Source organism: Azorhizobium oxalatiphilum (assembly GCF_014635325.1).
GTDB lineage: Bacteria > Pseudomonadota > Alphaproteobacteria > Rhizobiales > Xanthobacteraceae > Azorhizobium > Azorhizobium oxalatiphilum.
On record NZ_BMCT01000007.1, the window covers coordinates 114,378 to 170,307 of the forward strand.

The following is a 55,930-nucleotide window of genomic DNA, read 5'->3' on the forward strand; positions in this document are numbered from 1 at the left end:
ATGTGCTTGTAGTGCCCGTCCTCCAGCTGGCCGGAGATGTCGTAGGGAAACACCTGCGTCTCGATGAGGATGTGCTTGCGCGCCATCTGGCTGGCGAGGCGGATGGTGTGGACGGGATCTTCCAGGTGGTAGATCAGGCCGTAGAGCAGCACGAAGTCCGCCGTCTGCGCCGGGTCGAAGGCCATGGTCTGCAGGTCGGCGTGCACATATTCGATGTTGGTGGCGCCCACCACCTCGGTGATGAGCTTCGCGGCGTCGCGGCTCTCGTCACGGATTTCGTAGCCGCGCACGGACTTGAAGTGCTTCGCCAGCTCCAGCGAGTAATAGCCCTCGTGCGAGGCAAGGTCGTAGGCGGTCTCGTTCGCCGCGTTGGGCACGCGGTCGCGGATGATCTGGATCAGCTTGTCCCGCCGCGAGGTATGGATCGGCAGGATGTCGGCCGGAATGTCGGTCCGGGTCTGCGTGCCGTCGGGCAGGTCGAACTCGTAGAACCACGCCCGGTCCTTCACCTGCTGCAGCTTCTGCTTATCCACGTCCGACATCTCGCGCCCCCGACCTCTCGGTGTCCGGGGGCGCTCTTAGCATCCTGCAACCGTTCCGGCCACTGCCGGTACATGCCCTCAGGCGCGGATGGCCGGCGTGCGGCCCGCCTGCTCCCACAGCCGGCGGGAGACGGCCTGCGCGCTGCGGATGACCTCGTCGCCGTCGAACAGGGTCGGCCGGCCGCCTTCCAGCAGCACGCGCCCGTCCACCACCACCGTGTCCACATTGCCGCCATTGGCGCTGTGGACCACGAGGCCGGGGCCGTCCAGCAGCGGGGCGAGGTTGGGGGCGTTGGTGTCGAGAAGCACGATGTCCGCCTTCGCGCCTTCCTTCAGCACGCCCACCTCGCCGGCAAGGCCGAGAGAGGCGGCACCATCGTGGGTGGCCCAGCGCAGCACGTCGTGGGAGGAGACGGTAAAGCCGCAGCCCCGGATGCGGGTGCCGGCGATGGCCATGCGCATGGCCTCGAACATGTCACCGGACTTGGTGTCGGTGGCGATGGTGATGCGCGCGCCCGCCTGCTCCAGCGCGCGGGTGTGGGCCACGGAGCCGTGCGCCGCATTGCCCACCGGCACATGGGCCACCACGCCCTTGCGCGCGCCGAACAGGGCCATGTCGGCCTCGCTCATGTGGATGCAGTGGCCGGCGATGAGGCGGGGGCCGAGCAGCCCCACCTCGTCCATCAGCTCCACCGGGCGCTTGCCGTCACGCGCGGCGACGATCTCCACCTCCATGGGCGACTGGTGGAGATGGGTGTGCAGGATGATGCCGTCCTTGTCCGCGATCTCCGCCACCTGCCGCAGCAGGCCCGGCGAGCAGGTGTCCGGCGCGTGCGGGCCGAGCACGGGGGTGATGAGGCCGGGGCGGCCGGCATAGGTGGTGACGACCTCCATGGCCTCGGCCAGCGTGCGTTCGCCGGCGGCGGGATTGGCCTTCCATTCGCGGCGGGCGAGGGCCGCCGTGTCCGCATCCATGATGCGGCCGCCGACGAAGCTGCGCAGGCCGATCTCTTCCGCCGCCCGCGCGAGGGCTTTCGGGTGGCGATAGAAATCCACCACCGTCGTTGAGCCGAAGCGCAGCATCTCATAGAGGCCGAGGCGGGCGAGCAGATAGGTCTCCTCCTCGCCGATCATGTCGCCCTGCGGCACGCCGGGCGTGTAGGCCGGGGCGAAGCCCACGTCCTCGATCATGCCGCGCACCACCATGATGGGGGTGTGGTTGTGGGTGTTCACCAGCCCCGGCATCGCCAGATGGTGCGATGAGCCCACCGTGCGCGCGGGTGCATGGGCGGCCTCGACTTCCGCCGCCGGGCCGATGCGGACGATGCGCCCGTCCGTCACCGCGATGGCGATGTCGGAGAGCACGGTGCCTTCCACATCCAGCACGAGGGCGGCGCGGGCACGCACCAGAAGGTCGCAGGGGATGGGGGCAGTCATTCGGCGGTCTCCGACAGGTTCCCGAGCACGGCGATGCCGGTGACGCGGGTATGTTCGGCCAGGGCGGCGGCGAAGCCCTCGGCATCGCGGGCGCGCAGGCGGGTCATGAAGGCTTCATGCTCGGCCAGCGAGGCGTCCCAGCGGGCATGGTCGTAATTGGCCTGCGCGCGGGCGCGGTAGATCTTGGCGTTCACCGCCGTCCAGGAGGCCAGCAGCACCGGATTGCGCGCGAGGCGGGTGATCTCGGCATGGATCTCCTGATTCTGCCGGAAATAATCATTCCGCTGCTCAGCATGATGGAAGCGCACCAGATCCGCATGCATGGCCTCCAGCTTCGCCAGTTCGTCGGCGGTGGCATGGCGGCAGGCGAGGCGGCCGGCGAGGCCGTCCAGCGCCTCCATCAGCTCGAACACGTGGCCGATCTCCTGCCGGTCCACCGGCGTCACCACGGGGGTGCGGTGGGGGCGCAGTGCGATCAGCCCCTCGGTGGCCAGCACCTTGAAGGCCTCGCGCAAGGGGGTGCGGGAGACGCCGAAGGTCTCGCACAGCATGCGCTCGGGCAGCGGGCTGCCCGGGCGCAGCTCGCCGTCCAGCACCATCTCGCGCAGGCGGGCGAGCAACTGGCCGTGCAGTGAGGCAGTTTGCAGCGGGCGGCTCGCCTCCTGCGTGGAGAGCTTGAGCCGGGCCGGCTTGAAACGCATGCGGGCCTTGGTCCGGACGGGCTTGGCGGCAGGCTCTTCAAATGTGCCCGAAAGCTCGGCGATCCCGGACTCTGACTGTTTTTTGGTCATGTTGCTCACAAAAGCAGCTTTCCAAGAAAAATTTGTCTGAATATATCATTGAAAAAACAGGTGAAAACAAAAATCGCATACCGAATGCAACTTCCGCTGACCCGCGCTGTGCGGCCGGCGAAGCGGTCCATCCAGGGGATCTCCATGAAGCGTTTGCTGTCCCGTCTCGCCGTTGCCCTGGCCGTTGTGGCCGGCACGGCCTCCTTCGCGCAGACCGGCGCGCAGGCCCAGGAGCCGACCATCAAGCTCGGCTACGCCAAGTGCGCCCACTGCACCCCGCTCGCGCTGGTGCCGGAATATGCCAAGGGCGCGAAGGTGGAAGCCATCGGCTTCAACACCGGCAATGACGTGCTCACCGCGCTGCTCTCCAAGAGCATCGACGTGGCGCAGGTCACGTATCTCCATTACGCCACGGCGCTCGACAAGGGCTTCGACGTGGTGGCCATCTCCGGCCAGGTGGAAGGCGGCTCGCAGATCGTCGTGCAGAACGACCTGCCGCTGAAGGAGAATGACTGGGACGGCCTCAAGGCCCTGATCGCCAAGTACAAGGCCGACGGCAAGCCCTTCCGCGTCGCCGCCTCCCGCGGTAATGCGCAGGACATCCACATGCGCGGCGCCCTCGCCAAGCATGGCATCGACGTCAACAAGGACGTCCAGTTCATCAATATCCCGAACCCGTCCGATCACATCCAGGCGCTGCGTCGTGGCGAGGTGGAGCTGATCTGCACCGTGGAGCCCTTCGCCACCCAGATCGTGCAGGCCAATGCCGCCAAGCTGTTCGCCTATCCCTATGATCAGGCCGCCGGCAACCTCACCAACCTGATGCTGACCCGCTCCGACGTGGTGGCCGCCAACCCCAAGGGCCTGGAAGCGACCGTCAAGGCGATCGTCGACATCAACGGCAAGATCTCCTCCGACAAGGAGATGTGGGTGGGCGTGATCACCAAGGTGACGGGCCTCGACAAGGCCATCGCCGAGGGCGCGATCAAGAACCTGTACCCGGACTACTTCATGCGCCGGAAGGAAGCCATCGCCATCGCCTCGATGATGAAGGACCTGAAGTACATCAACAACGACGTCTCCGCCCAGGTGGAGAAGAACATGAACTACCAGTTCCTTGAGGCTGCCACCGGCAAGCCCAAGACCGAACTGGGCTACTGAGAGCACGAGAGGGAGCCATGGCATCGCTGATGCGGTACGGCAGGCCGGAGCGGTTTATTGTTCCGGTCCTTATTCTGGCCGGGTGGGAGATGTTCTCCCGCTCCGGCGCCCTGCCGCCGGCGCTGCTGCCGGCTCCCTCGGCCGTGGCCTGGGCCTGGGCCGACTGGATTTTCAACATCGACGGCAACACCCAGTCCTATGCCGGGCACTGGATCTTCGACGTGATGGCGAGCACCTGGCGCGTGGCGGCAGGCTTCGCCATCGCCACCATCCTGGGTGTCGCGCTCGGCATCGCCATCGGCTGGTCGCGGCTCATTGAAGTCACCATCGAGCCGACCCTGCAGATGCTGCGCCCGATCCCGCCGGTGTCGTGGATTCCGCTGGCCATCATCTGGTTCGGCATCGCCGACAAGCCGGCCATCTTCCTGGTCTTCCTCGGCGCCTTCTTCCCGATCCTGATCAACACCATCCACGGCGTGAAGACGGTGGATCGCAACCTGATCCGCGCCGGCGCCATGGTGGGCGGCGGCCAGCATCAGCTGCTGCGCTTCATCGTGCTGCCCGCCGCCATGCCCTCCATCTTCGCCGGCCTGCGCATCTCCATCGGCTCGGCCTGGATGCTCACCGTGACCGCCGAAATGGTGGCGGTGAAGAGCGGCGTCGGCTACGTGCTGTGGGACAGCTACTACTTCCTGCGCTACGACATCGTGATCGCCGCCATGGCCTCCATCGGCCTGCTGGGCTATCTGAGCGACCTGCTCATCCGCATGATTTCCGCCCGCGTCCTGCGCTGGCAGCAGGGCACGACCCTCAGCGGTTCGGAGGGCTGAGCCATGGCGACCATCGAGATTTCCGGCGTCTCCAAGATCTTCAAGGACGCCAAGCGCAAGAGCGACGTCACGGCTTTGTCCAATGTGGACGTCACCGTGAAGAAGAACGAGTTCCTGTGCCTGCTCGGCCCCTCCGGCTGCGGCAAGTCCACGTTGCTCAACATGATCGCCGGCTTCGACAAGCCGACGGCCGGCACCGTGAAGGTAGACGGGCAGGTGGTCGAGGCGCCCGGTTCCGATCGCGGCGTGGTCTTCCAGCAGGCCAACCTCATGCCGTGGCTGCCGGTGTGGGAGAACGTGGCCTTCCACCTGAAGATGCGCGGCGCCATGAAGGCCGAGCGCCGGGAGAAGGCGCAGCTCTATATCAACATGGTGGGCCTCACCGGCTTCGAGAACCATTTCCCCTCGGAGCTGTCCGGCGGCATGAACCAGCGCGTCGGCATCGCCCGAGCGCTGCTCATGAACCCCGGCGTCATCCTCATGGACGAGCCGTTCGGCGCGCTCGATGAGCAGACGCGCATGGACATGCAGAACGAGCTGGTGCGCATCTGGGAAGAGCACAAGGGCACCATCGTCTTCGTGACCCACGGCATCGACGAGGCGCTGACGCTGGGCACCCACGTGGCGGTCATGTCGGCCCGCCCCGGCCGCATCGCCGAGCTGATCCATCTGGATCTGCCGCGCCCGCGCGACATCACCTCCCCGCGCTTCAACGATGTGAAGCGCCACATCCTCGACCTGCTGCGCCCCAGCGGCGCCGCCCACGGCTGATCGCGCCCGCCGTCTTCAGGACGGCGGACGCTCATCTCGCTTCCCGTTTCATCGCCCTCCCAAGGGGCGCAGCGCTGCTGCGCGCCCTTGCGAGACGGCGCAGGACATCAGGCTCATCATGACCAAGCGCGTTCTTCTCGGCATGCTCACCCCGTCCTCCAACACCGTGCTGGAGCCGGTGACGCAGGCCATGGTCGCCGGCCTGCCCGAGGTCTCCGCCCATTTCGGCCGCTTCAAGGTGACGGAGATCGCCCTCTCCGACACCGCCCTCAAGCAGTTCGACGACACCGAAATCCTGCGCGCGGCGGAACTCCTCGCCCACGCCAAGGTGGACGTCATCTCCTGGAACGGCACCTCCTCCGGCTGGCTGGGCTTTGAGTCCGACGAGCGCCTGTGCGAGCGCATCACCGCCGCCACCGGCATCAAGGCCAACACCTCCATGCTGGCGCTGAACGAGGTTCTGGCCGCCAAGAAGGTGAAGAGCCTCGGCCACGTCTCGCCCTATCTCGACGACGTGCAGGCCCGCGTGGTGGCCAATTACGAGAAGCTGGGCCATGCCTGCTGCGGCGACCGGCACCTCGGCCTGCAGGACAATTTCTCCTTCTCCGAAGTGACGTCTGAGCAGCTGATCAGCATGACCCGTGAAGTTGCGACCTCGAAGCCGGAAGCCATCGCGGTCATCTGCACCAATCTGCGCGCGGCGCCGCTGGTGGAAAAGCTGGAGGCCGAGACCGGCATTCCGATCTATGACACCATTGCCACCTCGGTGTGGAAGAGCCTGAAGATGGCCGGCGTGGACACCACCCGCGTCACCGGCTGGGGCTCGCTGTTCCGCGAGCTGTGAGCGACAAGGGGGCAGGCTGAGATGACCGTCCTTCTCACCGGCGCATCCGGCTTCATGGGGCTCGCCATCAGCGAGGCCCTGCTGGCGCGGGGCGAGCATGTGGTGGGCTTCGATCTCGCCTGTCCGCCGGATGCCGCGCGGCGTGCCTTCGCGGGCCTGCCGGGCCGCTTCGAGACCATCGCCGGCGACATGCGCGATGCGGATGCGGTCCATCGGGCGGTGGCGGAGAGCGGGGCGGGGCGCATCATCCACCTCGCCGCCGTCACGGCGGATGCCAATCGCGAGCGGCGCGACCCGGGCTCGGTGTTCGCGGTCAATCTGTGCGGCACGCTCAATATCATCGCGGCTGCGCGCGCGGCTGGCGTGGGCCGTATCGTCCACATGAGCTCCGGCTCGGTCTATGGCGCCTCGGGCCGTCTGCGTACGCTGCTGCGCGAGGACGACACGCTGCTCCGGCCGGAGGGGCTTTACGGCATCTCCAAGCAGGCGTCGGAGGCATCCGCCCTGCGGCTCGCGGCGCTGCATGATCTCGATCTGGTGGTGGGGCGGCTGGGCACCTGCTTCGGGCCGTGGGAATATGCGACCGCCGCCCGCGATACGCCAAGTGCGCCCTTGCAGGTGCTGCTCGGCGCCATGCGCGGCGAGGAGGTGGCGCTGGCCCGCCCCCACTGGCGCGATTTCCTCTATTCCCGCGACGGCGCGGCGGCGACCCTGGCGCTGCTCGATGCGCAATTCCTGCGGCACAAGGTCTATAACCTCGCCGCCGGCTTCGTCTGGTCGCTGGAGGGCTTCTGTGCCGCGCTGGCCGAGCGCCGCAAGGGGTTCGCCTTCCGCATGGCGGCGCCGGGCAACATCGCCTTCTATGCCGATTACGACCGTGCCGCCATGGACGCGGCCCGCCTCAAGGCCGACACCGGCTTCGCCCCCCGCTTCGATCTCGATGCGGCGCTGGACGATTATTTGCCGTGGTTCGAGACCAATGCCGATCTCTTCCTCTCAGCGAAGGCCTGACTGATGCTCTCTCCCGACGCGCGGCGCCTCGACAAGCGCGTGGCCATTGTCACCGGCGGCGCCTCCGGCATCGGCCGGGCCATCTGCCGCCTGTTCGCCGCCCATGGCGCTCTTGTGGTGGTGGCCGATGTCACTGAGCAGGCGATCGAGGGCGGCGAGTCCACGGTGCCGCTCATCACCGCCGAGGGCGGCACGGCCATCTTCCAGCACTGCGATATCTCGGACAGTGCGCAGGTGGATGCCCTGATCGCCCGCACGGTGGCCGAGTTCGGCGCGCTGGACGTGATCGTCAACAATGCCTGCATCCGCCATCCCCGCCCGCTCATGGAGCTGGCGGAGGCGGACTGGAAGCGGGTGCTGGATGTGAATCTGACCGGCGTGTTCCTGTGCTGTCAGGCGGCGGTTCGCCAAATGCTCACGCAGGAACCGCGCGACGAGGTGCGCGGGCGCATCGTGAACCTGTCGTCCCAGCACGGCATGATCGCGGCGCCGGGCGATCTCGCCTATGGCACCACCAAGGCGGCCATCGCCTACATGACCCGCCAGATTGCCTCCGATTATGCGAAGGACGGCATCGTCTGCAATGCGGTCGCGCCGGGCAAGATCGTCACCGGGCAGGGCGGTCGCCTGCTGGACGAGGACGTGCTGGACCGCGCCCGCCGCCGCACGCCGTGGCCGCGGTTCGGCAAGCCGGACGACGTGGCGCGGGGCGCGCTGTATCTCGCCAGCGACGACGCCAGCTTCGTCACCGGCGTCAATCTGATGGTGGATGGCGGCTGGATGGCCGCCTGAACGTTCAGGGTTGATCCGCCGCTCAGCGCGAGGGCGGGTCCACCTTCACGCCATTGGGGCCGACCTGGATCTGCAGGGAGTTCTTCTTCTCCTCCTGCGCCTGATAGGTCTGATAGGCAAAGAAGCCGCCGCCCACCACGAGAACGGCGATGATGGCGTAGAGCGCATTGCGGCTCATGGAACTTACCTCCGTTGATCCTGCACCATCAACGCAAGCTCGGCCTTGAGGTTCCCGCGCGGGCGGCGCTGTTTTTACCGTGCCCGGCGCAAGGTTAACGGCCCCGGTTGCCCCCGTGCGTCCGCCTGCGGCATAAGGCGGGGGAAACGGAGGCGGGAAGCGTGACGCGTGTTTATCTGGCCGGACCAGAGGTGTTTCGTCCCGATGCGGTGGCCGAGGGTGAACGCCTGCGCGCCTTGTGCGAAGCGCGCGGCCTTGCCGCCATCTATCCGCTGGACGGCGGCCTGCCTGCCGACACCGCCCACGACATCCGTGGCCGCTGCATCGACGGCATCACCAAAGCGGACGTGGTGGTGGCAAACATCTCGCCCTTCCGGGGCGCCCATATGGATCCCGGCACGGCGTTCGAGATCGGCTATGCGGAGGCCAAGGGCGTGCCGGTCTTCCTGTGGTCGGCCGATCCCCGCCCCATGAGCGTGCGCATCCCCGGCACGCCGGGCGAGGGCGGCCTCAGGGATGCGCAGGGCCATCTGATCGAGGATTTCGGCGAAGCCGAGAACCTGATGATCTCGCCCCCCGGCCAGAAGGTATGGCCCTCGCCGGAGGAGGCCATCGCCGCCGCCGCGCGCCACGTGGATCTCTCCGAAAACCGCAGCATGGGGCTGGTGTCGAAAATCCTCATCGCCTGGGCCATCGCCATGCTGGCGGGCTGGCTGTTCTGGTGAGCCGGCGGATGGGCATTCGGGGATCAACTGCGCTGAAACCCTAGATCGTCATGCCCGGGCTTGACCCCAAAGTCGGATATTTCCGACTTTGGCTTCCAATATCCGGAAGTCGGAATCATCCGACTTCCGGGCATCCACGTCGGGCCGACCGTGGCCGCTACCAAGGCAGAGATTTGCCCTCGCCGTTCGCGAGAACGTCTGCCGCCTGCCAGGCCGCACCACGTGGATCCCCGGGTCAAGCCCGGGGATGACGAATTGCTGTGCGCCCGCTCAGGTGGCGCTGATCAGGATTTCGATCAGGTTCGGCTTGCCGCTGGCGATCCCCGCCTCGATGGCGGCGGCCACGTCCGCGCCGCGCTCGATGCGCCGCGCCGGCACGCCCATGGACTGGGCGAGCGCCACATAGTCGATGGCCGGCTGGTCGAGGTCCATGGCGAGGAAGCGGTTGGTGCGGGCCGAGACGTAGTCCGCCTGCGACTTCATGAAATTCTTCAGCACGTTGTATTCGCGGTTGTTCATCACCACGAAGGTCACGGGCAGGTCCTCATGGGCGGCGGTCCACAGCGCCTGCGGGGAATACATGGCCGCGCCGTCGCCCACGAGGCAGACCACCGGCGCGCGATCGAGGCCCAGCGAGCAGCCCACCGCCGCCGGCATGCCCCAGCCGAGCCCGCCGCCGCGCAGGAACGAATACTGCGTCGGTGAGTCGGAGTTCAGGAACTTGCGCACATGGCTGGAGGTGGCGATGGCCTCGTCCACGATGGCGGTCTTCGGCCCGATGGCGCGCACCGCCTCGCGGGCGGCCACCAGCGGGCTCATGCGCGGCGCGTCCATCTCGGCGTTGGCCTGAAGGTCGAGGGCGTGGCGCTGGTCGTGGCGGGCCTGCCGGGCGGCGTCCACCAGCGCCTTGCGCGCCTCGGCCGTCGAAGCGGTGGCCTCCCGCAGATGGGGCATGAGGGCGCGCAGCGAGAGGCGGATGTCGCCCACCACGGAGAGTTTGGTGAAATAGGTGCGGCCGAGGTCGCGCACGTCGGCGGAAAGCTGGAACACGTCGCAGCCCTCCGGCACTGCCGGCCCCTCGGTGTAGAGGATGGTGATCAGCGACTTGCCGCCGAGCGCGAAGATGGCGTCGTAATTGGAGAGGATGCCGGCGATGGCCTTGGCCTGCGTCGGCATGTTGCCCGCCCACAAGGGATGGGAGGTGGCAAAGGGGATGCGCGAGGGCCAGGACGAGCCATAGACGGTGGCGCCGAGAATTTCCGCCACCTCGGCCGCTTCCGCCGCCGCTTCGCTGGCATGGATCTCGTCACCGGCGATGACCGCGATCCGGCCCGGCGCGATGCCGGCCAGATGCGCCGCCAGCTCCGGCAGCGAGCCGGCCACCGCCTTGCGGTCGATCTGCGAGGGCGGGGCGATCTGGACGTTGGTGAACTCCTCCATCACGTCCATGGGCAGCGACAGGAACACCGGGCCGGCGGGGGCGGCATCGGCGTCATGAAAGGCGCGGCGCACGAGGATGGGCAACTGGTCGGCGGTGGTGACTTCCCGCGCCCATTTCACCGCCGGCTGGGCGATGCTGACGAGATCGCCGAACAGCAGCGGATCGGTGACGGTGTGGCGGGAATCCTGCTGGCCGGCAGTGACCACCAGCGGCGTCTGCGAGACGCTGGCATTGAGCAGATTGCCCATGCCGTGGCCGAGCCCGCCGGCGGTGTGCAGGTTGAGGAAGGCGGGGCGGCGGGCGGCCTGCGCATAGCCATCCGCCATGGCCACCACGGAGGCTTCCTGAAGCGCCAGAATGTATTTGAGGGACGGCGCATCGAGCAGCGCATCCATGAGCGGCAGCTCGGTGGTGCCGGGATTGCCGAAGATATACGCCACCTTCTCGCTGGCGAGGATCTCCAGCAGCACATCCGCGCCGCGCCGCGCGCTCATGTCGTCGGTCTTGCAGAACATTCGGGTGGTCATGGGGAGGTCCTGGGTCGGTCCTGAGGACAAAAGGGGGGCGGGCGGACTGCGTCCCGCAATTATTCCCGAGGACGGCGCTGATGTCTTTCCGACGATTCTGCTAAATAGCGCCATGTGCAGAAGGAGATCGGCATAAATGGCAAAACGGCAGAATGATCATGCTGCCTCTGCGTCCCCTGACGGCAGGGTGGTGCTCGACGCCATGGACCGCAGGATCCTCTCTGCGCTGCGTGAGGACGGGCGGCTCACCATGAACGAGCTGGCGGCGAAGGTGTCGCTCTCCGCTTCGCCGTGCTGGACGCGCGTGAAGCGGCTGGAGGCATCGGGGACCATCGAGGGCTATGTGGCGGTGCTCAACCACAAGGCCATCGGCCTCGGCAATACGGTGTTCGTGGAGGTCACGCTCAACAAGCATGACGACAAGGCGCTGGCGCAGTTCGGCGAGGCGCTCCTGCGCATCCCGGAGGTTGTGGAGGCGCATCTCGTCACCGGCGACTATGACTATCTGATCAAGCTGGCGGTGGCTGGCACCGAGCATTACGAGCGTTTCCTGCGCGAGACGCTCTACAAGATGCCGGGCATCCAGCACTCGCGCACCACCTTCGCGCTGCGCTCCCTGAAGCGCTCCATCTCCGTGGACCCGCTGCTGGCGGGGTCTGTCTGAGGGATGCTCCGCCCGACAAGTCGAGCGAACCGCGCCTCTTAAGTGGTTCGTCATGGCCGGACTTGATCCGGCCATCCACGTCCCTCCTCTGGGAAGGCGGCGCGCACGTTCGCGAACGGCAGCCGCATGACCAGACTTCGCAGCGGCCACCATCGGCCTGACGTGGATGCCCGGATCAAGTCCGGGCATGACGATGTTTTGCGGCATCAGGCCAGGTGCGAACGTCCCCTGTCCTTTGGCGCCTCACCCCTCCTCGGCATCCAGCGTGCGGAAAACCTCCTGCGCGAGGCGGTTGGTCTCGATGGCCACCGGCACGCCGCAATAGACGCCGATCTGGAGGATGGTCTCGCGGATTTCCTCCCGCGTGGCGCCGTTGGTGAGCGCGCCCTTGAGGTGCAGCTTCAGCTCGTGCGGCCGGTTCAGCGCCGAGAGCATGGCGATGTTGAGCAGGCTGCGGGTGCGCCGGTCGAGGCCCGGCCGCCCCCAGATGTTCCCCCAGCAGTATTCCGTCACCATTTCCTGCAACGGCCGGGAGAAATCGTCGGCACCGGCGATGGCCCGCTCCACATATTCGGCGCCGAGCACCTCCTTGCGGATGGCAAGGCCGGTATCGAACAGCGGGCGCGGGGCATCCTGCGAGGGGGCGATCTTGCTCATGGGCGTCTCCTGTGATGGGCCGGTCTGGCAGGTGGTCTTGGCGCGTGGTCTTGGCACGTGGTCTTGGCGCGGGGCGCAGGATGGCGTGGGAGGGGGCGCGCTGCAAAGGCCGAGCCCCGGGCAGGCACTCCCGTGTCTCCGCTCCCGTGTCACCCCTCCCAGTGTCTCCACGTCCATGTCTCTGGGGCAGGCATGCGCGGGGGGTATGGACGCTCGCGCGCCTGCCCACATCGCTCATACTGACCCGGCGAGATTGATGGTATACATGCAATCTCGCCGCGTCACTGCGTCGCGTCCGCCCGTTCATCCGCGCCGGGATTTCCGATGTCCGCCCCCGCACGATCTTCCACGGCCTCCCCTGCCGCTGCCTCGGAAATCCTCGATGGCCTGCCCGCGCACCTGCGGCGCTGGGTGGTGCTCACCACCTCCATCGCGGTCATCATGGCCTCGCTGGACACCGCCATCGCCAATACGGCGCTGCCGACCATCGCCTGGGATCTCAATACCGATGCGGCAACCGCGGTATGGATCGTGAACGTCTACCAGCTGGCCATGGTGGCGACGCTCCTGCCGTTCGCCTCGCTGGGCGAGACGGCGGGGCACGACCGGGTCTACATGGGCGGGCTGATCCTGTTCACCGTCGCCTCGCTGGCCTGCGCGCTGGCCTGGTCTCTTCCCAGCCTGATGGTGGCGCGCATGCTGCAGGGCGTGGGGGCCAGCGGCATCATGAGCGTGAATGCGGCCATCGTCCGCCATGTCTATCCCAGGGCGTTGCTGGGGCAGGGCATCGGCCGGGTGGCGCTGTCCGTGGGGGTGGCCTTCGCGCTGGGGCCGACGGTGGCCTCCGCCATCCTCTCGGTGGCCACGTGGCCGTGGCTGTTCGCGGTCAATGTGCCCTTCGGCGTCATCGCCATGGTCATCGCCTTGCGCACCATGCCGCGCACGCCGCGCGCCGCCCATCGCTACGATCTGGTGGGGGGCACGCTGGTGGCCGGCGGGCTGGGCGTGTTCATCCTCGCCGTGGGCGAGGCGGCGCATTGGTCGCACCCGCTGATGGTGGCCGCCGAACTGGTGATCGCCGCCATCCTCATCGCCTTGCTCATCCGCCGGCAGGCGGGGCATCCGGCGCCCATGCTGCCGCTGGACCTGTTCAGGCGGCCCATGTTCAGCCTCTCCGCCGCCACGGCGGTGTGCTCGTTTGCCGCGCAGGGCCTCGCCTTCGTGGGCCTGCCCTTCTATTTCCAGCACGAGCTGGGCCGCACGGCGGTGGATACGGGCCTGCTGATGACGCCCTGGTCCATCGTGGTGGCGATCATGGCGCCGGTGGCGGGGCGGCTGTCGGATCGCTATCCGGCCGGCATTCTCGGCGGCATGGGGCTGGTGGTGCTGAGCCTCGGCATGTTCTCGCTGGCCGCCTTGCCGGCGGATCCCTCGACGCCCGACATCATCTGGCGCATGGCACTGTGCGGGGCGGGGTTCGGCTTTTTCCAGTCGCCCAACATCCGCGCCATCATGTCCAGCGCGCCGCCCGGCCGCTCGGGCAGCGCCAGCGGCATGGTGGCCACCGCCCGCCTCATGGGGCAGACGCTGGGCGCCTCGCTGGTGGCCCTGTGCTTCGCGCTGGCGGGGCAGTGGGGATCGACGCTGGCGCTATTGCTGGGCGGCGGCTTCGCTTTGGCCGGCAGCGGCGCGAGCTTCCTGCGGCTGGCCGCGCGCGACGGCGCGAAGCCGGGCGCGATCTGAAACGAAAGCCAACCTTATATCTTGCGATTGAAATGATTGGCGGTGCTGGTGTAGTGTGCTGTGCCGCAAACACTTTTCGTCAACGATGATTGCCGACCGATGATTACTGCTGCGCAATTACGCGCCTCGCGGGCGCTGCTCGGCCTCGATCAGAAGGCCATGGCCCAACTGTGCGACCTCTCCGTCCCCACCATCCAGCGGATGGAGGCGAGCAACGGCGTGATCCGCGGCAACATGGGCTCGCTTCTGAAGCTCATGGGCGGTCTCCAGCGGGCGGGCATCGAGCTGATCGGCGAGGGCGCGGTGAGCGATGCCGGCAGCCGCGGCGTGCGGCTGCGCGATTCCACCGGCGCCCGCGCCAGCGCCAACTGAGCACCGGCTTGGCGGATGTCCGTCAGCCTTTTGGTCGCACCCCGTCCAGAAAGATGCGCACGCAGCGGTGGAGATGATCGAGGCGTGCCTGGCGTTGCGGGCCCTCGGGCGGGCCGGTGCGCGGGTCGGCAAAGTGCAGCATGGCGCCGAACACCATGTCCATGAGCATGCGCGCCGCGCTGTCCGCGTCCTCAAGCACGATCTCGCCGTTCGCTGCCCGCGTTTCCAGCCATGCGGACAGCATCGCGCGGGAGGCATCGGGCCCGGCCTCACGCAGGATGGCGTGCACCTCCGGATCATCCGTGACCGTGCGCATGGCGAAATGCAGGAAGACCGCGCGCTCGCGCTCGGCCTCGGGTGCAATGTCGAAACGGAAGATGGTGGCGATGGCCTGCGCGAGCGGCAGGTCATGCTCCTTCAGCGGCAGCGCCAGCATGGTGCTGCGATGGTCTTCCACCAGCGCGCGGAACAGCTCGGCCTTGTTGCGGAACAGGCGGTAGAGGGTCTGCTTGGACATGCGGGCGCGGGCCGCCACCATGTCGGTGGTGGTGCCGGCGAAGCCCTGCTCCTCGAACAGCGTCCGCGCCACCTGCAGCACGCCGGCCCGGCGCTGCGTATCGCTCGCCGTCTTCGGCCGCCCGCGTGGCCGGCGTGCCGTGTCCTCCTGGCTCTCGTTCGTCATCTGCGCTCCCCGCCCCATACCGTCCGTGCCGGCCCCGCTTTCGTGAAAGCCGGGCCGATTGACAGTCGCCAGCCAACTCAATTATCAGTACCGATCAGTTCCGTAAATCCTCGGCGTGCCGGGGAGAGGCTGCCGCCGGGTTCCGCCCGGCTCCGAGCAACGTCCAGATACACGGTCGTGCTTGGAGGGGGCAGTCGCGTCCACTATAGCCGTTGGGTTGATCCGGACCATGCTTCGCGAGAGGCGGGCTGGATCGGTCTCACGGCTTCGGCATCTGGCGTGGGTCCCCGTAACCCGTCGTCTGCCGTTTCCCTTAGACCATGGCAAATGCGCCGTTTCGGGCGAATCCGCAGGCTGAAGGTGGACAGCCGGGGGATGCGTGCCCGGGGCGAGTGAAGGTGAGTGATGTATCAGGCGTTTCCACCGGCTGCCGATGCGGCGCAGACGTCCATTGAGAGCCTGTCTCCGGCTGTGCCCGGTGTGACCAATCCGCGCCCCATCCGGGCTGCGCGCCGCCGTGCGCTGCTCGGCCTCGTGGCGCTGGCGCCGCTGCTCGCCGCCTGCGTGGTGGGGCCGGACTATGCGCCGCCGCCCATGGCCATGCCCACGAATTTCGCCGCCGCCACCAAGGCGCAGGCGCAAAAGCCCGCCCAGCTCCATGCCTGGTGGCGCCGCCTGAATGATCCCACGCTCGACAAGCTGGTGGACGAGGCGGTGGCCCACAATCTGGATGTGGCGACGGCCAAGGCCGCCGTGCGGCAGGCCCGCGCCACCCGCGCCCAGCAGGCCTCGAGCCTGTTCCCCTCGGCGAACGGCTCGGCTTCCATCACACGGTCGCAGAATGCCGCCACCGGCACGTCCGCGTCTTCCTCCGGCACCAGCACCATCACCGTGGATACGGACGGCGCCGGCAGCTCCGGCACCAGCCGCACCACCCAGTGGCAGGGCGGCTTCGATGCCTCGTGGGAGCTGGATCTGTTCGGCGGCAACCGCCGCGCGGTGGAGAGCGCCACCTATGCGGTGGAAGCCTCCGAGGCGCAGCTGCGCGATGCGCTGGTGACGCTGATCGGCGACCTGACCACCTATTATGTGCAGGCGCGCGGCTATCAGGCCCGCATCGACCTTGCCACCCGCACCGCCGCCTCCCAGCGGGAGACCGCGCAGCTGACGCGGCAGAAGTTCGATGCCGGCTCTTCCTCCGCCGTGGACGTGGCCAATGCGGTGGGGCAGGCGGCGAGCACGGAGGCGGACATCCCCAGCCTCCAGTCCAGCTATGCGCAGGCGGTGCATCGCATCAGCGTGCTCACCGGCCAGATGCCGGGCACGCTCACCAGCGCCATGAACCGCTCCAAGCCCATTCCGAGCCCGCGCCTGCCGGTTCCCACCGGCGTGCCGGCGGACATCCTCGCCGCGCGGCCGGACGTGCGCGCCGCCGAGCGCCAGCTCGCGCAGTACACGGCGAGCGTGGGCAACGCGCAGGCGCAGCTCTATCCCAGCGTGAGCCTCACCGGGTCTCTTGCCACCAGCGCGGTGAAGGCGGGCGATCTCGGCAAGGGCTCCACCATCAGCTGGTCCTTCGGCCCCTCGCTGACGCTGCCCATCTTCAATGGCGGCCAGTTGCAGGCGGGCGTGGAGCTGGCCGAGGCCCAGCGCGATCAATATTATGTCGCCCTGCGCTCCACTGTGCTCACCGCCATGGAGGACGTGGAGAATTCCCTCGTGGCGCTGTCCAAGGAGCGCCAGCGCGCCCGCAGCCTGCAGGAGTCCGCGAAGGCCTATGGCGATGCCGCCCGGCTCTCCCGCGCGCTCTACCAGACCGGCGGCTCCAGCTTCCTCGACGTTCTGGATGCTGAGCGCTCGCTCTATTCGGCGCAGGACAGCCTCTTGCAGAGCCGGGTTCTGATCACCACCGACTATATCGCCCTCCACAAGGCGCTGGGCGGCGGCTGGGATGGCCGCGTGGACACGAAGACGCCGGAAGTGGTGGATGTGAACACCGGCCCGCATCTGCCCGATGCCAACACAGTCTCGGCCATGTGGCCGTTCGGAAACTGAGATGCCGCGAACCGAACCCGCTTCGCTCGACAGGACACCCCGCGCCGATGCGGCGCCGGGGCCGGAGGCCGTGCCGCTGTTTCCGGCCACCGCCCCGCCTGACGCGCCGGGCAGGAAGGGCAGCGGCGGCAGGCCGCCGCGCAGGAAGGGACGCTGGCTTCTGGCCGCGGCCCTTCTGCTGCTTCTGGGAGGGTTCTGGTACTACCGGTCCGCGAACACGGTGCGCCCGGCGGATGCCTATACGTCCGCCGCCGCTGCCGCCGGCGACATCGAGGAGAGCGTGCTCGCCACCGGCATATTGAAGCCGGTGCGGTTCGTGGCGGTGGGCGCGCAGGCGTCCGGACGTCTGCTCAAGATGCACGTGAAGCTCGGGCAGGTGGTCAAGGCCGGCGACCTCATCGCCGAGATCGACGACCTGACCCAGCAGAACGCCCTGCGCACGGCGGAAGCGGACCTCGCCAACATGCGCGCCCAGCGCGAGGAAAAGCAGGTGACGCTGAAATATGCCGAGCTGACGCTGGCCCGGCAGACGCGCATGCTCACCCAGACCATCACCTCGCAGGCGGATTACGAGACCGCCGCTTCCACGGTGGGCACCACCAGGGCGCAGATCGCCGCCCTCGATGCGCAGATCGCCAGCGCCGAAGTGGCGGTGGAAACCGCGCGGGTGAATCTGGGCTACACCCGCATCACCGCGCCCACGGATGGCACCATCCTCGCGCTGGTGACGCAGGAAGGCCAGACGGTGAATGCCAGCCAGTCCGCGCCCACCATCGCCATCCTCGGCGATGTCGGCACCATGACCGTGCGCACCGAGATTTCGGAAGCCGACGTCGTAAAGGTGAAGCCGGGGCAGGCGGTGTATTTCACCATTCTCGGCGCGCCGGACCAGCCCTATCACGCCACGCTGGAGAGCATCGAGCCGGCGCCGGAATCGGTGAAGAGCGACAGCAGCTTCTCCTCCACCTCCACCGCGTCGTCGTCCTCCTCCTCGTCCTCCTCCAGCACCAGCTCCGCCATCTATTACAACGGCGTGTTCAACGTGCCGAACCCGGATGGAAAGCTGCGCACCTACATGACCGCCGAGGTGCACATCGTGCTCGGCAGCGCCAAGGGCGTGCTCACCATTCCGGCCGCCGCGCTCGGCACCGTGGCGGCAGACGGCAGCTATGCCGTTCAGGTCATCAAGTCCGACGGCACGCTGGAACCGCGCACCGTCACCATCGGCCTCAACGACAAGGTGACGGCCGAGGTGAAATCCGGCCTGAAGGCGGGTGAGCGCGTGGTCACTGGGCGCCGCAGCGCGTCGGGCGCCGCCACGCAGCAGGGCGGCCCGCCCCCGCCGCCGGGGATGTGAGCATGGCCGAGCCGTTGCTGGTTCTGGAGAAGGTGCGCCGCGAATTCCCCTCGGGCGAGGGCACGCTGGTGGTGCTCAACGACATCGATCTGACCATCGCGCGCGGCGACATGGTGGCGATCGTGGGTGCCTCGGGCTCCGGCAAGTCCACGCTCATGAACATTCTGGGCTGCCTGCACACGCCTTCCTCGGGCAGCTATCGCGTGGGCGGCCGCGACACCGCCGCCCTCGAACCGGACGAGCTGGCGGCGCTGCGCCGCGAGCGCTTCGGCTTCATCTTCCAGCGCTATCACCTGCTGGCCGAGCTGGACGCGGTGGACAATGTGGAGATCCCCGCCGTCTATGCTGGCGAAGACCCCGCTGCCCGCCACAAGCGCGCCTTCGGCCTGCTGGCGCGGCTGGGCCTTGCTGACCGCGCCGACCACCGGCCGGGCCAGCTCTCCGGCGGCCAGCAGCAGCGCGTCTCCATCGCCCGCGCGCTGATGAACGGCGGCGACGTCATCCTCGCCGACGAGCCCACCGGCGCACTGGACAAGTCGTCCGGCGAGGAGGTGCTGCGCATCCTCGATGAGCTGAATGCCGAGGGCAAGACGATCATCATCGTCACCCACGACATGGCGGTGGCCAATCGCGCCAAGCGCATCGTGGAACTCAGTGACGGCGTGATCATTTCCGATCGCCGCACCGACAGCGCGCCCGCAGCCCCCGCGCCGGCACCCCGCAAGGTGAAGCAGGCGCCCATGTGGCGCGGCGTGGTGGACCGCCTGAAGGAGGCGGTGCGCATGGCGGTGCTGTCCATGGCCGCGCACCGGCTGCGGACCTTCCTCACCATGCTCGGCATCATCATCGGCATCGCCTCGGTGGTGTGCGTGGTGGCGCTGGGCACGGGCACCCAGCGACAAGTGCTCGCCAACATCTCCAACCTCGGCACCAACACGCTGGAAATCTTCCCCGGCAAGGATTTCGGCGACGTGCGCTCGGCGAAGGTCCAGACGCTGGTGCTGGCGGATGCGCGGGCCATCGCCTCCCAGCCCTATGCGGCGGCGGTGAGCCCCACGGTGTCCACCAGCACCACCGTACGCTTCGGCCCCAAGGAGGCGAGCGCGCTGGTGAACGGCGTGGATCCCAGCTATTTCACCGCCAAGGGCACCAAGCTGGCGGAGGGCCGCTTCTTCGACGCCCGCAGTGTGCGCGACCGCACGCAGGAAGTGGTGATCGACGAGAACACCCGCAAAGCCCTGTTCGCCACCACGCCCGGCGGGGCGCTGGGCAAGGTGCTGCTGGTGGGCGATGTGCCGTGCCGGGTCATCGGCATCACGGAAGCCCAGCAGGGCGGCTTCGGGTCCAGCTCCAATCTGTCGGTCTATCTGCCCTTCACCTCGGTGCAGGCGCGCTTCCTCGGCACCAGCACCCTGCGCTCGATCACCCTGAAGGTGAGCGACGAGGTGGAGCCGGCGGCGGCGGAAGAGGCGGTGATCCAGCTCCTCACCGTGCGCCACGGCACCAAGGACTTCTTCATTCTCAACACCGACGACATCCGCAAGACCATCACCGCCACCACCCAGATGCTGACCCTGCTGATCGCCGCCATCGCGGTGATCTCGCTCATCGTCGGCGGCATCGGGGTGATGAACATCATGCTGGTGTCGGTGTCCGAGCGCATCGGCGAGATCGGCCTGCGCATGGCGGTGGGCGCGCGGCGCGGCGACATCCTCCAGCAATTCCTCATCGAGGCGGTTCTGGTGTGCCTGCTCGGCGGCCTCGCGGGCATCGCCACGGCGCTGGGGCTGGGCGAGCTGATCGCGCTGTCGGGGGCGGGGTTCTCCATGGTCTATTCGCCGGCCTCCATCGTGGCGGCGGTGGCGGTGTCGACGGCGATCGGCGTGGTGTTCGGCTATCTGCCGGCCCGCAACGCCTCCTTCCTTGATCCGGTGGTGGCGTTGTCGCGCGATTGAGGTGCCCAGTGGGTATTTCCCGTCACGGGAAAGTATTTCTTAATAAAGTCGTTCCCGGTTTCGATGTGGATGCAGTCAGAAGCTGCCATGTCTCCATCTCTACGGGCTTTCATTACGTAAGGTCATGTCCGGCGACGTGAAAATACGGAACTTGGACTTGGCAAATTCGTTGTGAAGGGAGTGGTTGAAGATCTGAAGAGGTGGCTTGTGAAGAAAACGACCGTTGCCCTGTGCGCATTCATGTTCGGCGTAATGACATTGGGCTCCGCCTCTGCCCAGCCTCTGCCGCGCGCGCCGGATGCGCCGCGCCATTATACGGCGCCACGCCATTACAAGCCGTACAAGGCGCCGCCCCGGAAGGTGTATCGCTCGCATCGGCCGCGCCATCACGTTCCCCCGCCGCCCCCGCCGCATCACCGGCGCCATTATCACTGACCGTGGGACGAGGGCAGGCATCCGCCTGCCCCCGCCGTGGCTGCGCGATCGGGCCGTGTGGCTTGTATCGTCATGTAATGGATACGCATTCCTGAAGTGAATGCGTGTTCACCTCATGTGTGCGCGGCGTGATGCCATGACGAATTGTGGCGCCTCCGAGGTATTTCCGACCCAGCGGAACGCAGGGCGACCGATGGTTGTTTCTTCTTCAAGTGAAACAACTGAGGAGCGCCTCTCATGCGAAAGGCAGCCATCTCCATCGTGCTTGCGCTGGGTGTTCTCGGCGCGTCCGGGGCGGCCTCCGCCCAGTATCTGCCGCTGGCGCCCGATGCGCCCGGTGCCCATCGCTATGTGAAGCCGGGCCCGGTGCCGGGTGAGTTCCGCCGCGACCGTCAGGCGCGGGAACGCCGTTATGAGCGTCAGTATCGCCGCGAGTATTATGGGGATCGCTACGATCGCCAGAACCGCTATGACCGCCGTTATTACGGCCAGGGTACCTATTACGGGCCGGGCTACTACTGACGCCCGTCCGTCTGCGGAAAAACGGCCAGCGCCCGCGCTTCAGCGCGGGCGTCTGCATATGGATAAAGCCCGCTCATCATCGGCGCTGGCATAGGCCGCGCCTCTGCCGCCATGTGGGGCCCCGGCCCAGTCCGGGCCGGGGGAGAAACGCGCGTGAGTGACGGCGGCCACCTCCTCGCGCGCCGATGCCATGGTGCGGGGCGGCTCGTCTTGCGGGGAGGCGGCAGGCCCCTCGGCGGGTGTAGCCCGCAGCCAGTGCAGAACGGGAAAGAGCATCGCGTTGTCCTCTCCGTCAGAGGTCCGGCGTGATCGCCCCGAGCATGGCTTCCTTCACGCCCACCAGCGTTGCGGTGGCGCCGTCGAGCGCACCGTCCATCGCGCGTTTCCCGGTGCCCAGAGCGCCGTCCACCATGCGCTTGCCGCCGCCGAGCGCGCCATCGACCATCTTCTTGCCGCCGTCGAGCACGGCCATGGCCCCGTGGAGCGTGCCCTGAAGCGGACCGCGCGGCGCGGCCTCCACGGGCGGCGGCGGGGGCACGGTGGCCGCAGCGGTGGCGGGCATGGGCTGCGGCGTGCCGAACACGGCCGGATCACGGCTTTCGCAGCGCGCCTGGCAATGGTCGAACCGCTCGACGCCGGTGGGGTAGGCAACCGCATCGGAGGCTTTGGCGGAAACCAGCACCACCTGCGGACGGGCGGCGGGCAGCGGCGCCTTCGTGGCGGCGACGCTGATCTGCGTGGTCTCTGCCTTGCCGGTGTCGGTCTTGGCGATTTCCGCCGGCAGGTTCGGGCCGGCCACCTCGGCGCTGTGCCTGGCCGGCACGAAGTCGAAGGAGGGGGCCTCGGTGGAGGAGATGATCCTCACCTGGCTGTCCAGCCGGTCCTCCGGCATCATATGCGCGAGGGCCAGCGTGCCGAGGCTGAGCGTGGCGCCGATGCCGACCTTGAGGGCGAGCCGCTTCACATGCGGCGAAGTCTGGGCCAGCAGGCGTCCGGGGTTTCGCATCCACCATCTCCTTTGTTCGATGCTGGCATTTCACCCGGCATTCTTGGCGCAAGCTGGGCCATCCGATTTCAATCGGTTTCCTTGCGCGGCAGAATTGTAACGATCTGTGTCTCCCGCAGCGTCAGACTGTGGCCGATCCCGCGCGGGGCCTTGAAAAGCGGGGCCGTACGGGCCATCTCGTGCCTCGAAATCGACCTGATCCGGGGGACCTGGGACACAATGACGACTGCCGCACCCGAAAGCCGCACCTTCGAGGCCGACGTCGCCAAGCTGCTGCACCTCATGGTGCATTCGGTCTATTCCGACCGCGACGTCTTCCTGCGCGAACTCATCTCCAACGCCGCCGATGCCTGCGAGAAGCTGCGCTACGAGGCCATCACCACGCCCGACCTGCTGGGCGAGGACCCCAAGGCGCGCATCACTCTGTTCATCGACACCGAGGCCGGCCGCCTCACCATCGAGGACAACGGCATCGGCATGAGCCGCGAGGAGATGGTGGAGGCGCTCGGCACCATCGCCCGCTCCGGCACCAAGGCGTTCATGGAGCGCATCGAGGCGGCGCAGGCGGGCGAGGGCGCCCAGCTCATCGGCCAGTTCGGCGTCGGCTTCTATTCCGCCTTCATGGTGGCCGATCAGGTGGACGTCTATTCCCGCCGGGCCGGTGCCGAGGGTGCCGCCCATTGGTCCTCCGACGGCAAGGGCGCCTATACGGTGGAGGATGCGGACGTGTCGCTGGCGCCCGCGCGCGGCACCCGCGTCGTTCTGACGCTGAACGAGGACGGCAAGACCTATGCCGACCACTTCACGCTGGAGCGCATCGTCAAGCAGCAGTCCGGCCATGTGCCGGTGCCGATCTATATCGTGCCTCGCCCCGAGGATGAGCCGCAGGAGATCGCCGACGGCGTGGCGCTGTGGACCAAGTCCAAGACCGAGATCAGCACGGAAGAATATGCGGACTTCTACCGCTCGGTGGCCGGCCAGTTCGACAATCCGGCGCTCACCGTGCATTTCCGCGCCGAGGGCCGGCATGAATATTCCGCCCTCGTCTTCGTGCCCGGCATCGCGCCCTTCGATCTGTTCGACGCCGACCGCACGGGCCGGGTGAAGCTCTATGTGAAGCGCGTCTTCATCACCGACGATGCGGAGATCATGCCGCGCTACCTGCGCTTCGTGCGCGGCGTGGTGGATAGTGCCGACCTGCCGCTGAACCTCTCGCGCGAGATGCTGCAGGACAGCGCCATCCTCACCGCCATCCGCAAGGGCGTGACGGGGCGCGTGCTCACCGAGCTGGAGAAGCTCTCGCAGAACGATGCGGAAGCCTATGCCGGCGTCTGGTCCAACTTCGGCCCGGTGCTGAAGGAAGGGCTGTACGAGGATTACGAGCGCCGTCCGCAGCTGCTCGGCCTCTCCCGCTTCAAGTCCACCACCACGGGTGCCGGTGCCGAAGGCGGCTGGCGCACGCTCAAGGACTATGTGGCGGACTGCAAGGAAAACCAGACCGCCATCTATTACATCACCGGCGATCTCGCCCGCATCGAGCATGCCCCGCAGCTGGAAGGCTTCCGGGCGCGCGGCGTGGAAGTGCTGCTGCTGCCGGATCAGGTGGACAGCTTCTGGGTGACGGCGGGCGTGGACTATGAGGGCAAGCCCTTCAAGTCGGTGACGCAGGGCGCGGCGGACCTCTCCCTGATCCCGCTCACCGAAAAGGACGAGACCCCGGCCGCCGAAGCCGAGGCCGCGCAGGACTTCATCGCCTTCGTGAAGGAGACGCTGGCCGACGAGGTGGCCGATGTGCGCGCCTCCGACCGCATGACCACCTCTGCGGTGTGTCTGGTCGCGCAGGATGTGGGCATCGACCGGCGGCTGGAGAAGCTGCTGGCGGGTGCCGGCCGCCTGCCCACGGCGGCCAAGCCCGTGCTGGAGATCAACCCGCGCCATCCGCTGGTGGCGGCGCTGGCCGGTCCCGCGGCGTCCGACATCGCCTTCCGGGCGGATGCGGCGCGTCTCCTGTTCGATCAGGCCCGCGTGCTGGATGGGGAGCAGCCGGTGGACCCCGCCGCCTTCGCCGACCGCCTCATGCGGGTGATGCAGCGCGGCATCCCCGCCGGCTGAGCCGCCCTCGCTGGGGAGGCTTCTGAGACGGATCGGGATTGCGCACTCAGTTGCACTGAAGAAGGAGATCGTCATGCCCGGGCTTGACCCGGGCATCCACGTCGGGCCGACGGTGGCCGGTACCAAGCTTGGGGACTGCCCCCGCCGCTCGCGAGAACGTCCACCGCCAGCCTGGCGACACTACGTGGATCCCCGGATCAAGTCCGGGGATGACGATGCTTTGCTGCATTGGTGTCCGAACTGAATATCGATCGGTGCTAAAGCCCTCACCCCGAAAAGGGCAGGGCGTTCGCAAAGGTTCCTCTCCCGCAATGGGGGAGGGCTTCAAGGGTGAAGCCCCATGCGGGTCCATATCGTCCACCGGACGACCTATGACTATCACCAGCCGGTGGCGCTCGGGCCGCACCGGCTGTTGCTGCGCCCCCGCGCGCAGTCGCAGGCGCAGCTCCTCGATTTCTCCCTCACCGTCTCACCGGAGGCCAATCTGTTCTGGGAGGCGGACGCCAACGGCAATGCGCTGGCGCTCGCCACCTTCCGGGAGGAGACCGACCGTCTCGTGGTGGAGAGCCGGGCCGAGCTGGAACTGCCCGGCATCCCCGGCCCCGCGCCGCTGCTGGCACCGGAGGCGGCCACCTATCCCTTTCTCTATTCGGAAGCCGACTGGAGCCACATCGCCCCGCTCGCCGCCCCCGCCTGCCCGGATGCGGAAGGCCGGCTGACGGCATGGGCGCGCGGTCTCGTCGCCGGCCAGCCCACGCCCTCCCTCGCCCTGTTGCAGGATCTGAACGCCGCTGTGCGGGACGCCGCCCGCTATGAGGAGCGGATCGAACCCGGCGTGCAGCCGCCGCTGGAGACCTTGCAGCGCGGCATCGCCTCCTGCCGGGATTTCGCGCTCCTGTTCGCGGAGGGCGCCCGCGCGCTCGGACTGGCCGCGCGGCTCGTGTCCGGCTACCTCGCCAATCCCGGCGGCAGCGCGCCGGGCACCGCCACCACCCATGCCTGGGCCGAGGTGTTTCTGCCCGGCGCGGGCTTCGTGCCGTTCGATTCCACCCACGCCACCATGGGCGGCCACAATCTGGTGCCGGTGGCCGTGGGGCGCACACTGGAAGAGACAACGCCCGTTTCGGGCTCTTTCCTCGGCCGCCCTGACGCACTGCGGCAGATGATCGTGGATGTGGAGATCACCGCCTGACGCAGAGGTGGCACACGCCGGGCCGAATTGCGCGCGCGGCTACGAAGCCTATATTAGCCCCTTGCGCCGATGCTGGGCCCTGCGTGCCCGGTGGCGTTCGTCCTTCCTTCACGGGATCCGCGCACCGTGCTGCCTGACCTTGCCGATATCGGGACCGATCCCGCCGCCACGCGCGTGGTGGTGGCCATGTCGGGCGGGGTGGATTCGTCCGTGGTCGCCGGGCTGCTGGCCCGCGCCGGCTTCGACGTGGTGGGCGTCACGCTCCAGCTTTACGATCAGGGCGAGATGGCCCGCCGCAAGGGCGCCTGCTGCGCGGGCCAGGACATCTACGACGCCCGCGACGTGGCGGAGCGCCTCGGCATTCCCCATTACGTGCTCGATTATGAAAGCCGCTTCCGCGAGGAAGTCATCGCGCGCTTCGCCGACAGCTATGCCGCCGGCTTCACCCCCATTCCCTGCGTGGACTGCAATCGCACGGTGAAATTCCGTGATTTGCTCGCCACCGCGCAGGATCTGGGCGCCTCGGTCCTCGCCACCGGCCATTATGTGGCGAGCCGTCCTCTGGCCGATGGCCGGCGCGGCCTGTTCCGCGCCGCCGAGGAGCAGAAGGACCAGTCCTATTTCCTCTATGCCACCACCGGCGCGCAGATCGACATGCTGCGCTTCCCGCTGGGCGGCATGAAGAAGAGCGATGTGCGCGCGCTGGCCGTGGAGCTTGGCCTGCCGGTGGCGGACAAGCCGGATTCGCAGGACATCTGCTTCGTGCCCGATGGCGATTATGCCGGCGTGGTGGAGCGCCTGCGCCCCGAAGCCGGGGAAGCCGGCGACATCGTGCATCTGGACGGGCGCGTGCTCGGCCGCCATCGCGGCGTGATGCACTACACCATCGGCCAGCGGAAGGGGCTGGGCATCTCCACCCCCGAGCCGCTCTATGTGATTGCCATCGACGCCGCCCGGCGCGAGGTCAAGGTCGGCCCGCGCGAGGCGCTGGCGGTGCGCGCCATTCGCCTCGTGGACATCAACTGGCTGGGCGATGTGCCGCTGAGCCGGGCCTGCGCCGAGGGGCTCGAGGTGTTCGTGAAGGTGCGCTCCACCCGCTCGCCCACGCCGGCGCGGCTGGGCAGGGACCCTTCCGGCGCGCCGGTGGTTGAGCTTCTGGCAGGTGAGGAAGGCGTTGCGCCGGGACAGGCCTGCGTGTTCTACGATGCGGCGGACGGCCCGGCGCGGCTGCTCGGTGGTGGCACCATCGTGCGGGCCGAGCGCATGGCCAGTCATCTGGCTGCCGTCGAAGTGGCATAATCCGGTTGTAAGCGCTTGCGCGAATCGCGCACACGGCTTGACCGGGGACGGATTGGGCCCGCCGGCACGGCGGGAAAGTGGGCCGGGTGAGGGTTTGGGCGGAAGACCGCCTGAGGCCGACGCCCGACGGGATATGGGTCTGGGAGCGGTGCGCGGGGGCGCGGCCGCCGATCGGCCCGGAGCGGAAGGCGCGGCCGTGATGGCCATCGCAGGCCGCAGCTGAAGGATGGCGCGGGAAATGGCGGTCCAGTACGATCTCAAAGAGCAGAAGCGGGCCTATGCCAAATGGGCGCCCGTTTATGACGCGGTCTATGTGAAGCTGCTCGCTGACGCCCAGCGCAAGGCAGCCCATGCCGCTGCCTCCTGCGGCCCCAACATCCTTGAGGTGGGCGTGGGCACCGGGCTCGTGCTGCCCTATTACCCCGCGCACTGTCATGTGACGGGCATCGACCTCTCCTTCGACATGCTGAAGAAGGCGGTGGAGAAGAAGACCGAGCGCCGCCTGCGGCAGGTCGGCCTGCTGGCCTCCATGGACGCCTGCGCGCTCGGCTTCGCCGACGCCTCCTTCGATGCCATCACGGTGCCCTTCGTGATCACGCTGGTGCCGGATCCGGAAGGCGCGCTGGACGAGATGCGCCGGGTGCTGAAGCCGGGCGGCGAGATCATCATCGCCTCCAAGCTCGGCGCCGATGCCGGCCCCGCCATGCATGTGGAGAGCATGCTGGCGCCGCTGGTGAAGAAGGTGGGCTGGAGCATCGCCTTCAAGGCCAGCCGCCTGTCCAACTGGGCGGCGACCCATCCCGACATGAAGGTGATGGACATCTCGCCGGTCTTCCCCGCCGGTTTCTTCAAGATGGCCCGCATCAAGAAGGCCCGCTGAGGGGCTTTCCGACCGGTTTTGTGCGCGCCAGCTATGGCTGGGCGCGACATACCCCCTCTCCCGCTTGCGGGGGAGGGTTGGGGAGGGGGAAGGGCGCGCCGGATGACCTGAACGGTCGCCGGGAACGATACCGAACCCTCTCCCGTCAACCGCCCCCTATTCCGCCGCCTGTGCCGGCGCGATGGGCGGGGTGCGGAAGGTGGCGAGAAGCGCCGCCTCTTCCGCCTTCGCCGCCGCCAGATGGCGTTCCTTCACATGCCCATAGCCCCGGATCTTCTCCGGGATGGACGCAATGGCCACCGCCGTGGCGTGGGTGTCGCGGCTGAGCCCCTCCAGCAGCTCGGCCAAAGTGCGCTCATAGTCGCGGATCAGCGCACGCTCGGTCCGGCGCTCGTGGCTGTAGCCGAAGATGTCGAACGGCGTACCGCGCAGCCCCTTCAGCTTCGCCAGATGGCCGAAGGCCTTCATCATCCACGGGCCGAAGCGGATCTTGCGCGGCTCACCCGTATTGGGGTCCAGCCTGGCGAACAAAGGCGGGGCGAGGTGGAACTCGTACCTGAGCTCGCCCTCGAAGGCGGCATCCACCTGTCGCTGGAAGGCGCCGTCCGCGAACAGCCGCGCCACCTCATACTCGTCCTTATAGGCCATGAGCTTGTAAGCGTAGCGCGCCACCGCTTCCGTCAGTCCCGTGCGGCCCGGCGCGCGCGCGGCTTCCGCCGCCGCCACCTTGTCCACCAGCCCCCGATAGCGGGCCGCATAACGGGCGCTCTGATAGGCGGTGAGCGAGGCCACGCGCCGCGCGATCACCTCATCCAGCGTCTCCGAGAGCCGGCGGGCGTCGCTCGTGCCCTGCTTCGGCACCAGAAGGGTGGCCATGGCTTCGGGATCATGGGCGGCGCGGCGGCCCCATTCAAAGGCCGCCTTGTTCATCTCCACCGCCTCGCCATTCAGCTCGATGGCCTTCAGGATCGCCTCGGCCGAGAGCGGCAGGCCGCCGAACTGATAGGCATAGCCCACCAGAAAGATGTTCTGCGGCAGTGAGTTGCCGAAGAGCGCCGTGGCAAGCCGCGTGGCCTCGATGAAATGGGTGCGCTCCGCCCCCACCGTGCCGGCGATGGTGCGCTTCAGGCGCTCCGTGGGTAGCGAATAGTCGGCGTTGCGGGTGAAGTCGCCGGGCAGCACCTCGTGGGTGTTCAGCACCACAAGCGTCGCGCCGGGCTTGACCGCCGCCAGCACCTTCTTGGTGCCGGCCACCACCAGATCGCCGCCAAGCACCAGATCGGCGCCGCGCGCGGGCACGCGGATGGCGGCGATGTCCTCCGGCCGCTCGGCAAGGCGGATGTGGCTGTAGACCGCGCCGCCCTTCTGGGCGAGGCCGGCCATGTCGATCATGCCGCAGGCCTTGCCTTCCAGATGTGCCGCCATGCCGAGGATCGCCCCGATGGTGACGATGCCGGTGCCGCCCACCCCGGTCACGATCACCCCATAGGTGCCGTGGATCTCAGGATGGCCGGGCTCGGGCAGATCGGGCAATGCGCCCATCCCCGCTGCCGCGCCTTCCGCCTTGCGGGGCTTGGCGCCATGCACGGTGACGAAGGAGGGGCAGAAGCCGTTGACGCAGGAAAAGTCCTTGTTGCACGAGGACTGATCGATCTCGCGCTTGCGGCCCCACTCCGTCTCCAGCGGCTGCACGGAGACGCAATTGGACTTCACCCCGCAATCGCCGCAGCCCTCGCAGACGCGCTCGTTGATGATCACCCGCTTGTCGGGATCGGGATAGGCCCCCCGCTTCCTGCGGCGGCGCTTCTCCGAGGCGCAGGTCTGGTCATAGATCAGCACCGTGCAGCCGGGGATCTCGGCCAGCTCGCGCTGGATATGGTCCAGCTCGTCGCGATGGTGGATGGTCATGCCCGCCGGCCAGTTGATGCCGGCGGCGTATTTACCGGGCTCGTCCGTCACCAGCACGAGGCGGGCGATGCCTTCCGCCGCCACCTGCCGGGCGAGCACCGGCACGGTGAGGTCGCCCTCATGGTGCTGGCCGCCGGTCATGGCGACAGCGTCGTTGAACAGGATCTTGTAGGTGATGTTCACCTTGGCCGCGACGGCGGCGCGCAGGGCAAGATAGCCCGAATGATTATAGGTGCCGTCGCCCAGATTCTGGAACAGATGCGGGCGTTTGGAGAAGCGGGACTCGCCGATCCAGTTGGCGCCCTCGCCGCCCATCTGGGTGAAGCCCACCGTGTCGCGGTCCATCCACTGCACCATGTAGTGGCAGCCGATGCCGGCGGAGCCGCGCATGCCCTCGGGCACGCGGGTGGAGGTGTTGTGCGGGCAGCCGGAGCAGAAATAGGGGATGCGGGTCGCCACGTCCGAGGTGGCGGCGAGCACCCGCTGCGCCTCCTCCAGCTCCGCCACGCGCGCCGCGATGTCGGGGATGTCGCCATAGGCGAGGATGCGCCGGCCGAGCTGGATGGCGATGTCGTTGGGGTCCAGCGCGCCCTTCACCGGGAAGAGCCAGCGGCCCTCCTCGTCCTTCTTGCCGATGCACACCGGCTGGTTGGCGGTGCCGTACAGCTCCTCGCGCACCTGCACCTCGATGAGCGAGCGCTTTTCCTCCACCACCATGATGAGGTCGAGGCCGCGCGCGAACTCCTTCAGCCCCTGCGTCTCGATGGGCCAGGGGCAGGCCAGCTTCCAGATGCGCAGGCCGAGATCGTTGGCGCGCACCTCGTCGATGCCCAACTCGTCCAGCGCGAGGCGCAGGTCGAGATAGCTCTTGCCCACGGTGGCGATGCCGATGCGCGGGCGCGCGCCGCCGGAAGTGATGAAGCGGTTGAGCTTCTGCGCGCGCAGGAAGGCGAGCACGGCATCGCGCTTGTATTCCTGAAGCCGCTCCTCCTGCGCGATGGGCGTATCCACGAGGCGGATGTTGAGCCCGCCCTCAGGAAAGCGGAAATCGGTGACGGGGGCGAGCCGCACCCGGTCCAGCCGCCCGTCCACCACGCCGGTGGATTCGATGGTGTCCTTCACCGCCTTGAGGCCGACCCATGTGCCGGCAAAGCGGGAGAGCGCCCAGCCATAGAGGCCGTAATCGAGGATTTCCTGCACGCCCGCCGGGTTCAGCACCGGGATCATCACGTCCACGAAATGGAATTCGCTCTGATGGGCGGTGGTGGAGCTTTCGCAGGTGTGGTCGTCGCCCATCAGGGCCAGCACGCCGCCATGCCTGGAGGTGCCGGCATTGTTGGCATGGCGGAACACATCGCCGGAGCGGTCCACGCCCGGCCCCTTGCCGTACCAGAGGCCGAACACGCCATCATATCTGCCCTCGCCGCGCAGTTCCGCCTGCTGGGAGCCCCAGAGCGCGGTCGCGGCCAGATCCTCATTGAGGCCGGGCTGGAAGAAGATGTCATTGGCGTTGAGCAGCTTTTGCGCCTGCCCGAACTGGAGGTCGAGCCCGCCCAGCGGCGAGCCGCGATAACCGGAGACGTAGCCGCCGGTGTTGAGCCCGGCGCGGCGATCCCGCTCCTTCTGCATGAGGGCGAGACGGACCAGCGCCTGCGTGCCCGAGACGAACACGCGCTCCTGCGCGAGGTCGTATTTGTCCTTCAAGGAAACCTGAGCAAGACCCTTGCCGACACCCATGACGCGCGTCCTCCGGATCGTCTGTCCTGCCCTCCCGGGCGGGAGAGGGCGGGCGGTCTTGTTCCGAAAGGCGAAACCTGCCGGCCTTGTGCCGCCAGATCGCGCTTCGGTGCCGCATTGACTTCAAGATCAGGCTGACACGGGTGGTTCCCCGCGGCAATTTCGTTGTTTGGAAGCGTTATGAAAGGAAGTTGCCGCAAAAGCGGGCCTGACGCATTTTGGCGCAATGCACGCGGAAAGTGTGCGGCGCAATGCGACGGAGAACCGCCCTTGGGCGGCGAGGTGGAAGGAAGGTCCGCCCGAAAGCATCCAAATTGATACCCGATTGCGTATAAATTACGAATATCCGCGCTCGCGTATATCGCGTTTTCATACGTGGGCGCGTATATTGTAACTTAATACGCTCACGCGTATATTCTCCGCCCAGGAGAAGCCCTGATGGACCAGATCGCACGCACCGAGAAGCAACTGGGGGCCATTCTGCGCCGCGCGCGCAAACAGGCCGGGCTGACGCAGGGCGGGCTGGGGGAGCGTATCCATCTGCGGCAGGGCACGGTGTCGCGGCTGGAGGCCGGGGCGCCCGCGCTCCAGTTGCGCACGCTCATGGCGGCGCTGTCCGCCCTCGATCTCGAACTGGTGGTGCGCCCCCGCAGCAAGGCCGATCCCGCCGACATCGAAGACCTGTTCTGATGGCGCGCCGTCCGGCCCATGTGCCGCTCGACGTTTTCCTGAATAGCCGCCTTGTGGGTGTGCTGCGACGCTCATCGACGGGGGCGATAGATTTTGTTTACGCGACGGAGTGGCTGGATTGGGAAAGCACCTTCCCGATCTCGCTGTCTCTCCCCTTGCGCGAAGCCCGCTATGTGGGTGAGGCGGTGGGCAATGTTTTCGAGAACCTCCTGCCCGACAGCGTTTCCATCCGCAGACAGGTAGCGGAGCGTGTGGGTGCCGGCGGCACGGACGCTTATTCCCTACTTGCGGCTCTGGGGCATGATTGCGTCGGTGCGCTGCAGTTCCTGCCGGAGGGCGTGGAAGTTGGTCCGGCCGGCACCACGGAAGGTCAGCCTATCGGAGAGGATGAGATTGCGCGGATCATCGCCAATCTCGCGCGGGCTCCCCTCGGCATGGGTGCGGATACAGCGTTCCGGATCTCGATCGCCGGAGCGCAAGAGAAGACCGCTCTGCTGTGCAAGAATGGCAGTTGGTTCAAGCCGACGGGTACCGCCGCCACCACCCACATCCTGAAACCCCAGATCGGCATGCTGCCAGGGGGCGTTGATCTGTCGAACAGCGTGGAGAATGAGTATCTCTGCCTGAAGCTGCTCGGCGCGCTCGGGGTGCCGGTGGCAGAGGCCGGGATGACGACGTTCGGCGGGCGGCGGACACTGGTGGTGGAGCGGTTCGACCGCCTCTGGGCCCGCGACGGCCGTCTGCTGCGCCTGCCGCAGGAGGACATGTGTCAGGCGCTCTCCGTGCCACCGTCGCTAAAGTACCAGTCCGAGGGTGGGCCGGGCATCGTCGATATCCTCCGGCTGCTTCAGGGTAGCGATACACCGGAGGCGGATATCGCCACCGTCATGCGGGCGCAGATCCTGTTCTGGATGCTGGGCGCCACGGATGGTCACGCGAAGAATTTCAGTCTCGCCCTTGGCCCCGGTGGCCGGTTTCACCTGACGCCGCTCTATGACGTGCTGAGTGCCCAGCCCAGCTTCGATGCCGATCTCATCCCGCGTCGTGACTTCAGGTTGGCGATGTCCGTCGGCACCCGGGGCCGCTACCGCGTGGATGACATCGTTCCGCGTCATTTCCTGCAGACGGCGGCCGCAGCAGGCATTGGCGAACCTTTGGTACGGGTGATCTTCGCTGACCTCGCGCAAACCGCCGAGGCACGCGCCGATGCGGTCTTCTCGACCTTGCCGCCCAGCTTTCCGGAGGAACTGGTCGCATCCCTCCGTGCAGCCATTGCACGGCGAGCCCGGATTCTGGCGGACGCCTAGCCCACCGCCGCCATCAGCCGGTCGATGAAGGCGTCGAGCGCGCTCTTGTCGATCCAGCGCAGCACCGCCACCACATCCAGCGAGGGCGCGCACCAGATCACGTTCACGCCAGCGCCCAGCGCGAAGAAGGCGTCCGCCGGCACATGGGGCCGATGGGCCGCGCCCGCATTCAACCACCACAGATAGCCGTAATTGCCGAGCGTGGGCGAAGGCGTGGTCATCTCGGCCACGTAGGCGGGGGAGAGCACCTGCTGCGCGCCCCACGCGCCGCCCCGTGCCGCCATCAGGCCGACGCGGGCATGGTCCTGCGCGCTGATGAACAGCCCGCCGCCCCAATGCCCGCCGCCGGGCACGGACTGGATGCGCTGGCCGTCCATCTCCACGAAGCTGTTGCTGTAGCCCTGCCATTCCCAGCCGGTGGACGCGCCGATGGGGTCCATCACACGCTCGCGCAGCACGTCGGGGAGCGGGCGGCGGAACAGGGAGAGCAGGCAGTAGGAGAGCAGGTTCACCCGCACGTCGTTATATTCATAGAAGCTGCCGGGCGTCTTCAATTCGCGACGCTCGCCCTTGCGGCTGTTGTCGGCGCCGGGGCCGATCTGGCGGTTGTGGTCCACCTGATCGGATTTTTCGAAGATCGTCCCGTCCCACTCGCTCGACTGCTGCAACAGCTGCCGCCAGGTGATCTGCGCATTGTGCGCGCTCTCGAAATAGGGGCCGGGCACCGAGGCGCCCACCGGGGCGTCCATGTCCGGGATCAGCCCATCCGCCTGCGCGATGCCGGCGAGGATGGAGAGATAGCTCTTGGCGATGGAGAAGGTCATGTCGGCGCGCGCCGTGTCGCCCCATTCGGCGGCGATGCGCCCGCCCTTCAGGATCAGCCCCGCCGGGCCGCCGCGCTCCCGCACCGGGCCGACGATGGCGCTCCACGGGCCTTTCTCGTTCCACTCCACGAGGCCCACATACTTGCCGTCCGGATAATAGAGGCTGCGCGGCCACTGGCTCTCATGGCCCTTGGCGAAGGCGATGGCGGCGTCGAGGCTTTGCGCGTTGAAGCCGGCGGCCTCCGGGGCGATGTGCTCCCACTGGGCGAAATCGGACGGCGGGACATAGGCAGGGCTGGTCTGCGTCACGGCGGGGCCTCTTGCTGCGGGCGTGCGACCGGTGCCGGAACGGCAGGCGCGGGGAGCGCCCGGTCATCTGGAAGGACGTGCAGCTTGGCAGGCGGGCAGTGGCGGCCGCAAGCCCAGACATCAGGCAATGTTGCGCCCGGTCTGCCCTTTGTCCTGCCCTCCCGCTTGCGTGCAGGGCCATCGCACATGGAGGCCGCGCGCTTCTGCGAAGCTCGTGTTTTGTGGTGTCGAGGGAGGTCTCTGCCATAGAACAACGTCATCCCCGGACTTGATCCGGGGATCCACGTCGGGCCGACAGTGCAGACCTCCGAAGGCTGTTCCGAGCGGGGCCACGTGGATCCCCGGATCAAGTCCGGGGATGACGACCTACTGTTGGGGCAGTGGTCCTTTGCAATGGCGCAGAGGCAGAGTTTGCAGATGGGATCCCCCTGTCCGCAAGCGGGAGAGACAGCCTGCCGGGTCCGGGCTGGAGGTTCCCGTAATGGAGCCGCGAGGCTGTTGTCAGCGCGCCGGAAAAGCCATCCTTCGCCGAAAACCGGAAACATCCGACTTCGGTGCTTGAGAGGATGGCGAGGGGTCACTGGCGGAAGGCGGAGAAGCGATGCCACTGAACGAGAAAACCCCCGCCTTGGCAGGGGTTTTCATAAAAGGTGCGGGTGTGCCTTACCGTGGTGTACCGGCCCTTCGAAAAGGGCGCACATGCAACGGCGACCTGAGAGGAAGCCCCGCTGTCCGTTGCTTAAACTGATATTGCATCTGAGGGCTTTTCCTTCAAGGAAGGCCCCATTTGCGCCTCAGCGCCCCAGCCGCTCTAGGAAGCCGGCGAGGTCTTCGGTCACGTGGTCGATATAGGCCGCTTCCCGGCCCTCGAATTCCCAGCTCTCGCGGGTCGAGATTTCCTCGTTCGGCGGCACCACCATCACCGTGGTCATGCCGAGCCGGTGCGGCACTTCCAGATTGCGCGCCAGATCCTCGAACATGGCTGCCCGCTTCGGCTCCACCCCATGCGCGCGCAGGAAGCGCAGATAGGCTTCCTCGGAGGGCTTCGGGTGGAATTCGGCGGCCACGATGTCGTGGATGGCCACGAAATGCTTGTCGAGCCCCAGCTTGCCCAGCACGTTCAGCGCGTGGCGCTCGGAGCCGTTGGTATAGACCAGCTTGGTGCCTTGCAGCCCCTCCAGCGCCGCCGCGAGGCGAGGCGAGGGTTCGAGGCCGGTCAGGTCCACATCATGGACGTGGGCGAGGAAGGGGGCAGGGTCGATGCCGTGCTCGATCATCAGGCCGCGCAGCGAGGTGCCATACTTGCGGTAATAGGCCTTCTGCTGGGCGAAGGCTTCTTCCGGCGTGATGTTGAGCAGGCCGGAAATATAGTCCCGCATGCGCCGGTCGATCTGGCCCCAGAGATCGTGCTGGGCGGGATAAAGGGTGTTGTCCAGATCGAACACCCAGGTCTCCACCTCATCGAAGGCACGGGCGCCGGGATTGGTCATGCGGTGGAGCGGGGTCTCGGGGGCGGTCATCGACATCCAGAACTTGAAAGCAGGAAACGGGTCTGCCCTCTATACGGGGCGCGGGCGCATCCGGACGAGGGGACCGGGCGTGCCCGGTCAGGAAGACATGGGAACCGGATACGCCCGGATTGTGGCAATCCGACCGGATCCGGTTCCCGTTGGTCGTGTCCCCGATGCCGCGAAAAGCGGTCAGCGGGTGATGAGCGTGCCGATGCCGTGGTCGGTGAGCAGCTCCAGCAGCACCGAATGGTTCTGCTTGCCGTCCATGATGACCACGCCTTCCACGCCCTTCTCCAGCGCGTAGATGCAGGTCTCCACCTTGGGGATCATGCCCCCCGACACGGTGCCGTCGGCAATCAGCTGGCGGCACTGGGCGATGGTCAGCTCGGGGATGAGCTGCTTGTTCTTGTCCAGCACGCCCGGCACGTCGGTGAGCAGCAGCAGGCGCTTGGCGCCCAGCGCACCGGCAATGGCACCGGCGAAGGTGTCGGCATTCACATTGTAGGTGCCGCCGTCCACGGCAGTGGCGACCGGGGCGAGAACCGGGATCAGCTCGCGGCCGAGTATCTGGTCGAGCACCATGGTGTCCACGGTGTCCGGCTCGCCCACGAAGCCGAGGTCCACCACCTGCTCCACGCGGCTGTCGGGATCGACGATGGTGCGGGTCGCCTTGCGGGCGCGCACCATGTTGCCGTCCTTGCCGCACAGGCCGATGGCCTTGCCGCCCGCTTCGTTGATGAAGCCGACGATCTGCTTGTTGATGGAGCCGGCCAGCACCATCTCGACGATCTCGATGGTGGCCTTGTCGGTGATGCGCAGGCCGGCGGCGAACTCGGACTTGATGCCGAGCTTGTCCAGCATGGCGCCGATCTGCGGGCCGCCGCCATGCACCACCACCGGGTTCACGCCGGACTGCTCGAGCAGCACGATGTCCTGCGCGAAATCGCGGGCCAGCTGGTCGTTGCCCATGGCGTGGCCGCCGTACTTCACCACGACGATGGCGTCGTCATAGCGCTGCATGTGGGGGAGGGCCTTGGTGAGCACCTCGGCCTGGAGTTGGGCTTCCGCCACCGGGGCGGGAATGGGCGCGCTCATGGCATCAGCCTGATCTTGAGGGCGGCAAGCGATCCGGTATCCCTTGCGGGGCACTGGACCCCCGGCCCGCCGGGGTCGGGTCGAGCGGCGCGACGGCTTTGGGCCACCGCTACCGGCGCCCTTCTAGCGACTTCCCCGGCAGGGGGGAAGGGCGGGGGCAGCGGCTTTCCGCTCTCGATTCGCGGGAAATACGGCGGCACTTACCGTTCCGGGTAATCGCCTACTTTTCCAGTTGCACGGGAAAATGCCGCGCGGCTCACCCGTCATCGAACCACCACAAAGAAGGTTCTTTGCGATAGGCGTGCCGGCGGTTATGGCCTGCATGCGTTCTCGCCTCCAACGGACCCACCCGGCCATGTCGCCCAAAGCCCCGCTTCCGCCCCGCCGGGCGCTCGATCTGTCGCGCCGTACCATCGCGCTGCTGTTCCTGATCTGCTTCGTGCTGGTGGCGATTCCCATCGTCACCCATCCGATCCCGCCGCTGTCGGACTATGTGAACCACCTCGCCCGCATGAAGGTGATCGCGGCGGTGCCGGGCGACCCCGACCTCTCGCGCTTCTACTTCCTGCAATGGAGCGTGCTGCCGAACCTGATGATGGACATGGTGGTCCCGCTGCTGGACCGCTTCGCCGACATCTATGTGGCCGGCGAGATCTATACGCTGATGTGCTTCGCGCTCATCGCCTTCGGCACGCTCTATCTGCACCGGGCGCTGTTCGGGGCGTGGTCGGCCATTCCGCTTGTGGCCTTCCCGCTGCTCTACAACAACATCTTCCTCATCGGGGTGATGAACTACATCTTCGGGATCGGCCTGTGCCTGTGCGGCCTCGCCACCTGGATCCTGCTGCGCGACAGGCCGTGGCCGTGGCGCTATGCGGTGTCCTGCCTGTTTGTGCTGGCGCTGTTCTTCTGCCACCTGTTCGCCACCGGCGTGTATGGGGTGGGCATCCTCTCCTATGAGCTGATGCGCCTGTTCGACCGCAAGGGTGGCAGCTGGAAGACGCGCATCATCGCCTTCGTCACGGCGGGCTTTCCGTTCGCGCTCACGGTGCCGCTGCTGCTCATGAGCCCCACCTGGGGGCTGAAGGGCGAGAATTACTGGGAGCCGCGCGGCAAGCTCGACGGCATCGAGTTCGTCATCAACGTCTATTACGATTATGTGGCCTTCTCGCTCACCGCCGTGGTGGTGCTGGCAGCGGCCTGGGCGGTGCGGCATCGCCTGCTGCGCACCCACAACATGCTGTTCTATCTGCTGGTGATCGCCGGTGCGGTCTACATGGCGCTGCCGCGCACCGTGTTCGCCACCTATATGGCCGACCAGCGCATGCCGGTGGCCATCGCCTTCATGGTCATCGCCTGCATCCAGATCGACCTGCGCCACCGCCTCGCCCAGCGCGGCTTCGCCATCATGCTGGTGCTCCTCGTGGCGGTGCGCGTCACCGAGGTGCAGGTGGTGTGGAACAACCTCACCCAGTGGACGGTGGCCTTCCAGGAAAGCATCACCAAGATCAAGCGCGGCTCCAAGGTGATGGTGGCCTATGCGGATCCGTGGGGCGGCTCGCAGCCGCAGGATCTCGGCCTCGTGCATGCGGCCTGCCTCGCCATCATCGAGCGCTCCTCGCTGGTGACGACGGCCTTCACTGTGCCCGGCAAGCAGATACTGCGCGTCCACAAGCCCTATACGGACTGGGTGGACACCGAGGACGGCACGCCGCCCAATCGCGAGCAGCTCCTCGTCACCGAGGAGGAGCCCACGCCGGACGGCCCGCGCTACTGGGATCTGTGGCCGCAGCATTTCGATTATGTCTACCTGCTGTTCACCGAGCCCGGCGATCCGAACCCGGATTCCGACCGGCTTGAGCTGGTCTATGCGGGCGACCGCTTCCAGCTCTACAAGGTCATCAAGCCGCCACCGGCCAGTTGAGCCGGATCGGGCCGGGGCGCAGCTCCGGTCCGTGAATCCGCCGAACACGAGCTGAACTGGTTCCCTCTCGGCGTGCTCTGAGCCCGCTTCATCCTCCTGTCACCGGCGCGTCATGGTTCCGTGACAGGAGGCCGTTCTTCGTCCGCCCCGCCCGAAAGGTCCGCCCCATGGAAACCGTCTTCACCAACGCCCGCCTCGTTCTGGAGGACCGTGTGATCGACGGGACGCTGGTGCTGCGCGGGACGGAGATCGCCGCCGTGGACGAGGGCCGCTCGCATCTTTCCAGCGCGGTGGATTGCGACGGCGACTATCTCTCCCCCGGCCTCATCGACCTGCATACGGACGCGCTGGAGAACCATTTCGTCCCGCGCCCCAAGGTGATCTGGCCCGACGCCCGCGCCGCCGCGCTCGCCCATGACGGCCAGACGGTGGCCGCCGGCATCACCACCGTGTTCGACGCCATCTGCGCCGGCGGCTTCGACCAGACCAAGTCCGCCCGCCGCGATCTCTTCACCATCATGCTGGACGCGGTGGAGCAGGGCGCGCCCTGGTTCCGCGCCGACCACCGCATCCATCTGCGTTGCGAGCTGACCGACCCCGGCCTGCTGGAACTGGCCGAGCCGGAGCTGAACCGCAAGGCGCTGGGCCTCGCCTCGCTCATGGACCACACGCCCGGCGCGCGGCAGTGGCGCAATGTGGACCAGCTGCGCACCTATCTGCGCGGCATCGGCAAGACGGCGGACGAGGTGGAGCACGAGCTGGCCACCCGCACCGCGCGTGGGCAGGAGGCGGTGGCCGCCAATTTCGACCGCCTCGCGGCCTTGCTGCGGGATGCGGGCGTGGCGCTGGCCAGCCATGACGACACCACGCCCGAGCATGTGGCCGATGCCAAGGCCGCCGGCTGCACCATCTCCGAATTCCCCACCACGCAGGAAGCGGCCAAGGCGGCCCATGAGGCCGGCCTCACCACCATCGGCGGCGCGCCGAACGTGGTGCGCGGCGGCTCCCATTCCGGCGGCGTCGCCATGCGCGACCTCGTGGCGGCGGATCTTCTCGATGCGCTCGCTTCCGACTACGTGCCGGCCAGCATGCTGCAGGCGGCGACGAAACTCGCCGCCGACGGCGTGCCCATGGCGACGGCGCTCTCGCTGGTGACAGCCCGGCCGGCGGCGCTGGCGGGCCTCGCCGATCGCGGCCGCCTTGAAGCCGGCCTGCGCGCCGACGTGCTGCGCTTCCGCCTGGTGGACGGCACGCCTGTGGTGCGCGATGTGCGGGTGAAGGCTGAGAAGGTGTTCTGAGCCTCGACCGCCCTCACCCCTCCCCGTTGGCCTCTTCCAGCCAGTGCGGCTTGCGGGCGAAGCCCACGTGATAGGTGGTCCAGTGCACCAGCACCGGCGGATCACCGGCCCCCACCTGCGCGGCGGGCTTCTCGATGCCGATGATGCGGCCCTTGGGATGCTCCGACAGGCAGCGGTTCAGCAGCGCAAGGGCGTCGGCGGCCTTGGCGTCCGCTTCGGCGCCGGAGAGGCCGGGGGCTCCGATGGCGATGCGCTTGACGTAATGTACTTCGGCAAGATCGAGGCTGGCGGGCATGAAGGCTCCATGGCAAGGCGTGGAACAAACGGCGCGGTGGCCGGCGGAAAATGCGGGCGGCCCGAATATGGCCTCACTCTACCCGGCCGGCGGAAATCCGCCATCACCCGCGTGATCTTCGCGCGCTCTCCCTTTGCCACCCACACGCCCGGCCCTCCCAACGCCTTCGTGCACACGGCACGCGTGATGCCGCTTCCCTCGCGCCGCGCCGCCCTTTAGGGATGGCAGGCTGACTTATCTCGACGCTGACTATCTCGACATGGAGAGGCCGCTTGTCCGTCCGCTATGCCGTCTATCTCGCTCCCGCGTGCGACACCGCGCTCTGGCGCTTCGGTTCCTCGGTGGTCGGCTATGATGCGGAGACGGGCGCGGACTGCGTGGCCCCGGCCCTGTGCGGCTTCGCGCCCGAGGACTGGCGGGGCCTCACCGATGAGCCGCGCCGCTACGGCTTCCACGGCACGCTGAAGGCGCCTTTCCGCCTCGCGCCCGGCATGGACGAGACCGATCTGTTCGCCGCGCTGGCGGGATTTGCCATGGAGCATCATCCCTTCGAGCTGCCGCCGCTGGAGGTGCGCCAGCTGGGCAGCTTCATCGCCCTCGTGCCGCCGGCGCCCGTGCCGGCGCTGGATGATCTGGCCCTGGATGCGGTGGAGCGGCTGGACGCCGTGCGCGCGCCGCTCTCCGAGGCCGAGATCGCGCGGCGCAAGCCGGAGAACCTCACCCCCCGCCAGCGCGCCCATCTGCACCGTTACGGCTATCCTTATGTGCGCGAGGATTTCCGCTTCCACATGACGCTCACCGGCAAGCTGCAGGAGCCGGCCATGGGGCATGCGGTGAATGCGCTTTCCGAGGCTTATCTGGCCAGTGGCGCCCACATGCCGGTGCCGGTGGACGATGTGGTGCTCTACATGCAGGAGGAGGCCGGCGCGCGCTTCCGCATCCTGCACCGCGCGCCGCTGGGGGCGTAAGGGCGGGCGAAGGGCATCGCGGGGCGCCGCGCGGGCGGCTTGCAGCCGATCATGGGCCGGATCATCCGTGTGACGGTGCATGCTACCGTCGCCCGCATCCGGCTTCCCGTTTGGGGCTGCGCGCGCCTGCGCACGGGCTGTTTTCTATTGCAAAGCCTACGGAAACACGCACCCTCGGCCCGGGGATCAATCCAATCTGTAAAGCGTCGAAGCGGCCGGACGTCCGATCGCGGTCCTGAGCCTGTGCTCAACATTGGGGTGATCTTCGATGGGAGAGAACCATGGCCATCGCGAACAATGAGATCCTGACACCGGACGCCGGTGCGGCGACCAGCCTCGCCCCGGGTGACTGGGCGAGCAAGGCGACCCAGACCTATCAGGCTCTGCTGCCGCATTTCGACGATACCAAGACCTCCTTCTGGCTTGCCGGGCATGCCTGCGACACCCTGACCGACTACTATTTCGAAGTGGATCGGACGGATGTCGCCACGTTAGCCGGCATTGTCGCCAGGAAATACAGGCCGAACTCGGCCTACTGGTACGATGACTACTCCTGGTGGGGTAATGCCATGGTGCGGGCAGCGGGATCCAGCATGTACAATGCGGACTCGCGAGCCGCCTTCCTCAGCGTCGCCATGGATGCGTGGCTGTGGATCGACGGGAATGCCCCCAATGGCTGGGCATGGGCGGACCAGCAGAAATTCGCCGCCTTAGAGCCGCTCTTTTCGGGCGGCGTCTGGAACCGCTTCCTGACCGATAACTGCAACCCGGGCCCCGGCGACCGGATCTGCGGCCGCCAGAATACTGTGACCAATCTCGGCTATCTGCTGCTGGCGGAGCGCTTCTTTCTCCATGAGCCAAGCAACGACATTCCCCCCGTGCTCAAGCGCTCCTATCTGACCGCAGCCCAACGGGAATATGCGTTTCTGCACCAGTGGATGTATCTGGGGAAGCCGGATCTTGCCCTGCTGAACCACTTCAGTCCCGGAAACCCGGGGTATGTGGTGATGCGCGAGCGCGCCAGCCTGTTCAAGAACGGACAGCAGGATCCCGGCTATGTTCCCCTGTTCGCCTGGACCGGCGATCAGGGGCTCATGGTCAGCGCGCTCGTGGACCGCATGCGTGTGCTGGGAGGAGGGAGCGACTATCAGGCCGCCCTCTACCTGGCCATGGGGCTGATCGATGGCGTGAGCGAATTCCTGGTGAAGAAAAACCCTTACGACGAACCCGGTCAGCTTGATCCCTGGGGGGTGCAGTGGCCGCATGACGGCTACGAGACGGATTACTGGACGGGCGTCGCCGTCTTCATGCGCGGCCTGCTCTACGCCTACCGGAACAGCCCGGAGCTGAAGACCTTCATCACCAACAACGCGACCTGGATGAGCTTGCTGCGCGCCAATGCCGAAATGGTGCTGAACAAGCCGGACCGGCCCCAGTCGGACAACCCGCTGGTCAGCCTCACCAACGATCTGGCCATTCTGGCGGCTGCCATCGCCATCGTGCCGCACAGCGCCTGACCCTGCGCGTGGGACGGGCGGGGGAGGCCCCGCCCGTCATCTGCCTGTCACGGCGCCCGGCGCAGTCTCCGCGCCTTCCGGAGACTGCGCCCCATGAAGAAGCTCGGCCTTGCGCCCCTCATCGACCCCACCGCCCGCGTCACCGACACGACGCTCGGCCGCTACACCGAAGTGGGCGCGCGCGTAAAACTGCTGGAAGTGGAGATGGGGGATTATTCCTACATCGAGCATGACAGCGACATGGCCTACGCTCAGGTGGGCAAGTTCTGCTCCATCGCCGCGCTCACCCGCATCAATCCCGGCAATCACCCCATGTGGCGGGCCAGCCAGTCCCATTTCACCTATCGCGCCTCCACCTATTTCGATGATGCGCAGGACGACGCCGAGTTCTTCCAGTGGCGCCGCGACCATCGCGTGACCTTCGGCCATGACATCTGGATCGGCCATGGCGCCGTCATCCTGCCCGGCCGAAGCATCGGCACCGGGGCAGTGGTGGCGGCCGGCGCCGTCGTCACCAAGGATGTGCCGCCTTATGCCATCGTGGCCGGCGTGCCGGCGAAGATCGTGAAATGGCGCTTCCCGGAGGCGATTGCCGGGCGGCTTCAGGCGCTGGCGTGGTGGGACTGGGAGCATCAGGCCCTGCGGGCGGCGCTGGATGATTTCCGCAACCTGCCCATCGAGGGCTTTCTGGAGCGGTATGAGGGGGCCGGCATGGGCCGCCCCGCGTCCGCCGCAGAATAGGCCTGCGCAGGAGCCGCAGGGGGCAAAGCTCCCCTTCCGGGGCGACCCGTGCTATCTGCTGCCGGCAAATCCATAGCCCGGCGGCTCCGCTTCCGGGTGAGTGCAGGACATCGCCGCCCCGTGACCGAACCCCGTTCCGCCGCCATCGCTTCCGCCCTCGCCACCCTGGAGACCGAGGCCGCCGGCCTTGCGGCGCTTACCGCCGCCGTGGGCAATGGGCTGGGCGCGGCGTTCGAGCGGGCGGTGAGCATCATCATGGGCGCGCGCGGCCGCGTCATCGTCACCGGCATGGGCAAGAGCGGGCATGTGGCGCGCAAGATCGCCGCCACGCTCGCCTCCACCGGCACGCCGTCCCATTATGTCCACCCCGCCGAGGCCAGCCACGGTGATCTCGGCATGGTGGCGCCGGAGGACGTGATCGTCGCACTGTCGTGGTCCGGCGAGACGGCGGAACTGCGCGACATCGTGGACTATTCCCAGCGCTTCGACGTGCCGCTGATCGCCATCACCTCGGACCGGGACAGCACGCTCTCCCGCGCCGCCGGCGTGGTGCTGGCCTTGCCGCTGGCCAAGGAAGCCTGCCCGTTGGGCCTCGCGCCCACCACCTCCACCTTGATGCAGCTCGCCATGGGCGATGCGCTGGCGGTGGCGCTGCTGGAGAGCCGGGGCTTCACGGCCACCGATTTCCGCACCTTCCACCCCGGCGGCAAGCTGGGCGCCAACCTGAAGTTCGTGCGCGACGTGATGCGGGCCGGTGATGCCCTGCCGCTGGCCAAGGCCGGCGCGCTCATGGGCGAGGTGCTGGTGGAGATGAGCACCAAGGGCCTCGGCTGCGTGGCGGTTCTCGACGGCGAGGGCAAGCTCGCCGGCATCGTCACCGACGGCGACCTGCGCCGCCACATGGCGAACGACCTGCCCTCGCGGCCCGTGGACGCCATCATGAGCCGCAGCCCGAAGACGGTGCGGCCGGATCAGCTGGCTTCCGAAGCCCTGCGCATCCTCAACACCGCCAAGATCACCGCGCTGATGGTGGTGGAAGACGGGCGACCGGTGGGCGCGCTGCACATCCACGATCTGCTGCACGTCGGGGTGGCGTGAGATGAGCGGGAAAGCCCTCTCCCGCTTGCGGGGGAGGGTTGGGAGGGGGCCGCGCGCCAGCGCGGAGGCGCCCTGCGTTCGCACAACGTCCTGAATCTGCACCCGGTCTGCCCCCTCCCCAGCCCTCCCCCGCAAGCGGGAGAGGGAGTAGGGCGCGCTGGGGGATGGGTTCAGCGTCGGGCTGAACGCCCGCTCACTCCCCGATCAGCGCCAGCGCGGTGCCGGCGCCGATGCGGTCGCGGTCCGCATCCGTGAGGCCGGCCACGGCGTCGAGGCTGGCGACAGGCGTCTCGTCGCCCATGTCGAAGGGGGCGTCGGTGCCCAGCGCCACGTGCTCCGGGCCGACCAGATCCACCAGATAGCGCAGCGCCTGCGGGTCGAAGACCAGCGTGTCGAAGTACAGCGTCTTCAGCAGTTCCTTCGGACAGCTCTGGGTGTGCACCTTGGCCTCGGCGCGCACCTTCTGGCCGTGGACGAGGCGGCCGATCTGATAGGGCAAATAGCCGCCGCCATGGGCCGCCATGAGCTTCAGGCCCGCCAACTCGTCCAGCACGCCGGAGAAGATGAGGTTGGCCAGCGACACGGTGGTGTCGGTGGGATTGCCCACGAGGTTGGTGAGGTAATAATCCTCCAGCCCCGCCTTCGAGCCCACATAATAGGGGTGGATGAACACCAGCACGTCCAGCTCGCGGGCGCGCTTCAGGAACGGACGGAAGCGCGGGTCGGCGAGCTGCACGCCCTCGATGGTGGTGCCGATCTCAACCGCCCGGAACCCATGCTCCTTGACCGCCCGCTCAAGTTCGGCGACCGCCAGCTCGGGGTGCTGCATGGGCACGCTCGCCATGCCGCGCAGCCGGTCCGGGGCCTGCGCCACCATTTCGGCGATGCCGTCGTTGACGTTACGCGCCGCCTTGAGCGCCAGCTCGGCCGGGGCCCAGTAATAGAACATGGGCGGCGCGGTGGAGACCACCGACAGGTCGATGCCCTTGCGGTCCATCGCCTTCAGCTTGGCGCCCACATCGATGAACTCGTCGAACAGGGGATACACATAGCCCTGGTCGTGGACCATCTTGCGCAGGCCGCCCTCGGCCTTGATGTGCGCCGCGAACCCCTTCGTGTCGGCGACGATCGCCTCCACCATGCGCGGGGGAATGACGTGGCTATGGATGTCGATGCGCATGGGTCACGAATACCTTTTCACGGTGCCATCCTCGGCATACCAGTCGAATGGCGCGTCGGAGAGATTGACGATCACGTTCTGGATCTGGGTGTATTCTTCGAAGGCGACGAGGCCGTTCTCGCGCCCGATGCCGCTCATCTTGAAGCCGCCCCACGGGGAGGCGGGGTCGATGCGGTGGTGGTCGTTGATCCAGACGATGCCCGCCTGCATCCTGTGCGCCACGCGATGGGCGCGGGTGATGTCGCGCGTCCACACCGACATGGCGAGGCCGAACTCGGTGCCGTTGGCGATCGCGATGGCCTCCTCCTCCGTATCGAAGGGGATGACGCACACCACGGGGCCGAAAATCTCCTCCTGCGCGATGCGCATGTCATTGGTGACATTGGTGAAGATGGTCGGCTCGTGGAAGAAGCCGCCCTCATACTGGGCCCCTTCCGGCCGCTTGCCGCCCACCGCCAGCGTGGCGCCCTCGGCAAGGCCGATGGCGACATAGCGCTCGGTGATCTCGCGCTGCCGGGCGCTCACCAGCGGACCCATGAGGGTCGCCATGTTCTTCGGATCGCCGATGCGGATATTTTTCGTGCGCTCAACCAGACGCGCGACCACCCGGTCGTGGATGGAGCGATGCACCAGCAGGCGCGCGCCCTGCACGCAGGTCTGGCCCGCCGCGATGAAGGAGGCGAACAGGGTTGCGGACACCGCCCGCTCCACGTCCGTGTCCTCGAACACCACCACCGAGGCCTTTCCGCCCAGCTCGGCGGCGACCTTGGTCAGGTTCTTGCCGGCGATGGCGGCCACCGCCTTGCCGGTCTCGGTGCCGCCGGTGAGGTCGATCTTCTTGATGCGCGGGTGGCTGGTGAGCGCCAGACCAGCAGTGCCGCCAAATCCCGGCACCACATTATAGACGCCATCCGGCACGCCGGCTTCCCTGAACACCTCGCCCAGCAGCAGCGGGGTGATGGGGGCAAGCTCCGAGGGCTTCACCACCATGGTGTTGCCCGCCGCCATGGAGGGCGCCACCTTCTTGGTGAGGATCAGCAGCGGGTGGTTCCACGGCGTCACATGGCCCACCACGCCCAGCGGAACGCGGCGGGTGTAGTTGAGATAGCCGGTGCCGAAGGGCGGCACGGTGTCCTCATGGGTGCGCGCCACCGCGCCAAAGTAAGAGAACCATTCCGGCAGGCGGGAGAGCTGTGCGGTCATCTCGCGCAGGGGCCGGCCGATCTGGTCCACCTCGATGCCGACGATCTCCGGCAGGCGGGCTTTCAGGATGGCGGCGGCGCGATGCATGATGTCGCCGCGCTCGGCCCCGGTCATGGCCGACCACACCGGGAAGGCGGCCTCGGCGGCCTTGACCGCGGTCTCGATGTCGGCGGCGTCACCCTCGGCCACGGTGCCCACGAGGGCGCCGTTCTTGGGGTTGCGCACCTCCAGCGTCCGGCCGGAAGCGGAGGGCACATAGGCGCCGGATATGTACATGCCGAGGCTGATCGGCCCCTGGTCCGTGGGCATTTATGATGCGTCCTGTTGAGCGAATGATCAGGAAGTTCGGTGGGCGGCGGCGACCTTGGCCACCATGTCGGCGGTGTCGCGGAAATGGGCGCGCAGCACCTCCTGCGCGCGGTTGACGTCGCGGGCGGCGCAGGCCTCGTAGAGCGCCCAGTGCTGGCGCTGGGGCGCGTCATAGCCCTTGATGTCCACCCAGATGCGCACGTAGCGCTCCACATTCTGCCTGAGCACGTCGATCTGCTCCACGAGGCGCGGCCAGCCGCAGGCGGCGTTGAGGATCGAGTGGAATTTCTGGTTGAGGGTGCGCCAGTCGCCGCGCTGGGCGGGATCGTCCATGAGGGTGAGGATGTCGCGCATCTTGGCCAGCTCGTCGGCGGTGAGGTTGATCACCGCCCGCTCCAGCGCCAGCGTTTCCAGCGCGATGCGCATGGCGAACAGCTCTTCCACCTCCTCGGCCCGCAATTGCGAGACCTCGGTGCCCCGGAACGGGTAGCAGGTGACGAAGCCGTCCTTCTCCAGGATCTTGAGGGCCTCGCGCACGGGCATGCGGCTGCATCCGAGGTCGGCTGCGATACGGTCGGGCTCCAGCCGTTCGCCGGGCTTGAGACGGCCTTCCACGATGGCGTCGCGCAGCACGCCGAGCACCGCGTCCTTGCGGCTGGGGATGCTTCCAAGCAGGAGCTTTTCGCGTTCGTTGAGGGCCATGGTCCTGTCCTTGGGCTGCGGATGCCGACCTCCGGCCCCCGCTACGCCCTTTTAGAGCCGGATCCCGTCAGGACCAGTCTCCAACACCTTGAAGGCGCGTGTTTGACCGGGCGGATTGCGACGCCGCCCGATGGAAACTCACGCCGGCGCCCATCGCCGCCGCGTGCGCCTTGGAGATATTTTATCCGATATATCGCTGAAAGCTAGCCATCCTTTCCGCCTTCTGTCGAGAGGGTGGGCAGCGAGGACCGGGGACATTGCCGGTGCCTCTCTCGGAGCCCGTTCGGGACATCGGCGGACCAACGCGCCCGGCTTTTCCAAACGGGCGCTCAGGCCTGCACCAGACGGTGTCCCTCGGCGGCCACGCCGCCCGCCCCCGGATCAGGCGTGGCTGACGATGCCGATGCGGTTCATGGGCGCGCGCAGCTGGAAGCGGATGCCGCCGGGCGCATAATCCACGTTGGCCTCGCCGCCGAATTCGGTGGCGAGCAGCCGCACGAGCTGGGTGCCGAAGCCTTTCCGGCTTGGGGCCGCCACCTGCGGGCCGCCGCTTTCCTCCCAGTTCAGCTCGAAGGGCTCGGAGGAGCCGGGCTGTCCGGCGTGCCACCACACCCGCACTGTGCCCTCCGGCGTGGAAAGCGCACCATATTTCAGCGCGTTTGCGGCCAGTTCGTTGATGGCCAGCGTCAGCGGCTGGGCGAGGCGCGCGGGAATGTCGAGGGCTTCGCCCGTCATGTGGATCTGCGAGGCCGGCGGATGATAGGGGGAGAGGCCGCCACGCACGATGCTCTCGATGGGCGCGGTCTCCCATTGGGTCCGCAGCAGTGCCGAATGCGCGCCGGCGAGCGCCGACAGGCGCGCCGTGAACTGCGTGCGCGCTTCCGGCAGCGAGGTGGCGGAGCGGAAGGTCTGGTGGGCAATGCCGCCGACGATGCCCAGCGTGTTGCGGATGCGGTGCTCCAGCTCCTTGTTGGCCACCTCGAGCTGTTGCTGCGCCTGCACCTTCGTGGTGCTCTCGATGACGGTATCCAGCATCCCGGCCACCCGCCCCCGCTCGTCGCGGATGGGGCTGTAGCAGAAGGTGAAATAGGTCTGCTCCGGTACGCCCAGCCGGTTCACCAGCAGCGGGAAGTCCTCGATGAAGACGGACTCCCCCGCATAGGCGCGCTGTTGCAGCTCGCTGATGTCGTCCCACGCCTCCGCCCAGATCTCGCTGAAGGGCTTGCCGAGCGGTGCCGGCTTGTGGCCGAGGATCGGCAGGAAGGCGTCGTTATAGAGCGTGGTCAGGGATGGCCCCCAGACGATCGCCTTGGGGAAGCGGGAGGCGAGCATGATGCCCGCTGCGGTCTTGAGCGCGGAAGGCCAGCCCTCCGGGGGGCCGAGCGGGGTGGCGGACCAGTCGTGTCGGCGAATGGCGTCCGCCATCTGCCCGGGCCCCTGCAGGAAGCCGAGAGGATCGGCCTCCTCGCCGCCGGATGTGTCGACCTGGCCGTTCATACCGTGTCCTGACCTACCCCTTCTTCAGCTCATATCCAGTCGCGGCGGGCGGCGCCACAGGCGTTTGCGGCCGCGATCAAGCTGGATGAAAACGGCAAGCACGGCGTGGGGTTCCATCCGCCGATCGGCTTTGTCGCGCGCCCGGCCCATGAGCGCGGCCCACGCGCGCGGACGGTTCATGCGTGCGGAGGGCTCATGCGCACGGACAGCGGATCGGCTATCAAGCGAACCCATGGAATTCGGATCGGACAATGTGGCGGGTGTGCATCCCGCGATCTTCGCCGCCATGCAGGCGGCCAACACCGGCCCCGCGCGCTCCTATGGCGCCGACCCGTGGACGGAGCGCGCCGTCGCCCGCCTGCGGGAGATTTTCGAAACCGACCTGACGGCCTTTCTGGTCGCCACCGGCACGGGGGCGAACGCGCTGGCTCTTTCGGCGGTGACGCCGCCGTTCGGCACCGTCTTCTGCCACCGCGAGGCGCACATCAACACCGACGAGTGCGGCGCGCCGGAGCTGTTCACGGGCGGAGCCAAGCTCACCGCGCTGGATGGCCCGGGCTGCAAACTCACCCTTGAGGCGCTGGAGCAGGCGCGGGCCGATTTCGTGCGCGGCTTCCACCAGCAGCTACCCGCCGCCGTCTCCATCACGCAGGCCACCGAGCTGGGGCAGGTCTATGAGGCAGGCGAGGTGGCGGGCATCGGCGCCTGGTGCCGCGCCCATGGCCTGAGGCTGCATATGGATGGCGCGCGCTTCGCCAATGCACTCGTCGCCACCAATGCCTCCGCGGCCGAGCTGACGTGGAAGGCGGGAGTGGATGTGCTGTCCTTCGGCGCGACCAAGAACGGCGCGCTGGCGGCGGAGGCCATCGTCTTCTTCGATGCCGCGCTGGCGGAGCAGTTCCGGTACCGCCTCAAGCGGGGCGCGCAGGTCATCTCCAAGGGCCGTTTCCTCGGCGCCCAGATGCTGGCCTATCTGGAAGATGATCTGTGGCTCAGCAATGCCCGCCACGCCAATGCCATGGCGGCGCGCCTCGCCGCCGGGCTTGCCGGGGTTCCCGGCGTGCGCCTGCCGCTGGCGGTGCCGGCCAATGAGGCTTTCGTGGTGCTGTCCGGGGCGCTGCATGCGCGGCTGCAGGCGGCCGGCGCGCACTATCACTTATGGCCGGGGGATGGGGCGGGACGGCTCGGGCCGGACGAGGTTCTGGCCCGCTTCGTCTGCGCCTTCCTCACCACGCCGGATGAGGTGGATGGGCTGATCGCGGCGGCGCGGGGCTGAGGGACGGTGCGATCCGCTATGGCAGAGCATATCAGGGCGCGCTTCAGGCGTGGCGGCGTCAGCTCTCACCCCTCAACTGCTTCCCATAGCCCTCGAACGCGATGGCGACCCATTTCAGGAATGACGCCTTGTCGGCCCGGTAGCGCTTGGCCCATTCCGGGTTCTCCTCGCCCACGGCATGCATCTGGGTGAGGGCGGCGGCGATGAGCTGGCAGCGGATGCTGCCATAGCTCTGCCGCTCGATCTGCCTGGGGTCGAACGAGGGATCAAAGCCGAAGCCGGTGTTCAACATGCCCGGCTCGACCCCGATGGACAGGCCCGGAATGATCGGGCGCGTCATGCCGGGTGACGGGCTTTTCAGGCGGAAGGCCTCGGCGTTCGCGCGCAGATTCGCCACCAGCAGGTCGAGGTGGCTCACCTGGACATAGATGACGATCTTGTCCACCCGCGTATGAAAGCTGTGCGGGCCGGAAATCTTGAACGACTGGATGCGGAAGGTTTTCGCCACGCTCCAGAGATGGTTCAGGATGGCGCTTGCGGCCTCGGCCTCGAAATTCAGATAGATGCGCCAGAGCAGGCCCTCTCCCTGACAGCCGGGCGTGTAATAGACGAAATCCGTGCCGTAATCCCGGTTGCTGGCCATCTGTCCGGCGTCTTTGGCCCCCAGAGCCACCCGGTTGTGCTGGAGATGGTAATAGCGCTGGCCGGTCTTGTTCTTGTGCAGGGCGGGCAGGGCCTTGGCCCAGGCCGTCTTGTCGAGGATCTCCACTTCCGCATTGGCGTTGTAGAGTTTGTAGATCTGGTTCGCGAGCGTCGCATAGGGGCGCACCCCCTGCCTGTTGCCGGCATCGGCCATGGCTCCCTGCTCCACCAGTGGGAACAGGCGTGCCCGCTGATCCCATACGGTGTTCAGAAAGCTGAGGTCGAGCGGGCCGAGGACGGCATCGGGGTCGATGGTGCGATAGCGCTCCAGCGTGTCCGTCACCAGCGCGGAGTGGATGAACGCGAGCACGTCCACCAGCGTACGCTGGAGGCTCGCGGCCTTGGTCTGGTCCGTATACTGGCGGCGCAGCGTGGCGAGGCCCTGATAGGCGTCGCGTCGGCCGGCGATGTCCGCATTGTGGGTGCGGGCGGCGCGGAACACCGAGACGATGGGATCGTGGAACATGGCGTCGTTGGTGACGGACTGTTCCTGCCCGCCGGTGGCCTTCCAGTTGCCGATGGTGCGGCTGAAGGCATTGCCCGCGCGGCTGAACCGCCCGGTGGTGGCGCTATATGCCAGCTTCACCGTGCCGGTGAGGTTCCGCAGCCCGGCGAAGAAGGCAAGATTGGCCACATATTCATCGGCGGCGGTCGGCATGGGTCGTCTCCATCGCCATGACGTAACCCAAGCGCCGCCATTCGCGCGCCGCCGGGTCCGTTACAGCTTCAGGGAGTGTGCGTCGGGCCCGCGCCACGGGCAAGATTGCCGTGCGTGAGCCGGGGCTCATCGGTGGGCCGGAGGCGCGTGCGGGCCCGGATGGGGCGTGCCGGGTATAGCCGGTGCCACCCCGTCCGCCTCACGCCTTCTTCAGGAATTCCGTGCGCAGCACGAGGCCCTTGACCTGCTTGGTGTTGCACTCCACCTCGGCCGGATTGTCGGTGAGGCGGATGCCCTTCACCATCGTGCCGCGCTTCAGCGTCTCCGAGGTGCCCTTCACCTTCAGATCCTTGATCAGCGTGACCGCATCCCCGTCGTTCAGGCGGGTGCCGTTGCTGTCCTTCACGATGATCTCGTCGCTCACGTCTCACGCTTCCCAGTTGCCCGCGCGGAAAAATGCGCGCGCGGGCCTTATGGGGCGTGCGGGGGGCTGCGTCCAGCAACCGCCGTTATCAGGCCATGCGACGGGTGGCCGCGCTCCAGATGAAGAGCACGATGACCGCGCCCACCACGGCGCCGATGAAACCCGCGCCCTCGCCGGCGTGATACCAGCCGATGGCCTGCCCCAGATAGGTGGCGACGCTGGCGCCCACGATGCCGAGGATGGTGGTGAGGATGAAGCCGGTCGGCTCGTTCGGCCCCGGATGCAGGAAGCGGGCGATGAGGCCCACGATGAAGCCGATGATGATGGTCCAGATGATGCCCATGGCGCCCTCCGCGCGCGTCGATTCCACGGCCGGCCACGGTTGCGGTCGGCATGGCGGTACAACGTGAGCGTAAGCGTAAGGTTCCGGGGCGTCGGGCGAAGTCTTCGCGCCTTGCATCGCGGGCGGGTCGGTGGCGCGGGACAGTCTATGTCGGGCGCATTTCGCTTTCGGTCGCGCGAAGACCTTATGTCGGGGCGGAGAGGTTGTTGATGAGCAGGTGAGCAGCAAAGCGGCGCCTTCCCGCCGCCGGCCATGGGGCGGGCGGCGGGAAGGCGCGCGCGGCAGGCCGGCTCAGGCCGCCTTCTGCTTGGAGGAGAGTTCCGCTTCCAGCGCGCTCACCAGCCGGGCGAAGGCGTCGGGATCGGCGGCGGCCTTGGCCACCTCGGTGGCCCAGTTGGGATGGCGCAGGGTGTAGGTGGTGAAGGCCACGTGGGCGCCGGTCTTCTTCAGGACGTGGTCCGACACCCGCGAGGGCAGCGCCTCCTCGATGAAGAAGATCAGGCCGGGGTGCGCCGCCTTGAAGGCCGCCACCTCGCGGGCGGCATCCCCATAGGCGTCGGCGGCGATCAGGCCGGACACCTTGTCGATCACATCATCAACCTTCGTATGGTCAGCCATGTGCGTTCCTCCTCGTCCAGTCCGGCGGGCGCGCATCGGCGGCGCGGCTATCGTCTGGCATATTGGATATTGGCCTTTTTCGGGGGCGTTTCAACGGTCCCGATGGGGCAGGGTGGAGGGGCGCGTGCGGAAAAAGTGTGCCATCTGAGGTCTTGGCCGCGAACAAGCCGTGGCCATCCTGCGTTGTCCCTGTCACGCTTCGGCTGGCGGACGGCGCGAAGCAAGGCGGCTCAAGGGCGGGAGGCGTCGGGACGGAGTCCGTGTCCAGTGTTCCATAAGAGGGCCATTGCGGGGCCATCCGGGGACGTCACCAAGGGATTGTCGCATTCCATGCGTTGGACAAAAGTCTCGTCCGCTGCTCCGCGCGCACGCCGGGGTGCTGCGCTGTTGCTCGCCCTCACCAGCCTCCTCGCCGGCCCTCTGGCCGCCTGCGCGCCCCGTCCCGGCCCGGAGGTCCTGACCACCGTTCCCGGCGTGCCCGGCGCCAAGGTGGTGACGGTGGAGGTCGCCACCACCCGCCAGCGCGAAGCCCCGGACAGCAACGTTTTCACGGCCAGAAGGGCGCGCGAGACGGGCTATGCGGCCTTCCGCGTATCGCTACCTCCGAACCACCAGCCCGGTCGCATCGAATGGCCCACCGGCACCCCGGATCCGGCCACCAGCTTCGCCATCCTGGACCAGTCGGTACAGACGCGCCAGGCCTTCCTGCGCGCCACCGCCAACGCGCGCGGGCCGGTGACGGTGTTCGTCCATGGCTATAATTACAACTTCCAGGAATCCTTGTTCCGCCTGGCCCAGCTGGCCGCCGACGCCAATGTGGGCGGGGTACCGGTCCTGTTCGCCTGGCCCTCCGAAGCCAAGCTGGAAGGCTATGCGGCGGACCGGGAATCCGTCGCTTATTCCCGCGATGCGCTGGTCGAACTGCTGACCGAACTGGCCCGCGAACCGGGCACCGGCAAGATCACCGTTCTGGGGCACAGCATGGGGGGCTGGCTGGTGGCCGAGGCGGTGCGCCAGCTCCGCCTCATGGGCCGCAACGCCGTCATCGCCCGCCTCGACGTGGTGCTGGCCGCCCCGGACATCGACGTGGATGTGTTCCGGGCCCAGCTGGCGGTCATCGGCCGCCTGTCTCCGCCTTTGACATTGCTGGTTTCCCGCGATGATGTGGCCCTCTCCCTGTCCGGCCGCATCTCCGGTGATCGGCCCCGCGTGGGCGCGCTGGACGTGGACGATCCAAGGGTGCAGGAGGCGGCGGCGAAGGCCGGGGTGCAGGTCGTGGACATCTCCAGTCTCAAGGCATCAGACGGCTTCAACCACGATCGCTTCACCGAGCTGGCGGCGCTCTACCCGCGTCTGGAATCCGGGGCGCATGAGCGCGGGCGCGATGTCCGGCAGGCGGGTGCCTTCATCTTCAATGCAGTGGGCACAACGGTTTCAGCGCCCTTCGGGGTGGTGGGGAGGGCCATTGCCGGTGAGTGACGCCATCCCGCGCAGGCCCCGCCTGTGGTCCTTCCTGCCCCTGGCGCTGCTGGTCGTTCTGGCCGCCGCCTGGACGCTCACGGCGGTGTCCTTCCAGGTGCCGGGCGGGTGGCGCTGGCCGGTGACGGCGCTTGTGGGCATGGCTGCCTGCGGCATCCTTTATATCAGCTGGTACAGGCGGTTGCGGGGCTGGCTGGCGCTGTTTCTGGGGCTGGTTCTGGTGACGGTCTGGTGGAGCAGCATCCAGCCCTCGGCCGAGCGCGACTGGGCCCCCGATGTCGCCCGCATCGCCACAGCGCAGATCGACGGCAACCGGGTGACGGTCCATGACGTGCG

51 protein-coding genes (2 of these 51 only partly in view) are annotated in these 55,930 nt (G+C 67.6%); 29 read left to right on the forward strand and 22 right to left on the reverse strand.

Annotation, left to right across the window (positions count from 1 at the left end):
* The 3 genes from IEW24_RS20895 to IEW24_RS20905 form a co-directional block, all read right to left on the reverse strand.
* Window positions 1-542, reverse strand: partial view of a class I SAM-dependent methyltransferase gene (locus IEW24_RS20895; protein ID WP_188582304.1) — the 5' portion only. The gene continues 217 nt to the left of window position 1, outside the view; only the first 542 of its 759 coding nucleotides appear in the window; the start codon lies at window positions 540-542; its stop codon lies beyond the left edge, outside the window.
* 78 nt (window positions 543-620) lie between these two features.
* Complete coding sequence (locus IEW24_RS20900; protein ID WP_188582306.1) at window positions 621-1,979, reverse strand: amidohydrolase family protein; 1,359 nt, start codon at window positions 1,977-1,979, stop codon at window positions 621-623.
* The gene (locus IEW24_RS20905) at window positions 1,976-2,680 is read right to left on the reverse strand and encodes a GntR family transcriptional regulator (RefSeq protein WP_188582307.1); all 705 of its coding nucleotides are present in this window, start codon (window positions 2,678-2,680) and stop codon (window positions 1,976-1,978) included. Before IEW24_RS20905 ends, IEW24_RS20900 begins: the two co-directional genes overlap by 4 nt.
* Window positions 2,681-2,914: 234 nt before the next feature.
* Between IEW24_RS20905 and IEW24_RS20910 the strand changes: the two genes are divergently transcribed.
* From IEW24_RS20910 to IEW24_RS20935, 6 genes are all read left to right on the forward strand, one after another.
* A complete protein-coding gene (locus IEW24_RS20910) occupies window positions 2,915-3,931 on the forward strand; it encodes an ABC transporter substrate-binding protein (RefSeq protein WP_188582309.1) in 1,017 nt (338 codons plus the stop codon).
* A gap of 17 nt (window positions 3,932-3,948) precedes the next feature.
* The gene (locus IEW24_RS20915; protein ID WP_188582311.1) at window positions 3,949-4,761 is read left to right on the forward strand and encodes an ABC transporter permease; all 813 of its coding nucleotides are present in this window, start codon (window positions 3,949-3,951) and stop codon (window positions 4,759-4,761) included.
* 3 nt (window positions 4,762-4,764) lie between these two features.
* Window positions 4,765-5,532, forward strand: a complete 768-nt coding sequence (locus IEW24_RS20920; protein WP_188582313.1) for an ABC transporter ATP-binding protein — start codon at window positions 4,765-4,767, stop codon at window positions 5,530-5,532.
* 118 nt (window positions 5,533-5,650) lie between these two features.
* Window positions 5,651-6,376 carry a maleate cis-trans isomerase family protein gene (locus tag IEW24_RS20925; protein ID WP_188582315.1) on the forward strand — a complete coding sequence of 242 codons (726 nt, stop codon included), beginning with the start codon at window positions 5,651-5,653 and terminating at the stop codon, window positions 6,374-6,376.
* A gap of 21 nt (window positions 6,377-6,397) precedes the next feature.
* Window positions 6,398-7,387, forward strand: coding sequence for an NAD-dependent epimerase/dehydratase family protein (locus IEW24_RS20930; protein ID WP_188582317.1), 990 nt, complete (start codon window positions 6,398-6,400; stop codon window positions 7,385-7,387).
* A 3-nt stretch (window positions 7,388-7,390) separates the two neighbouring features.
* Entirely contained in the window at window positions 7,391-8,179 is a 789-nt protein-coding gene (locus IEW24_RS20935; RefSeq protein ID WP_188582319.1) for an SDR family NAD(P)-dependent oxidoreductase, read from the forward strand.
* A gap of 22 nt (window positions 8,180-8,201) precedes the next feature.
* On the opposite strand, the gene IEW24_RS20940 is transcribed toward IEW24_RS20935, so the two are convergent.
* Window positions 8,202-8,357, reverse strand: a complete 156-nt coding sequence (locus tag IEW24_RS20940; protein WP_188582321.1) for a hypothetical protein — start codon at window positions 8,355-8,357, stop codon at window positions 8,202-8,204.
* A gap of 161 nt (window positions 8,358-8,518) precedes the next feature.
* Here IEW24_RS20940 and IEW24_RS20945 point away from each other — a divergent pair, with 161 nt between their 5' ends.
* Entirely contained in the window at window positions 8,519-9,082 is a 564-nt protein-coding gene (locus IEW24_RS20945) for a nucleoside 2-deoxyribosyltransferase (RefSeq protein WP_188582323.1), read from the forward strand.
* Window positions 9,083-9,352: 270 nt separating this feature from the next.
* Here the strand turns inward: IEW24_RS20945 and IEW24_RS20950 are convergent, their stop codons facing one another.
* Window positions 9,353-11,050, reverse strand: a complete 1,698-nt coding sequence (locus IEW24_RS20950; RefSeq protein WP_244644581.1) for a thiamine pyrophosphate-binding protein — start codon at window positions 11,048-11,050, stop codon at window positions 9,353-9,355.
* A gap of 136 nt (window positions 11,051-11,186) precedes the next feature.
* Here IEW24_RS20950 and IEW24_RS20955 point away from each other — a divergent pair, with 136 nt between their 5' ends.
* Entirely contained in the window at window positions 11,187-11,714 is a 528-nt protein-coding gene (locus IEW24_RS20955; protein ID WP_188582325.1) for an Lrp/AsnC family transcriptional regulator, read from the forward strand.
* A gap of 243 nt (window positions 11,715-11,957) precedes the next feature.
* Here IEW24_RS20955 and IEW24_RS20960 read toward each other — a convergent pair whose 3' ends face one another.
* Window positions 11,958-12,371, reverse strand: coding sequence for a carboxymuconolactone decarboxylase family protein (locus IEW24_RS20960; protein ID WP_188582327.1), 414 nt, complete (start codon window positions 12,369-12,371; stop codon window positions 11,958-11,960).
* A 324-nt stretch (window positions 12,372-12,695) separates the two neighbouring features.
* Between IEW24_RS20960 and IEW24_RS20965 the strand changes: the two genes are divergently transcribed.
* Together IEW24_RS20965 and IEW24_RS20970 are read left to right on the forward strand one after the other, a co-directional pair.
* Window positions 12,696-14,114 (forward strand): MFS transporter, encoded by a 1,419-nt coding sequence (locus IEW24_RS20965; protein ID WP_188582329.1) that lies wholly within the window; start codon window positions 12,696-12,698, stop codon window positions 14,112-14,114.
* A gap of 99 nt (window positions 14,115-14,213) precedes the next feature.
* Entirely contained in the window at window positions 14,214-14,486 is a 273-nt protein-coding gene (locus IEW24_RS20970) for a helix-turn-helix domain-containing protein (RefSeq protein ID WP_188582331.1), read from the forward strand.
* 22 nt (window positions 14,487-14,508) lie between these two features.
* Here the strand turns inward: IEW24_RS20970 and IEW24_RS20975 are convergent, their stop codons facing one another.
* Window positions 14,509-15,168, reverse strand: a complete 660-nt coding sequence (locus IEW24_RS20975; RefSeq protein WP_188582333.1) for a TetR/AcrR family transcriptional regulator — start codon at window positions 15,166-15,168, stop codon at window positions 14,509-14,511.
* Window positions 15,169-15,573: 405 nt separating this feature from the next.
* On the opposite strand from IEW24_RS20975, the gene IEW24_RS20980 reads away from it, so the two are divergent.
* From IEW24_RS20980 to IEW24_RS20995, 4 genes are all read left to right on the forward strand, one after another.
* Window positions 15,574-17,223, forward strand: a complete 1,650-nt coding sequence (locus tag IEW24_RS20980) for an efflux transporter outer membrane subunit (RefSeq protein WP_188582335.1) — start codon at window positions 15,574-15,576, stop codon at window positions 17,221-17,223.
* Between the two features lies 1 nt (window position 17,224).
* Entirely contained in the window at window positions 17,225-18,580 is a 1,356-nt protein-coding gene (locus IEW24_RS20985; protein ID WP_188582337.1) for an efflux RND transporter periplasmic adaptor subunit, read from the forward strand.
* Window positions 18,581-18,582: 2 nt separating this feature from the next.
* Entirely contained in the window at window positions 18,583-20,535 is a 1,953-nt protein-coding gene (locus IEW24_RS20990) for a MacB family efflux pump subunit (protein WP_188582339.1), read from the forward strand.
* A 672-nt stretch (window positions 20,536-21,207) separates the two neighbouring features.
* Entirely contained in the window at window positions 21,208-21,492 is a 285-nt protein-coding gene (locus IEW24_RS20995; RefSeq protein ID WP_188582340.1) for a hypothetical protein, read from the forward strand.
* 292 nt (window positions 21,493-21,784) lie between these two features.
* On the opposite strand, the gene IEW24_RS21000 is transcribed toward IEW24_RS20995, so the two are convergent.
* Complete coding sequence (locus IEW24_RS21000; RefSeq protein WP_188582342.1) at window positions 21,785-22,498, reverse strand: hypothetical protein; 714 nt, start codon at window positions 22,496-22,498, stop codon at window positions 21,785-21,787.
* 219 nt (window positions 22,499-22,717) lie between these two features.
* Here IEW24_RS21000 and htpG point away from each other — a divergent pair, with 219 nt between their 5' ends.
* The 4 genes from htpG to IEW24_RS21020 all read left to right on the forward strand — a co-directional run bounded on the left by htpG (window position 22,718) and on the right by IEW24_RS21020 (window position 27,981).
* Window positions 22,718-24,610 carry a molecular chaperone HtpG gene (gene htpG / locus IEW24_RS21005; protein WP_188582345.1) on the forward strand — a complete coding sequence of 631 codons (1,893 nt, stop codon included), beginning with the start codon at window positions 22,718-22,720 and terminating at the stop codon, window positions 24,608-24,610.
* Between the two features lie 340 nt (window positions 24,611-24,950).
* Complete coding sequence (locus IEW24_RS21010; RefSeq protein WP_188582347.1) at window positions 24,951-25,802, forward strand: transglutaminase family protein; 852 nt, start codon at window positions 24,951-24,953, stop codon at window positions 25,800-25,802.
* A 126-nt stretch (window positions 25,803-25,928) separates the two neighbouring features.
* Window positions 25,929-27,101 carry a tRNA 2-thiouridine(34) synthase MnmA gene (mnmA, locus tag IEW24_RS21015; RefSeq protein WP_280514991.1) on the forward strand — a complete coding sequence of 391 codons (1,173 nt, stop codon included), beginning with the start codon at window positions 25,929-25,931 and terminating at the stop codon, window positions 27,099-27,101.
* 238 nt (window positions 27,102-27,339) lie between these two features.
* Entirely contained in the window at window positions 27,340-27,981 is a 642-nt protein-coding gene (locus IEW24_RS21020; RefSeq protein WP_188582351.1) for a class I SAM-dependent methyltransferase, read from the forward strand.
* Between the two features lie 156 nt (window positions 27,982-28,137).
* Here IEW24_RS21020 and IEW24_RS21025 read toward each other — a convergent pair whose 3' ends face one another.
* Window positions 28,138-31,626 (reverse strand): indolepyruvate ferredoxin oxidoreductase family protein, encoded by a 3,489-nt coding sequence (locus IEW24_RS21025; RefSeq protein WP_188582353.1) that lies wholly within the window; start codon window positions 31,624-31,626, stop codon window positions 28,138-28,140.
* A 435-nt stretch (window positions 31,627-32,061) separates the two neighbouring features.
* Here IEW24_RS21025 and IEW24_RS21030 point away from each other — a divergent pair, with 435 nt between their 5' ends.
* Window positions 32,062-32,316, forward strand: a complete 255-nt coding sequence (locus tag IEW24_RS21030) for a helix-turn-helix domain-containing protein (RefSeq protein ID WP_373870113.1) — start codon at window positions 32,062-32,064, stop codon at window positions 32,314-32,316.
* Complete coding sequence (locus tag IEW24_RS21035; protein ID WP_188582357.1) at window positions 32,316-33,623, forward strand: type II toxin-antitoxin system HipA family toxin; 1,308 nt, start codon at window positions 32,316-32,318, stop codon at window positions 33,621-33,623. Before IEW24_RS21030 ends, IEW24_RS21035 begins: the two co-directional genes overlap by 1 nt.
* Here IEW24_RS21035 and IEW24_RS21040 read toward each other — a convergent pair.
* From IEW24_RS21040 to argB, 3 genes are all read right to left on the reverse strand, one after another.
* Complete coding sequence (locus IEW24_RS21040) at window positions 33,620-34,756, reverse strand: serine hydrolase domain-containing protein (RefSeq protein WP_188582359.1); 1,137 nt, start codon at window positions 34,754-34,756, stop codon at window positions 33,620-33,622. The two genes, IEW24_RS21035 and IEW24_RS21040, sit on opposite strands and share 4 nt — an antisense overlap.
* 794 nt (window positions 34,757-35,550) lie before the next feature.
* Window positions 35,551-36,282: a pyrimidine 5'-nucleotidase gene (locus tag IEW24_RS21045; RefSeq protein WP_373870108.1), complete on the reverse strand. Its 732-nt coding sequence runs from the start codon at window positions 36,280-36,282 to the stop codon at window positions 35,551-35,553.
* Between the two features lie 174 nt (window positions 36,283-36,456).
* Window positions 36,457-37,362 (reverse strand): acetylglutamate kinase, encoded by a 906-nt coding sequence (argB, locus tag IEW24_RS21050; protein WP_188582361.1) that lies wholly within the window; start codon window positions 37,360-37,362, stop codon window positions 36,457-36,459.
* A 355-nt stretch (window positions 37,363-37,717) separates the two neighbouring features.
* Here argB and IEW24_RS21055 point away from each other — a divergent pair, with 355 nt between their 5' ends.
* A complete protein-coding gene (locus IEW24_RS21055) occupies window positions 37,718-39,286 on the forward strand; it encodes a hypothetical protein (protein WP_188582362.1) in 1,569 nt (522 codons plus the stop codon).
* Between the two features lie 167 nt (window positions 39,287-39,453).
* The gene (locus IEW24_RS21060; protein ID WP_188582363.1) at window positions 39,454-40,584 is read left to right on the forward strand and encodes an alpha-D-ribose 1-methylphosphonate 5-triphosphate diphosphatase; all 1,131 of its coding nucleotides are present in this window, start codon (window positions 39,454-39,456) and stop codon (window positions 40,582-40,584) included.
* A 13-nt stretch (window positions 40,585-40,597) separates the two neighbouring features.
* Here the strand turns inward: IEW24_RS21060 and IEW24_RS21065 are convergent, their stop codons facing one another.
* Window positions 40,598-40,879, reverse strand: coding sequence for a hypothetical protein (locus IEW24_RS21065; protein ID WP_188582364.1), 282 nt, complete (start codon window positions 40,877-40,879; stop codon window positions 40,598-40,600).
* 272 nt (window positions 40,880-41,151) lie between these two features.
* Here IEW24_RS21065 and IEW24_RS21070 point away from each other — a divergent pair, with 272 nt between their 5' ends.
* The 4 genes from IEW24_RS21070 to IEW24_RS21085 all read left to right on the forward strand — a co-directional run bounded on the left by IEW24_RS21070 (window position 41,152) and on the right by IEW24_RS21085 (window position 45,203).
* Complete coding sequence (locus IEW24_RS21070; protein WP_188582365.1) at window positions 41,152-41,847, forward strand: DUF1045 domain-containing protein; 696 nt, start codon at window positions 41,152-41,154, stop codon at window positions 41,845-41,847.
* A 281-nt stretch (window positions 41,848-42,128) separates the two neighbouring features.
* Window positions 42,129-43,364 (forward strand): glycoside hydrolase family protein, encoded by a 1,236-nt coding sequence (locus IEW24_RS21075; protein WP_188582366.1) that lies wholly within the window; start codon window positions 42,129-42,131, stop codon window positions 43,362-43,364.
* Between the two features lie 93 nt (window positions 43,365-43,457).
* Window positions 43,458-44,105, forward strand: a complete 648-nt coding sequence (locus tag IEW24_RS21080) for an LbetaH domain-containing protein (protein WP_188582367.1) — start codon at window positions 43,458-43,460, stop codon at window positions 44,103-44,105.
* Between the two features lie 120 nt (window positions 44,106-44,225).
* Window positions 44,226-45,203, forward strand: a complete 978-nt coding sequence (locus tag IEW24_RS21085) for a KpsF/GutQ family sugar-phosphate isomerase (RefSeq protein ID WP_244644582.1) — start codon at window positions 44,226-44,228, stop codon at window positions 45,201-45,203.
* A 193-nt stretch (window positions 45,204-45,396) separates the two neighbouring features.
* Here IEW24_RS21085 and IEW24_RS21090 read toward each other — a convergent pair whose 3' ends face one another.
* From IEW24_RS21090 to IEW24_RS21110, 5 genes are all read right to left on the reverse strand, one after another.
* Window positions 45,397-46,383, reverse strand: a complete 987-nt coding sequence (locus tag IEW24_RS21090) for an amidohydrolase family protein (RefSeq protein ID WP_188582369.1) — start codon at window positions 46,381-46,383, stop codon at window positions 45,397-45,399.
* Between the two features lie 3 nt (window positions 46,384-46,386).
* Window positions 46,387-47,895, reverse strand: coding sequence for an aldehyde dehydrogenase (locus IEW24_RS21095; RefSeq protein ID WP_188582370.1), 1,509 nt, complete (start codon window positions 47,893-47,895; stop codon window positions 46,387-46,389).
* 27 nt (window positions 47,896-47,922) lie between these two features.
* Window positions 47,923-48,597, reverse strand: coding sequence for a GntR family transcriptional regulator (locus IEW24_RS21100; RefSeq protein ID WP_188582371.1), 675 nt, complete (start codon window positions 48,595-48,597; stop codon window positions 47,923-47,925).
* Between the two features lie 381 nt (window positions 48,598-48,978).
* Window positions 48,979-50,094: a sensor histidine kinase gene (locus IEW24_RS21105; RefSeq protein ID WP_188582372.1), complete on the reverse strand. Its 1,116-nt coding sequence runs from the start codon at window positions 50,092-50,094 to the stop codon at window positions 48,979-48,981.
* Between the two features lie 24 nt (window positions 50,095-50,118).
* Window positions 50,119-50,274, reverse strand: a complete 156-nt coding sequence (locus tag IEW24_RS21110) for a hypothetical protein (RefSeq protein WP_188582373.1) — start codon at window positions 50,272-50,274, stop codon at window positions 50,119-50,121.
* Between the two features lie 52 nt (window positions 50,275-50,326).
* Here IEW24_RS21110 and IEW24_RS21115 point away from each other — a divergent pair, with 52 nt between their 5' ends.
* The gene (locus IEW24_RS21115; RefSeq protein WP_188582374.1) at window positions 50,327-51,370 is read left to right on the forward strand and encodes a threonine aldolase family protein; all 1,044 of its coding nucleotides are present in this window, start codon (window positions 50,327-50,329) and stop codon (window positions 51,368-51,370) included.
* Between the two features lie 58 nt (window positions 51,371-51,428).
* Here IEW24_RS21115 and IEW24_RS21120 read toward each other — a convergent pair whose 3' ends face one another.
* The 4 genes from IEW24_RS21120 to IEW24_RS21135 all read right to left on the reverse strand — a co-directional run bounded on the left by IEW24_RS21120 (window position 51,429) and on the right by IEW24_RS21135 (window position 54,115).
* Window positions 51,429-52,730: a T3SS effector HopA1 family protein gene (locus IEW24_RS21120; protein WP_188582375.1), complete on the reverse strand. Its 1,302-nt coding sequence runs from the start codon at window positions 52,728-52,730 to the stop codon at window positions 51,429-51,431.
* A gap of 199 nt (window positions 52,731-52,929) precedes the next feature.
* On the reverse strand, window positions 52,930-53,154 hold the full coding sequence (locus IEW24_RS21125) for an alkylphosphonate utilization protein (protein ID WP_188582376.1): 225 nt from the start codon (window positions 53,152-53,154) through the stop codon (window positions 52,930-52,932).
* Between the two features lie 88 nt (window positions 53,155-53,242).
* Complete coding sequence (locus tag IEW24_RS21130; protein WP_188582377.1) at window positions 53,243-53,497, reverse strand: GlsB/YeaQ/YmgE family stress response membrane protein; 255 nt, start codon at window positions 53,495-53,497, stop codon at window positions 53,243-53,245.
* Between the two features lie 291 nt (window positions 53,498-53,788).
* Window positions 53,789-54,115 carry a hypothetical protein gene (locus IEW24_RS21135; protein WP_188582378.1) on the reverse strand — a complete coding sequence of 109 codons (327 nt, stop codon included), beginning with the start codon at window positions 54,113-54,115 and terminating at the stop codon, window positions 53,789-53,791.
* A 330-nt stretch (window positions 54,116-54,445) separates the two neighbouring features.
* Between IEW24_RS21135 and IEW24_RS21140 the strand changes: the two genes are divergently transcribed.
* Window positions 54,446-55,594, forward strand: coding sequence for an alpha/beta hydrolase (locus IEW24_RS21140; RefSeq protein WP_188582379.1), 1,149 nt, complete (start codon window positions 54,446-54,448; stop codon window positions 55,592-55,594).
* A protein-coding gene (locus tag IEW24_RS21145) for an Lnb N-terminal periplasmic domain-containing protein (protein WP_244644583.1) crosses the window boundary here: on the forward strand, window positions 55,587-55,930 show its 5' portion. 673 nt of this gene lie beyond the right edge of the window; 344 of the gene's 1,017 nt are visible here — the first part of the coding sequence; it begins with the start codon at window positions 55,587-55,589; the stop codon falls past the right edge of the window. The genes IEW24_RS21140 and IEW24_RS21145 overlap by 8 nt, the downstream gene beginning before the upstream one ends.

Excerpts from the sequence above, each read along its gene's own strand:
- IEW24_RS20900 (WP_188582306.1), bottom strand. The coding sequence starts at position 1,979 with ATGACTGCCCCCATCCCCTGCGACCTTCTGGTGCGTGCCCGCGCCGCC.
- IEW24_RS20905 (WP_188582307.1), bottom strand. The coding sequence starts at position 2,680 with ATGCGTTTCAAGCCGGCCCGGCTCAAGCTCTCCACGCAGGAGGCGAGC.
- IEW24_RS20910 (WP_188582309.1), top strand. The coding sequence starts at position 2,915 with ATGAAGCGTTTGCTGTCCCGTCTCGCCGTTGCCCTGGCCGTTGTGGCC.
- IEW24_RS20915 (WP_188582311.1), top strand. The coding sequence starts at position 3,949 with ATGGCATCGCTGATGCGGTACGGCAGGCCGGAGCGGTTTATTGTTCCG.
- IEW24_RS20920 (WP_188582313.1), top strand. The coding sequence starts at position 4,765 with ATGGCGACCATCGAGATTTCCGGCGTCTCCAAGATCTTCAAGGACGCC.
- IEW24_RS20925 (WP_188582315.1), top strand. The coding sequence starts at position 5,651 with ATGACCAAGCGCGTTCTTCTCGGCATGCTCACCCCGTCCTCCAACACC.
- IEW24_RS20930 (WP_188582317.1), top strand. The coding sequence starts at position 6,398 with ATGACCGTCCTTCTCACCGGCGCATCCGGCTTCATGGGGCTCGCCATC.
- IEW24_RS20935 (WP_188582319.1), top strand. The coding sequence starts at position 7,391 with ATGCTCTCTCCCGACGCGCGGCGCCTCGACAAGCGCGTGGCCATTGTC.
- IEW24_RS20940 (WP_188582321.1), bottom strand. The coding sequence starts at position 8,357 with ATGAGCCGCAATGCGCTCTACGCCATCATCGCCGTTCTCGTGGTGGGC.
- IEW24_RS20950 (WP_244644581.1), bottom strand. The coding sequence starts at position 11,050 with ATGACCACCCGAATGTTCTGCAAGACCGACGACATGAGCGCGCGGCGC.
- IEW24_RS20955 (WP_188582325.1), top strand. The coding sequence starts at position 11,187 with ATGGCAAAACGGCAGAATGATCATGCTGCCTCTGCGTCCCCTGACGGC.
- IEW24_RS20960 (WP_188582327.1), bottom strand. The coding sequence starts at position 12,371 with ATGAGCAAGATCGCCCCCTCGCAGGATGCCCCGCGCCCGCTGTTCGAT.
- IEW24_RS20965 (WP_188582329.1), top strand. The coding sequence starts at position 12,696 with ATGTCCGCCCCCGCACGATCTTCCACGGCCTCCCCTGCCGCTGCCTCG.
- IEW24_RS20970 (WP_188582331.1), top strand. The coding sequence starts at position 14,214 with ATGATTACTGCTGCGCAATTACGCGCCTCGCGGGCGCTGCTCGGCCTC.
- IEW24_RS20975 (WP_188582333.1), bottom strand. The coding sequence starts at position 15,168 with ATGACGAACGAGAGCCAGGAGGACACGGCACGCCGGCCACGCGGGCGG.
- IEW24_RS20980 (WP_188582335.1), top strand. The coding sequence starts at position 15,574 with ATGTATCAGGCGTTTCCACCGGCTGCCGATGCGGCGCAGACGTCCATT.
- IEW24_RS20985 (WP_188582337.1), top strand. The coding sequence starts at position 17,225 with ATGCCGCGAACCGAACCCGCTTCGCTCGACAGGACACCCCGCGCCGAT.
- IEW24_RS20990 (WP_188582339.1), top strand. The coding sequence starts at position 18,583 with ATGGCCGAGCCGTTGCTGGTTCTGGAGAAGGTGCGCCGCGAATTCCCC.
- IEW24_RS20995 (WP_188582340.1), top strand. The coding sequence starts at position 21,208 with ATGCGAAAGGCAGCCATCTCCATCGTGCTTGCGCTGGGTGTTCTCGGC.
- IEW24_RS21000 (WP_188582342.1), bottom strand. The coding sequence starts at position 22,498 with ATGCGAAACCCCGGACGCCTGCTGGCCCAGACTTCGCCGCATGTGAAG.
- htpG (WP_188582345.1), top strand. The coding sequence starts at position 22,718 with ATGACGACTGCCGCACCCGAAAGCCGCACCTTCGAGGCCGACGTCGCC.
- IEW24_RS21010 (WP_188582347.1), top strand. The coding sequence starts at position 24,951 with ATGCGGGTCCATATCGTCCACCGGACGACCTATGACTATCACCAGCCG.
- IEW24_RS21020 (WP_188582351.1), top strand. The coding sequence starts at position 27,340 with ATGGCGGTCCAGTACGATCTCAAAGAGCAGAAGCGGGCCTATGCCAAA.
- IEW24_RS21025 (WP_188582353.1), bottom strand. The coding sequence starts at position 31,626 with ATGGGTGTCGGCAAGGGTCTTGCTCAGGTTTCCTTGAAGGACAAATAC.
- IEW24_RS21035 (WP_188582357.1), top strand. The coding sequence starts at position 32,316 with ATGGCGCGCCGTCCGGCCCATGTGCCGCTCGACGTTTTCCTGAATAGC.
- IEW24_RS21045 (WP_373870108.1), bottom strand. The coding sequence starts at position 36,282 with ATGTCGATGACCGCCCCCGAGACCCCGCTCCACCGCATGACCAATCCC.
- argB (WP_188582361.1), bottom strand. The coding sequence starts at position 37,362 with ATGAGCGCGCCCATTCCCGCCCCGGTGGCGGAAGCCCAACTCCAGGCC.
- IEW24_RS21055 (WP_188582362.1), top strand. The coding sequence starts at position 37,718 with ATGTCGCCCAAAGCCCCGCTTCCGCCCCGCCGGGCGCTCGATCTGTCG.
- IEW24_RS21060 (WP_188582363.1), top strand. The coding sequence starts at position 39,454 with ATGGAAACCGTCTTCACCAACGCCCGCCTCGTTCTGGAGGACCGTGTG.
- IEW24_RS21065 (WP_188582364.1), bottom strand. The coding sequence starts at position 40,879 with ATGCCCGCCAGCCTCGATCTTGCCGAAGTACATTACGTCAAGCGCATC.
- IEW24_RS21075 (WP_188582366.1), top strand. The coding sequence starts at position 42,129 with ATGGCCATCGCGAACAATGAGATCCTGACACCGGACGCCGGTGCGGCG.
- IEW24_RS21080 (WP_188582367.1), top strand. The coding sequence starts at position 43,458 with ATGAAGAAGCTCGGCCTTGCGCCCCTCATCGACCCCACCGCCCGCGTC.
- IEW24_RS21090 (WP_188582369.1), bottom strand. The coding sequence starts at position 46,383 with ATGCGCATCGACATCCATAGCCACGTCATTCCCCCGCGCATGGTGGAG.
- IEW24_RS21095 (WP_188582370.1), bottom strand. The coding sequence starts at position 47,895 with ATGCCCACGGACCAGGGGCCGATCAGCCTCGGCATGTACATATCCGGC.
- IEW24_RS21100 (WP_188582371.1), bottom strand. The coding sequence starts at position 48,597 with ATGGCCCTCAACGAACGCGAAAAGCTCCTGCTTGGAAGCATCCCCAGC.
- IEW24_RS21105 (WP_188582372.1), bottom strand. The coding sequence starts at position 50,094 with ATGAACGGCCAGGTCGACACATCCGGCGGCGAGGAGGCCGATCCTCTC.
- IEW24_RS21110 (WP_188582373.1), bottom strand. The coding sequence starts at position 50,274 with ATGAACCGTCCGCGCGCGTGGGCCGCGCTCATGGGCCGGGCGCGCGAC.
- IEW24_RS21115 (WP_188582374.1), top strand. The coding sequence starts at position 50,327 with ATGGAATTCGGATCGGACAATGTGGCGGGTGTGCATCCCGCGATCTTC.
- IEW24_RS21120 (WP_188582375.1), bottom strand. The coding sequence starts at position 52,730 with ATGCCGACCGCCGCCGATGAATATGTGGCCAATCTTGCCTTCTTCGCC.
- IEW24_RS21130 (WP_188582377.1), bottom strand. The coding sequence starts at position 53,497 with ATGGGCATCATCTGGACCATCATCATCGGCTTCATCGTGGGCCTCATC.
- IEW24_RS21135 (WP_188582378.1), bottom strand. The coding sequence starts at position 54,115 with ATGGCTGACCATACGAAGGTTGATGATGTGATCGACAAGGTGTCCGGC.
- IEW24_RS21140 (WP_188582379.1), top strand. The coding sequence starts at position 54,446 with ATGCGTTGGACAAAAGTCTCGTCCGCTGCTCCGCGCGCACGCCGGGGT.